Source organism: Polynucleobacter sp. TSB-Sco08W16 (assembly GCF_018687455.1).
Taxonomy (GTDB): Bacteria; Pseudomonadota; Gammaproteobacteria; order Burkholderiales; family Burkholderiaceae; genus Polynucleobacter.
The window spans coordinates 457814-515484 of record NZ_CP061291.1 but is presented as its reverse complement, the minus strand read 5'-3'; the positions used below and the strand labels follow the sequence as shown (position 1 = coordinate 515484).

Annotated in this window: 60 protein-coding genes and 1 tRNA gene (1 of these 61 cut by a window edge); 31 read left to right on the top strand and 30 right to left on the bottom strand. The window is 43.8% G+C overall.

The window, feature by feature from the left end:
* Positions 1-2826 carry the 3' portion of an FAD-binding and (Fe-S)-binding domain-containing protein gene (locus tag FD961_RS02755; protein WP_215394005.1) on the top strand. Its footprint begins 237 nt before the window's first position, so 2826 of the gene's 3063 nt are visible here — the last part of the coding sequence; its start codon lies off the left edge, out of view; the stop codon is at positions 2824-2826.
* Between the two features lie 32 nt (positions 2827-2858).
* On the opposite strand, the gene FD961_RS02750 is transcribed toward FD961_RS02755, so the two are convergent.
* Genes FD961_RS02750 through queG form a run of 3 tightly spaced genes read right to left on the bottom strand, consistent with a single transcriptional unit; the run spans position 2859 to position 5136 of the window.
* Positions 2859-3200, bottom strand: a complete 342-nt coding sequence (locus FD961_RS02750; RefSeq protein ID WP_071464889.1) for an AzlD domain-containing protein — start codon at positions 3198-3200, stop codon at positions 2859-2861.
* A 17-nt stretch (positions 3201-3217) separates the two neighbouring features.
* On the bottom strand, positions 3218-4003 hold the full coding sequence (locus FD961_RS02745) for an AzlC family ABC transporter permease (protein WP_215394004.1): 786 nt from the start codon (positions 4001-4003) through the stop codon (positions 3218-3220).
* Positions 4004-4035: 32 nt separating this feature from the next.
* Positions 4036-5136, bottom strand: coding sequence for a tRNA epoxyqueuosine(34) reductase QueG (queG, locus tag FD961_RS02740; protein ID WP_215394003.1), 1101 nt, complete (start codon positions 5134-5136; stop codon positions 4036-4038).
* 42 nt (positions 5137-5178) lie between these two features.
* On the opposite strand from queG, the gene tsaE reads away from it, so the two are divergent.
* From tsaE to FD961_RS02720, 4 genes are all read left to right on the top strand, one after another.
* Complete coding sequence (gene tsaE, locus FD961_RS02735; protein ID WP_215394002.1) at positions 5179-5694, top strand: tRNA (adenosine(37)-N6)-threonylcarbamoyltransferase complex ATPase subunit type 1 TsaE; 516 nt, start codon at positions 5179-5181, stop codon at positions 5692-5694.
* A complete protein-coding gene (locus FD961_RS02730; RefSeq protein WP_215394001.1) occupies positions 5695-7038 on the top strand; it encodes an N-acetylmuramoyl-L-alanine amidase in 1344 nt (447 codons plus the stop codon). It begins immediately after the preceding gene.
* 86 nt (positions 7039-7124) lie between these two features.
* Positions 7125-7200, top strand: a tRNA-Lys gene (locus tag FD961_RS02725).
* Between the two features lie 127 nt (positions 7201-7327).
* Positions 7328-8662 carry a hypothetical protein gene (locus tag FD961_RS02720; protein ID WP_215394000.1) on the top strand — a complete coding sequence of 445 codons (1335 nt, stop codon included), beginning with the start codon at positions 7328-7330 and terminating at the stop codon, positions 8660-8662.
* A gap of 185 nt (positions 8663-8847) precedes the next feature.
* Here FD961_RS02720 and FD961_RS02715 read toward each other — a convergent pair whose 3' ends face one another.
* The 3 genes from FD961_RS02715 to FD961_RS02705 are packed head-to-tail and all read right to left on the bottom strand — an operon-like array spanning position 8848 to position 9648.
* Complete coding sequence (locus FD961_RS02715) at positions 8848-9030, bottom strand: hypothetical protein (RefSeq protein WP_071466678.1); 183 nt, start codon at positions 9028-9030, stop codon at positions 8848-8850.
* A 25-nt stretch (positions 9031-9055) separates the two neighbouring features.
* The gene (locus FD961_RS02710; protein WP_215393999.1) at positions 9056-9205 is read right to left on the bottom strand and encodes a hypothetical protein; all 150 of its coding nucleotides are present in this window, start codon (positions 9203-9205) and stop codon (positions 9056-9058) included.
* Positions 9202-9648, bottom strand: coding sequence for a DUF6641 family protein (locus FD961_RS02705; protein WP_215393998.1), 447 nt, complete (start codon positions 9646-9648; stop codon positions 9202-9204). The genes FD961_RS02710 and FD961_RS02705 overlap by 4 nt, the downstream gene beginning before the upstream one ends.
* Before the next feature lie 773 nt (positions 9649-10421).
* Here FD961_RS02705 and FD961_RS02700 point away from each other — a divergent pair.
* On the top strand, positions 10422-10733 hold the full coding sequence (locus tag FD961_RS02700; RefSeq protein WP_215393997.1) for a hypothetical protein: 312 nt from the start codon (positions 10422-10424) through the stop codon (positions 10731-10733).
* Between the two features lie 40 nt (positions 10734-10773).
* On the opposite strand, the gene FD961_RS02695 is transcribed toward FD961_RS02700, so the two are convergent.
* On the bottom strand, positions 10774-11298 hold the full coding sequence (locus tag FD961_RS02695) for a hypothetical protein (RefSeq protein WP_215393996.1): 525 nt from the start codon (positions 11296-11298) through the stop codon (positions 10774-10776).
* A gap of 358 nt (positions 11299-11656) precedes the next feature.
* On the opposite strand from FD961_RS02695, the gene FD961_RS02690 reads away from it, so the two are divergent.
* Entirely contained in the window at positions 11657-12232 is a 576-nt protein-coding gene (locus tag FD961_RS02690) for a site-specific integrase (RefSeq protein WP_215393995.1), read from the top strand.
* Between the two features lie 220 nt (positions 12233-12452).
* On the opposite strand, the gene FD961_RS02685 is transcribed toward FD961_RS02690, so the two are convergent.
* Positions 12453-12752, bottom strand: coding sequence for a hypothetical protein (locus tag FD961_RS02685; protein WP_215393994.1), 300 nt, complete (start codon positions 12750-12752; stop codon positions 12453-12455).
* A gap of 158 nt (positions 12753-12910) precedes the next feature.
* Between FD961_RS02685 and FD961_RS02680 the strand changes: the two genes are divergently transcribed.
* From FD961_RS02680 to FD961_RS02665, 4 genes are read left to right on the top strand one after another with little or no spacing between them, the layout of a single operon-like run.
* On the top strand, positions 12911-14365 hold the full coding sequence (locus FD961_RS02680) for an N-6 DNA methylase (RefSeq protein WP_215393993.1): 1455 nt from the start codon (positions 12911-12913) through the stop codon (positions 14363-14365).
* Entirely contained in the window at positions 14362-15558 is a 1197-nt protein-coding gene (locus tag FD961_RS02675; protein ID WP_215393992.1) for a restriction endonuclease subunit S, read from the top strand. Before FD961_RS02680 ends, FD961_RS02675 begins: the two co-directional genes overlap by 4 nt.
* Positions 15559-15560: 2 nt before the next feature.
* Positions 15561-17921 carry an EcoAI/FtnUII family type I restriction enzme subunit R gene (gene hsdR, locus FD961_RS02670; protein ID WP_215393991.1) on the top strand — a complete coding sequence of 787 codons (2361 nt, stop codon included), beginning with the start codon at positions 15561-15563 and terminating at the stop codon, positions 17919-17921.
* A 2-nt stretch (positions 17922-17923) separates the two neighbouring features.
* The gene (locus FD961_RS02665; protein ID WP_215393990.1) at positions 17924-18310 is read left to right on the top strand and encodes a hypothetical protein; all 387 of its coding nucleotides are present in this window, start codon (positions 17924-17926) and stop codon (positions 18308-18310) included.
* Here FD961_RS02665 and FD961_RS02660 read toward each other — a convergent pair.
* Positions 18294-19346 (bottom strand): hypothetical protein, encoded by a 1053-nt coding sequence (locus tag FD961_RS02660; protein ID WP_215393989.1) that lies wholly within the window; start codon positions 19344-19346, stop codon positions 18294-18296. The genes FD961_RS02665 and FD961_RS02660 overlap by 17 nt on opposite strands.
* 790 nt (positions 19347-20136) lie before the next feature.
* On the opposite strand from FD961_RS02660, the gene FD961_RS02655 reads away from it, so the two are divergent.
* The 5 genes from FD961_RS02655 (at position 20137) to FD961_RS02635 (ending at position 25810) form a co-directional block, all read left to right on the top strand.
* Positions 20137-20877 (top strand): S9 family peptidase, encoded by a 741-nt coding sequence (locus tag FD961_RS02655; RefSeq protein ID WP_215393988.1) that lies wholly within the window; start codon positions 20137-20139, stop codon positions 20875-20877.
* Positions 20878-20883: 6 nt separating this feature from the next.
* Positions 20884-22572: a tetratricopeptide repeat protein gene (locus FD961_RS02650; RefSeq protein ID WP_215393987.1), complete on the top strand. Its 1689-nt coding sequence runs from the start codon at positions 20884-20886 to the stop codon at positions 22570-22572.
* A gap of 37 nt (positions 22573-22609) precedes the next feature.
* The gene (locus tag FD961_RS02645; protein WP_215393986.1) at positions 22610-23182 is read left to right on the top strand and encodes a hypothetical protein; all 573 of its coding nucleotides are present in this window, start codon (positions 22610-22612) and stop codon (positions 23180-23182) included.
* A 243-nt stretch (positions 23183-23425) separates the two neighbouring features.
* Positions 23426-24772: a cytochrome ubiquinol oxidase subunit I gene (locus FD961_RS02640; protein WP_215393985.1), complete on the top strand. Its 1347-nt coding sequence runs from the start codon at positions 23426-23428 to the stop codon at positions 24770-24772.
* A gap of 12 nt (positions 24773-24784) precedes the next feature.
* On the top strand, positions 24785-25810 hold the full coding sequence (locus FD961_RS02635) for a cytochrome d ubiquinol oxidase subunit II (protein ID WP_215393984.1): 1026 nt from the start codon (positions 24785-24787) through the stop codon (positions 25808-25810).
* A 142-nt stretch (positions 25811-25952) separates the two neighbouring features.
* On the opposite strand, the gene FD961_RS02630 is transcribed toward FD961_RS02635, so the two are convergent.
* A complete protein-coding gene (locus tag FD961_RS02630) occupies positions 25953-26147 on the bottom strand; it encodes a hypothetical protein (RefSeq protein WP_215393983.1) in 195 nt (64 codons plus the stop codon).
* A 95-nt stretch (positions 26148-26242) separates the two neighbouring features.
* Positions 26243-26794 (bottom strand): peptidase, encoded by a 552-nt coding sequence (locus FD961_RS02625; RefSeq protein WP_215393982.1) that lies wholly within the window; start codon positions 26792-26794, stop codon positions 26243-26245.
* A gap of 232 nt (positions 26795-27026) precedes the next feature.
* On the opposite strand from FD961_RS02625, the gene FD961_RS02620 reads away from it, so the two are divergent.
* From FD961_RS02620 to FD961_RS02605, 4 genes are all read left to right on the top strand, one after another.
* Positions 27027-27728 (top strand): extracellular solute-binding protein, encoded by a 702-nt coding sequence (locus FD961_RS02620; protein WP_215393981.1) that lies wholly within the window; start codon positions 27027-27029, stop codon positions 27726-27728.
* 19 nt (positions 27729-27747) lie between these two features.
* The gene (locus FD961_RS02615) at positions 27748-28842 is read left to right on the top strand and encodes an amidohydrolase family protein (RefSeq protein WP_215393980.1); all 1095 of its coding nucleotides are present in this window, start codon (positions 27748-27750) and stop codon (positions 28840-28842) included.
* A 37-nt stretch (positions 28843-28879) separates the two neighbouring features.
* Positions 28880-29752, top strand: coding sequence for a CoA ester lyase (locus FD961_RS02610; RefSeq protein ID WP_215393979.1), 873 nt, complete (start codon positions 28880-28882; stop codon positions 29750-29752).
* A 61-nt stretch (positions 29753-29813) separates the two neighbouring features.
* A complete protein-coding gene (locus FD961_RS02605) occupies positions 29814-30608 on the top strand; it encodes a DUF4239 domain-containing protein (RefSeq protein WP_215393978.1) in 795 nt (264 codons plus the stop codon).
* A 43-nt stretch (positions 30609-30651) separates the two neighbouring features.
* Here FD961_RS02605 and FD961_RS02600 read toward each other — a convergent pair whose 3' ends face one another.
* Positions 30652-31092, bottom strand: coding sequence for a gamma-glutamylcyclotransferase (locus FD961_RS02600; RefSeq protein ID WP_215393977.1), 441 nt, complete (start codon positions 31090-31092; stop codon positions 30652-30654).
* 5 nt (positions 31093-31097) lie between these two features.
* On the bottom strand, positions 31098-31436 hold the full coding sequence (locus FD961_RS02595; RefSeq protein WP_215393976.1) for a P-II family nitrogen regulator: 339 nt from the start codon (positions 31434-31436) through the stop codon (positions 31098-31100).
* A 256-nt stretch (positions 31437-31692) separates the two neighbouring features.
* On the opposite strand from FD961_RS02595, the gene FD961_RS02590 reads away from it, so the two are divergent.
* The gene (locus tag FD961_RS02590; RefSeq protein ID WP_215393975.1) at positions 31693-31911 is read left to right on the top strand and encodes a hypothetical protein; all 219 of its coding nucleotides are present in this window, start codon (positions 31693-31695) and stop codon (positions 31909-31911) included.
* A gap of 10 nt (positions 31912-31921) precedes the next feature.
* Here FD961_RS02590 and FD961_RS02585 read toward each other — a convergent pair whose 3' ends face one another.
* Both FD961_RS02585 and FD961_RS02580 read right to left on the bottom strand, forming a co-directional pair.
* On the bottom strand, positions 31922-32299 hold the full coding sequence (locus FD961_RS02585) for a hypothetical protein (protein ID WP_215393974.1): 378 nt from the start codon (positions 32297-32299) through the stop codon (positions 31922-31924).
* Positions 32300-32527 (bottom strand): hypothetical protein, encoded by a 228-nt coding sequence (locus FD961_RS02580; protein ID WP_071464826.1) that lies wholly within the window; start codon positions 32525-32527, stop codon positions 32300-32302. It lies immediately after the preceding gene.
* A gap of 100 nt (positions 32528-32627) precedes the next feature.
* On the opposite strand from FD961_RS02580, the gene FD961_RS02575 reads away from it, so the two are divergent.
* Positions 32628-33293 (top strand): alpha/beta hydrolase, encoded by a 666-nt coding sequence (locus FD961_RS02575; protein ID WP_215393973.1) that lies wholly within the window; start codon positions 32628-32630, stop codon positions 33291-33293.
* Here the strand turns inward: FD961_RS02575 and FD961_RS02570 are convergent.
* The 3 genes from FD961_RS02570 to pmbA form a co-directional block, all read right to left on the bottom strand.
* Entirely contained in the window at positions 33290-34573 is a 1284-nt protein-coding gene (locus FD961_RS02570) for an NRAMP family divalent metal transporter (protein ID WP_215393972.1), read from the bottom strand. The genes FD961_RS02575 and FD961_RS02570 overlap by 4 nt on opposite strands.
* A 104-nt stretch (positions 34574-34677) precedes the next feature.
* On the bottom strand, positions 34678-35760 hold the full coding sequence (locus tag FD961_RS02565; RefSeq protein ID WP_071464823.1) for a TRAP transporter substrate-binding protein: 1083 nt from the start codon (positions 35758-35760) through the stop codon (positions 34678-34680).
* Between the two features lie 53 nt (positions 35761-35813).
* Entirely contained in the window at positions 35814-37115 is a 1302-nt protein-coding gene (pmbA, locus tag FD961_RS02560) for a metalloprotease PmbA (RefSeq protein ID WP_369821173.1), read from the bottom strand.
* A gap of 71 nt (positions 37116-37186) precedes the next feature.
* On the opposite strand from pmbA, the gene mog reads away from it, so the two are divergent.
* Positions 37187-37810, top strand: a complete 624-nt coding sequence (gene mog / locus FD961_RS02555; RefSeq protein WP_215393971.1) for a molybdopterin adenylyltransferase — start codon at positions 37187-37189, stop codon at positions 37808-37810.
* A 33-nt stretch (positions 37811-37843) separates the two neighbouring features.
* Here mog and orn read toward each other — a convergent pair whose 3' ends face one another.
* Positions 37844-38431 (bottom strand): oligoribonuclease, encoded by a 588-nt coding sequence (orn, locus tag FD961_RS02550; protein ID WP_215393970.1) that lies wholly within the window; start codon positions 38429-38431, stop codon positions 37844-37846.
* 15 nt (positions 38432-38446) lie between these two features.
* Between orn and FD961_RS02545 the strand changes: the two genes are divergently transcribed.
* Together FD961_RS02545 and rsgA are read left to right on the top strand one after the other, a co-directional pair.
* Positions 38447-39697, top strand: coding sequence for a M48 family metallopeptidase (locus tag FD961_RS02545; RefSeq protein WP_215393969.1), 1251 nt, complete (start codon positions 38447-38449; stop codon positions 39695-39697).
* 14 nt (positions 39698-39711) lie between these two features.
* Positions 39712-40725, top strand: a complete 1014-nt coding sequence (gene rsgA, locus FD961_RS02540; protein WP_215393968.1) for a ribosome small subunit-dependent GTPase A — start codon at positions 39712-39714, stop codon at positions 40723-40725.
* On the opposite strand, the gene FD961_RS02535 is transcribed toward rsgA, so the two are convergent.
* The 6 genes from FD961_RS02535 to rpsP form a co-directional block, all read right to left on the bottom strand.
* Positions 40670-41629 (bottom strand): CobD/CbiB family protein, encoded by a 960-nt coding sequence (locus tag FD961_RS02535; RefSeq protein ID WP_215393967.1) that lies wholly within the window; start codon positions 41627-41629, stop codon positions 40670-40672. The two genes, rsgA and FD961_RS02535, sit on opposite strands and share 56 nt — an antisense overlap.
* Positions 41626-42363 carry a CoA pyrophosphatase gene (locus tag FD961_RS02530; protein ID WP_215393966.1) on the bottom strand — a complete coding sequence of 246 codons (738 nt, stop codon included), beginning with the start codon at positions 42361-42363 and terminating at the stop codon, positions 41626-41628. The genes FD961_RS02535 and FD961_RS02530 overlap by 4 nt, the downstream gene beginning before the upstream one ends.
* A 66-nt stretch (positions 42364-42429) precedes the next feature.
* Positions 42430-42825, bottom strand: coding sequence for a 50S ribosomal protein L19 (gene rplS / locus FD961_RS02525; protein WP_071464816.1), 396 nt, complete (start codon positions 42823-42825; stop codon positions 42430-42432).
* 123 nt (positions 42826-42948) lie between these two features.
* A complete protein-coding gene (trmD, locus tag FD961_RS02520) occupies positions 42949-43695 on the bottom strand; it encodes a tRNA (guanosine(37)-N1)-methyltransferase TrmD (RefSeq protein ID WP_215393965.1) in 747 nt (248 codons plus the stop codon).
* Positions 43696-43699: 4 nt separating this feature from the next.
* Positions 43700-44266 (bottom strand): ribosome maturation factor RimM, encoded by a 567-nt coding sequence (rimM, locus tag FD961_RS02515; RefSeq protein WP_215393964.1) that lies wholly within the window; start codon positions 44264-44266, stop codon positions 43700-43702.
* Between the two features lie 93 nt (positions 44267-44359).
* A complete protein-coding gene (gene rpsP / locus FD961_RS02510) occupies positions 44360-44605 on the bottom strand; it encodes a 30S ribosomal protein S16 (protein WP_071464813.1) in 246 nt (81 codons plus the stop codon).
* A gap of 225 nt (positions 44606-44830) precedes the next feature.
* Between rpsP and FD961_RS02505 the strand changes: the two genes are divergently transcribed.
* Together FD961_RS02505 and FD961_RS02500 are read left to right on the top strand one after the other, a co-directional pair.
* The gene (locus tag FD961_RS02505) at positions 44831-45361 is read left to right on the top strand and encodes an META domain-containing protein (protein WP_215393963.1); all 531 of its coding nucleotides are present in this window, start codon (positions 44831-44833) and stop codon (positions 45359-45361) included.
* 24 nt (positions 45362-45385) lie between these two features.
* Positions 45386-45832 carry a hypothetical protein gene (locus tag FD961_RS02500; protein ID WP_215393962.1) on the top strand — a complete coding sequence of 149 codons (447 nt, stop codon included), beginning with the start codon at positions 45386-45388 and terminating at the stop codon, positions 45830-45832.
* Here FD961_RS02500 and FD961_RS02495 read toward each other — a convergent pair.
* From FD961_RS02495 to FD961_RS02480, 4 genes are read right to left on the bottom strand one after another with little or no spacing between them, the layout of a single operon-like run.
* Complete coding sequence (locus FD961_RS02495; protein WP_251371314.1) at positions 45826-48315, bottom strand: DNA internalization-related competence protein ComEC/Rec2; 2490 nt, start codon at positions 48313-48315, stop codon at positions 45826-45828. The two genes, FD961_RS02500 and FD961_RS02495, sit on opposite strands and share 7 nt — an antisense overlap.
* 4 nt (positions 48316-48319) lie before the next feature.
* Positions 48320-49156, bottom strand: coding sequence for a TatD family hydrolase (locus FD961_RS02490; protein WP_215394328.1), 837 nt, complete (start codon positions 49154-49156; stop codon positions 48320-48322).
* Positions 49157-49167: 11 nt separating this feature from the next.
* Entirely contained in the window at positions 49168-49863 is a 696-nt protein-coding gene (locus FD961_RS02485) for an ABC transporter ATP-binding protein (protein WP_215393961.1), read from the bottom strand.
* On the bottom strand, positions 49856-51115 hold the full coding sequence (locus tag FD961_RS02480) for a lipoprotein-releasing ABC transporter permease subunit (protein ID WP_251371343.1): 1260 nt from the start codon (positions 51113-51115) through the stop codon (positions 49856-49858). Before FD961_RS02480 ends, FD961_RS02485 begins: the two co-directional genes overlap by 8 nt.
* 49 nt (positions 51116-51164) lie before the next feature.
* Between FD961_RS02480 and FD961_RS02475 the strand changes: the two genes are divergently transcribed.
* The 4 genes from FD961_RS02475 to lysS all read left to right on the top strand — a co-directional run bounded on the left by FD961_RS02475 (position 51165) and on the right by lysS (position 56634).
* Entirely contained in the window at positions 51165-52154 is a 990-nt protein-coding gene (locus FD961_RS02475; protein WP_215393959.1) for a hypothetical protein, read from the top strand.
* Positions 52151-53914 (top strand): single-stranded-DNA-specific exonuclease RecJ, encoded by a 1764-nt coding sequence (recJ, locus tag FD961_RS02470; RefSeq protein WP_215393958.1) that lies wholly within the window; start codon positions 52151-52153, stop codon positions 53912-53914. The genes FD961_RS02475 and recJ overlap by 4 nt, the downstream gene beginning before the upstream one ends.
* 46 nt (positions 53915-53960) lie before the next feature.
* Positions 53961-55065, top strand: a protein-coding gene (gene prfB / locus FD961_RS02465; RefSeq protein WP_215393957.1) for a peptide chain release factor 2 whose coding sequence is annotated in 2 segments (ribosomal slippage) — positions 53961-54041 and positions 54043-55065 — 1104 coding nt in all. Because the reading frame shifts where the segments join, the coding sequence is not laid out codon by codon here.
* A 12-nt stretch (positions 55066-55077) separates the two neighbouring features.
* Positions 55078-56634, top strand: coding sequence for a lysine--tRNA ligase (gene lysS / locus FD961_RS02460; protein ID WP_215393956.1), 1557 nt, complete (start codon positions 55078-55080; stop codon positions 56632-56634).
* A gap of 59 nt (positions 56635-56693) precedes the next feature.
* Here the strand turns inward: lysS and cysK are convergent, their stop codons facing one another.
* Positions 56694-57671 carry a cysteine synthase A gene (gene cysK, locus FD961_RS02455; protein WP_071464806.1) on the bottom strand — a complete coding sequence of 326 codons (978 nt, stop codon included), beginning with the start codon at positions 57669-57671 and terminating at the stop codon, positions 56694-56696.

Below are 57671 nucleotides of genomic sequence, written 5' to 3'. Positions count from 1 at the left end.
GGTGGCGGCACAAGTCAGTGTGGCCAAACTACTGGTGCCGCATTGGTGATTGATAACAGCAAATACTTCAGAAATATTCTCGATCTCAATCTAGATAAAGCTTATGTAGAGGTTGAGCCCGGCATGGTGCTCGATCACCTTAATGGCTCCCTCAAACAACATGGCCTTTGGTATCCGGTAGATGTCTCTACTGCTGGTCAGGCAACTATTGGTGGTATGGCAGGCAACAACTCCTGCGGGAGCCGCTCGATTGCTTACGGCAATATGGTGCATAACGTTTTGGGCATTAACGCTTGGCTCGCCAATGGTCAAATTGCTGAGTTTGGCAATTACGCGAACAGCTCTGGTGTTGCTAAGCAGTTGGGTGATTTTGTTAAAGGCCTAGCCACTACTCTACAACCTGAAATCGAAACTCATTTTCCAAAGGTGCTTAGACGAGTAGCGGGCTATAACCTGGACATCTTTCATCCGCAAAGTGAATTACCTTATACCCAAGACGGTAGCGTCAATCTCTCGCACCTCTTGGTGGGTAGCGAAGGTACGTTAGCGTATTTCAAATCCCTCAAACTCAAGTTAGCGCCTTTACCAAAACACAAAGTGCTTGGCATTGTGAACTTTGCCAGTTTTTATAAAGCAATGGATAGTGCACAGCATATCGTCAAGCTGGGACCTACTGCAGTTGAGCTAGTGGATCGCACCATGATTGATCTAGCACGCAGCAACCCTAGCTTTAAAAAGACAATTGAGACCGCGCTCATAGATCACACAGCCCAAACTCCAGAAGCGATTTTGTTAGTGGAGTTTTCTGGTGAGGCACATGCCCCACTATTAGAGAAGCTGAAGGCATTAGAAGAGCTCATGGGTGATTTAGGACTTGCAGGCTCAGTAGTGCCAATGCCGGATGCTAGTCTGCAGAAGAATTTGTGGGAAGTACGCAAAGCAGGCCTCAACATCATGATGAGTCTTAAGGGTGATGGCAAACCCGTCAGCTTTATTGAGGACTGTGCAGTCCCCTTAGAGAGCTTGGCTGATTACACGCAAGCATTAACAGATGTTTTTTCTAAATATGGTTCACGTGGTACTTGGTATGCCCACGCTTCAGTAGGTACATTACACGTACGCCCTATTCTGGATATGCGTAGAGATGGCGCACAGAAAATGCGTGCAGTTGCAGAAGAAGCCTCTGCCTTGGTGCGTAAATATAAAGGTGCTTATAGTGGTGAACATGGCGATGGCCTCTGTCGCGGCGAGTGGATCTCTTGGCAGTTTGGCCCCAAAATCACCGAAGCTCTGGCAGAAATCAAAACCGCTTTTGATCCAAAGGGATTATTTAATCCCGGGAAGATTATTAATCCACCAAAGATGGATGATGCCAGCAACTTTAGATTTCCACCAAGCTACAAAGTGATTCCATTGCAGCCTGCCTTAGATTGGTCTGCCTGGAATGTCCAAAATAATCCTATTACTGAAGAGACAAGTGCACCAGGAACTGGTGGCGACCCTGCTATGGGATTGGCTAAAGCAGTAGAGATGTGCAATAACAATGGCCACTGCCGCAAGTTCGACGCTGAAGTGATGTGCCCCAGCTATCGCGTTACTCGTGATGAAAAACATCTCACACGTGGCAGAGCCAATACTTTACGTCTTGCACTTTCCAATCAACTCGATATGAAAGATGAATCATCCCCACTTGGTAGTGATGCCATCAAAGAGGCGATGGAGTTGTGCGTAAGCTGTAAGGCCTGCCGCCGAGAGTGCCCTACTGGTGTAGACATGGCCAAGATGAAAATTGAGTTCCTATCTGCCTATAAAAAACGGGTTGGTCATTCATTGCGTGATTTAGCGGTTGCCTATTTACCAAAATATGCGGGTACGATTAGTAGCATTCCACTATTGCCAGCGCTACTCAATTTACGTAATCACATTGCACCGATTGCCAAACTACAAGAGTGGATCATGGGCATCTCTGCCCAAAGAAGCTTACCTATTTGGAAGAGCAAAACTTTCTGGAGTAATCCAAAAGCGATTACGCCATATCAATACAGCGCTGATGAGCTATCGAAACAAAAAGGAGTAGTACTGCTAGCAGATACTTTCAACGCCTATTTTGAAGATGAAAATCTGATGGCTGCCATTAAAGTGCTCACGGCAGCAGGCTACCAAATTCATATTCCGCACAAGAGTCAGAGCAAGGCAGCCAATACAGAACAAAATACCTGCTCTAAAGAATTTTGCTGTGGCAGAACCTATCTTGCCGCCGGCATGGTGGATAAAGCCAAAGAAACCTTGGGTGAGCTAGTTAATCACCTGGCACCTTATGCAGATAAAAACATTCCCATCATTGGTCTTGAGCCTTCCTGTCTCTTTACATTAAAAGATGAGGCATTAGTCATGGGCTTTGGCGAACGTGCAGTGACAATATCTCAGCATGCGCAGCTCTTAGAAGAGTATTTAGCGAACGAGGTCAAAGTGGGCAAACTCAATCTAAATCTAAAAGCAGCGAGCAAGCCAATGCTTTTCCATGGTCATTGCCATCAAAAGTCCTTTGCTGCAGTCACACCTGCAATGGAATTACTCAAGCTGATTCCCAATGCAGAGCCTAAGCTCATTGAATCCTCTTGCTGTGGCATGGCGGGCAGTTTTGGTTATGAAGCCGAGCATATTGAAGTTTCTAAGCAGATGGCCGAGGCTAGTTTGCTGCCTAGTATTCGCAAGTCACCCGATAGCTGGGTAGTGGCAGACGGTACGAGCTGTCGTCACCAGATTGCTGATGGCACCCAAAGAGAGGCGGTACATATCGCCAAAATATTGGCAGCACATCTTTAATATTAATTGCTGAATGAAGTGGCTTGGGTGACTTAACGAATCACACCATAACCCACCATGAGCAGGGTTCCAGTCAATAAGGCTGGAACCAATCGCTTAGTAGGTTTGGAGACCATGACGCCAATACTTAGGGCGCAAATCAGAATCCGAATCCATAAAGGTACAGTCGCCATTAATCCTAGGGGCATCACAATCAGGCGAATGGTTAAAGCAGAAACCATGGTGTAAGTCACTGCAGCTAACCAGCGGAAGATTTCACTATCTTGGTTGATACTTTGCGACAGCATTACCCCAATGGCCCTACAGAAGTACGTGCCAAGACAAGCACCTACCAAAGCAATCCATAGACCCCAACCAGAGAGTGCTGAATTCATGGTTTCTATCGCATTGTTCAACCGATTACCCCTGCTTTCTTGCGCAAGAATTTACGATCAATAAAGTAGGCCAAAGTACCACCCACGAGCCCTGCAGTTAATAAGCTGGTATCACGATCGATAGCGAAAAATATCGGCCCAAAGATGCATCCCAAAAAAATGGCAATGCGATTAATCCAAGGCTTTACTTCGGTGAATGTGAGCAAGAAAAATAGGGGGTTAATAAACACTAAACCAAGAGTGACTGCTGGCGGAACCATGCCTGCCAAATAAAAACCCAGAATAGTCCCAGGAATAGAAATCAACCAACAGAGTAAGCCTAGCCCAACAAAATACGCTAAGCGATGCTTGGTCTCAATTGCATGAAACTCGCGCATCGAGATCGCCCATGCAGTCATCGCCAATAAATGCACTGAGGCATACAAACTACGATTGCGATCTTTTTGATGAAACTGCGGAAAGAGTGTCACCGTCATGGTGATAAAACGGGTTGAAGTTAATGTCACCGCTAAAGCAATCGCAATTACCGATGAACCTGTAATCGCCATCTCCAGCAAGACCACCTGCCCCGGTAAGGCGAACATAAAAAATGAAGTAAAGGTGGTGAACCACACATCAAAGCCATTGGTTTTGCCCATCGCCCCAAAACCCACCATGCCGGCAAAGAGCACCATTGCTGGTGCGCCAGCCGCATCGCGCATCCCTTCCCAAAATGCTTCTTTAGGATTTTTGAAGCGTTCGGCCGCTGAGCCCTCAAGCGCGATTTCGCTAGGGTCTATATACGGTTGATCGACTGATGACATAAGATGATTGTAGATCTAGGGCGAATACTTGCCTAGTCAGAGGTATCGAGTGCCCATTGAATATGCTCTGCTACCAAAGGGTCTCCTGATACCAGCCCCTCTGTTAAAGCCTTACGAATATCTTGCTTTGTAGTGAGTGGAACTGACGGACTTGCCAGGGCATTACCCATTGCCACCGCTAAATTACGACGCCATCTGTTGTAGCCAATTCTACGAATGGCACTGCCTTCATGTCTTTGCTCGAATTCTGCTTCCGTCCAGGACCATAAATGGAGAAGACTTGCTTGACCTAGTCCGTGACGTTGTGCAAAGTCGGGCAACTGTGAACGTTTGGCAAATTTATTCCATGGACAAATGAGTTGACAGTCATCGCAGCCATAAACGCGATTACCCATTGCTCTTCGAAACTCCAAAGGTATAGCCGCTGGATTTTCAATTGTTAAATAAGAGATACAACGGCGCGCATCCAATTGATATGGCGCAGTGATTGCATGGGTTGGGCAGACATCAATGCAAGATGTGCAGGTGCCACAACGCTCTTCCTGCGGCTCATCTACTGGTAGCGGCACATCGACCAAGATCTCGCCCAGGAAGAAGGTAGATCCAGACTCGCGATTGAGTAAGAGCGTATGTTTACCACGCCAACCTAAACCTGCTTTGCGCGCTAACTCTACCTCCATCAAAGGTGCAGAGTCAGTAAATACGCGGTATCCAAACGCCCCAATTTTTTCTTCGATGGCTTTAGCAAAATCTTGCAAGCGATTGCGGAGCACTTTGTGATAATCGCGCCCTCTGGCATACATGGAGACCACTGCCTGGCTAGGATCTTCTAATCTTTTCCACTCAGCATCAAAGTTCAGCTCTTCTGGAAGATAGTTCATCGTGACACAAATCACTCGCACGGTACCCGGTACAAGCAACTGAGGATCTGAACGCAGATCAGCATGGCGTTGCATGTATTCCATCTGGCCGTGACGCCCTTCTGCCAGCCATTTCCTTAAGCGCTCACTCGCAAGGCCTAAGTCAGTATCGGTGATGCGCAGGGCATCAAAACCCAACTCCGCAGCCTTCTCCCCAAGCCAAGCACGTAGCTCAGGCTCATTTAAAGCGGCAGAATTGGCAGATAAAGACATATGAATACAGAATGTAGCGTAATAATTGAATAAACTAGAACAATGGCTCAAACACAGGAAACCCTGAAGCAACATTGTAGGCAAGAAGCAGATACTGCTGACCTTGCCAAGCGACTTGCCACCAGCCTTGAGCAATTTATTCAAAGCCATCCAGAATCACATCTCAATATCTCCCTAGAGGGTGACCTTGGAGCCGGTAAAACGACATTTGCTAGGCACCTCATCCAGAGCATGGGTCACACAGGTAAGGTGAAGAGTCCCACTTACACCCTATGTGAGCCCTATCCTCTGAAAACCAACAATATTCTCTTTACCGTTCATCACTTTGACCTTTATCGCATGCGCGATCCCTTGGAGTGGCAAGAAGCGGGCTTTGCTGAGTATTTCGATATTCCCGGCATATGCATCATTGAATGGCCAGAAAAAGCTGAGGGATCTTTACCCGCATTTGATTTACAGGTTGAGTTAACTGCTGGCGCCACTGAGAATGAACGTTTGATCTCAATCAATGCACTATTAAATGATGGTGTCGCCGTCTTAAAGAACATCAAGCAATAGATGAGCAATCCATTTAGCAAGTCAAAAACAGATTTAGCAAGAAGGCGTCATTTGAAGTCTTCAGCAAAATTACTCGGGCTTGTCCTCCTATTAGGTGAAATCGATATTGCCTGGGGCGCCAAGATTTTAGGTGTGCGCGTCTGGCCTTCAGAAGACTACACGCGTATTACCCTGGAGTCTGATACACCCCTGCCGATTACTCAGCAGATTCTGACCAATCCAGATCGCCTAGTAGTCGATGTTCAAGGTTTAGAACTCAATCCCACGCTCAAGGATCTCGTTGCGAAGATCAAACCGAATGATCCCTATGTTTCTCAAGTGCGAGTAGGTCAGTTTCAGCCTGGGGTTGTCCGCCTCGTGTTTGACCTAAAGGAGCCCATCAAGCCGCAGCTCTTTACACTTGATCCCGTAGCTGAATACAACTACCGGATGGTGTTTGACTTATATCCCACTACCCCACCAGACCCTTTAATGGAGTTGGTCAAGAGTAGTGCCAAAAAAGAAAGTGCCCTGACTAAATCCAATGAAGAAGTAGACCTCATTGCGCAATTTGCCACTAAGAAAGATTCCCCCAAGCCGCCAGTTGCTCAGGCTATCCCAGAGGTCAAAGAGGCTCCAGCACAAGCCAAATACAAACGCTTGATCACCATTGCAATCGATCCAGGACATGGTGGTGAAGATCCAGGCGCGATTGGCTCTATGGGCTCTAGAGAAAAGCATGTTGTTCTCTCGATTGCCAAAAGACTCAAAGACAAAATTGAGAATGAAGCCTATATGCGGCCCTACCTCACCCGTGATGGGGATTACTTTGTACCACTCCATGTCAGAGTTCAAAAAGCTAGGCGAGTTGAAGCAGATTTATTTGTATCAATTCATGCGGATGCATTTATTGAATCGCACGCTAAAGGTGCCTCTGTATTTACCCTTTCTCAAATGGGTGCCAGTAGCACGATGGCGCGCTGGATGGCAAATAAAGAGAATGCTTCTGATCTGATTGGCGGCATCAACATCAAGACTCAAGATCGGCAAGTAGCGAACCTACTTCTAGATATGTCCACCACCGCCCAAATTAAAGACTCATTACAAGTAGGCAACTCCATCCTCAAGCAAATCGGTGGATTTGCACCTCTGCATAAAGGAAAGGTGGAGCAAGCCAGCTTTGCCGTTCTGAAAGCCCCAGACATCCCCTCTATCCTTGTAGAAACCGCTTTTATTAGCAACCCCCAAGAAGAGGCCAAATTAAATGATGATGGCTATCAAGACCGGATTGCGGACGCCATTTTGAGAGGAATTAAGGACTATTTTTCCAAAAATCCTCCCGTTGCCCGAAGAGTCAATACGTAAGCTACTTGTAACTACAAGGGCTTACGGGGAGGCAAGCTAGACCCCAGGGTGGACTACAAACTTCTTGCTATAATTTATGGCTTACTGGGTCGGTAGCTCAGTCGGTAGAGCAGCGGACTTTTAATCCGTTGGTCGCGAGTTCGAATCTCGCCCGACCCACCAAGATATAAGGCGAAGCGCACAAAAGTGCGCTTTTTCTTTTGGTACACACCAAATACACACCAATTATTAGTGCTTGTCCTATTCCCAGCAAACGCTTATGCTGTATGGACTTGCTGGTTATTTGGGTATGAGACAGAAAAACGCTACCACTCACATTTTGATAGAACGGGAACTACGCATTTATCAGCGTGAACGTAGTGCTGTATGGCAGGTTGCGTTCAATGTAGATGGGCGCTGGAACCGCGCAAGCACTAATGAACGGGATTTAGCAAAAGCTAAAAAAGCCGCGCATGACATCCTCATTAAAGCAAATGTCAAAAAAGAACTGAATATCTCCCCTGTCACCCGCAAACTCAAGGATGTTGCTAACACCGTTCTTAAGCAACTTGAAGCAGATATTGAGGAAGGAACAGCAAAACCCGTCTACAAAGACTATGTTTCCGTTCTTAAGACTTACGTCATTCCAATACTGGGTAAGTTCAATGTCAACAACATTAAGCGTGAAGCATTGGACGAGTATGAGACTAAGCGCACCAAGAAGATGGGTAAACCAGCTACCTATAGCACTCAGTTAACCCATAACGCTGTACTCAATTTGATATTTGATGAAGCTGTACTTCAGCGTTTTATGACAGAACTGGATCGTCCCAAGCTGATTGCTAAAGGAAAAGTCAGTGAACGTCGTCCCGCATTTGAATTAGAAGAGATCCGTGCGCTAAAGGAACACTTCAATGATTGGATTGAACGTGCTGAAAATACAGTAAGTAAAAACTTAAGAATATTGCTAAGAGAGTATGTATACGTATTACTTGATACCGGTGCGCGTCCTGGTAAGGAATTACTAAACCTGCGTTGGAAACAAGTGCGCTATACACATACGGATGACAGTGGTAGTCACGTTGAAATGAATGTTAGCGGTAAGACTGGTAAACGGAAAATTATTGGTTGGGATGACACCATTGATGTACTAAAAAGATTGCTAAAGGTACAGGGTTTAGGTGGGATAGAGACAGTGACTGAAAGTAACCATAACGGTTACGTATTTAGAATGAAAGATGGGAAAGAACCTCAGTCTTTCCAAAAGCTATTTGAAACATTCTTAAGACAGCACAATCTACTCATCGACCCCAACACAGAACAGAAGCGGGTGTTCTACAGCTTGCGTCATACCTACGCTACCTTTAAGTTAACCTATGACAGAACCCCTGTTTATACGCTTGCTGAACATATGGGTACAAGTGTATCCATGATTGAGAAGCACTACGGACACTTAAAGGTGAAAGAAGCACTACCGCAATTAAAAGGGGAAACAACAAGGGGGTTGCTAAACAAGAAAGCAAAAAGTAACCCCACATACAACCCCAAATCAGATGCGGAAGTAAAAGCGGAACTAAAAGCTAAGCGTAGCTTGGGTGGGAAGAAATCAGGTGAGACACGCAGAAATAAAGCAAAGAGTTTATAAACCATTTGCGCTATACCTCTCATCCCCTCATTCAAAAAAATAAAAATACATATAAAAACCACCAAAAACCCCATGATTCTGCGTCAAATCACACATTTTATTTTTTGAGTATCTGGTGGGAGTGTTAGATTAAAACTGGTAGGGGTTAGGTTCTCCACACCCTTTGAAAATTGCGCGGTAATTTTTTAGTGGTTAGCTTTGAAAATCTGTTGCTGTGCGTTAGCAATCTTTTGTCTATCTTTTTCAGCTTTGTAAGCCTGCTTAGCATTGTCTTTATTGCGCTTAAGACTGTAGAGACGGTACTGCTTAGGGTTCATTGATTTGATGGGTTTGATAGCAGGGGTTGAGTTAAATTCATAGAAGCGCATACAAGTATTTAACCCAACCCTCCTTTTACTCACTTACTTCTGTGTAGTTCAGAACATTACCCACACCGTACTGCGCTTCACCTAACTGTTTAGCTAACAAAGCATTTTCAGCATAGATAAGGGTATTTGCTGTTTGTAAAGCATTTATTCGTACCCATAGTCTATATTGCTTCATCTTCCAAACCCTTCCCTTGTAGCTGTACTTACTTCCTCAATAGCTTCATCAAGCGCACCATCAAGAACATCAGCTTTAAGTGCTTTTAGCGTACTAATCAGTTCATCACCATTAGTAAGTTCAATACAGTTAGCTTTAGTTTTCTTGTTTAGCGTAAGCGTTTTAGCACCGTACTTAATAGCTAAGTTGATTTTTCCGCTATCACTAATCCAAAACCATTCCTTTACACGCTTAACAGCTTCTACAGTCATGCGTTCACCCGTCTGCTTATTTGTATAAGTTTTTAAGTGTTTAGGTGCGTAGGTATTACCAGCTTTCTTAGCTTCACATAGTTCAATCTGTTCATGTAGCTTAGCTACAAGCTTATTGCGTCTGTGTACAACTGGACTTGCTGTTAAATGACGCTTACCTACTACTAGCTTCAAGTTACTTAATATACTCATTTAATACTCCTTTTGTGTTGTATGAGTATTAACTTTAGTTTCATCAAAGCGCGATGGACAACCTGATTTTTCCAGTCTTTTCCCAGAAGAATGTAATAAATCCACAAATATTCAGTCTTTCATTTAGTATTGATAAATAAATATACAAATGAGACATAAAGGTTAGCACGCCGATTGTTATGGTGCCGCGTAATCCGTTCTGATGTGTAACGGTAAGCAAACGAATTACTCATTATTCGCCTCATCACACTACCCAACACCTTATGTTGGATGCTATAAACGCTACGCCCTTGCGTAAGAACGTTTGTGATGTTGTACATGTTGGTAACGCAGTAATGCGTGAATGTAAGCAAATATGAATGTATATGCTGAAAGTGAATGGGAACCGCCACAATCAAACCCATAAACACACCACAAAGCTTCTGATATAGGCTGTGGTTGTGTTGCGTTAGACAAGCACGTCAAAGGTGATAGCAAAACCTACCTTATCTTGTAATACAAGTTGTGTGTATATCAGTTGTTAATCCTCAGTAAAAATGATTAGCTATAGCTACGTCCTATAACAGGGCGTGGCTTGTACTTCCTAGTAAAAGTCAAAAAACAATCAAAATAAAAGAAGAAAGAAATGTGTGAGTGAAAGCGATAGCTTTCATGACACACAAGCAAACGCTAGTTTGCTTCATAAGCTTACTAAAGTATTACTTAAGCAACACTTAAAATGCTGATAGACTTATATAACTAATATAGGTTGATATATTGGAAGGTAAAAAAATATGAAATACCAATTTGTCTTTGTAGCTTTATCAGCTATCTCAATTCAAGCGTTTTCTCAAACTACTTATTACACAAATCCAAACGGAGTACCTATTGGACAAGCACAACAGGTAGGAAATACAACATACTACTCAAACCCAAACGGTGTTCCAACAGGACAAGCACAGCAAATAGGAAATACAACTTACTATTCAAATCCAAGCGGAGTACCTGTAGGACAAGCGCAATCTATGAGTGTTCCAATACAACCTACAGCACCACTTACTCCCAAAGCACCCTTATCCCCACCATCCATGTTTAATCAACAGTAAACATTGAAGGTTATGAAAGTGAATCTAAAACTAAAAAAATTTAGCTTGGAGTCTTAACCTTAAACCACCCAAAGAAAAAAGCCTCTAACATGAAATGAATTAACGATGATGTATCGTATGCTTTATCAATCAAAGTATCATTTTTCTTAATCATCCTATTCAAGTTTTGGGCTTCCAAATACTTAAAAATACTAAAGATTATTGATGTTGAATCTTCTAATGTGCTAATAGCATCATCCCTATCATGTAAGCTTAATAAAGCATCTTCAAAAGCAGGTAAAACAATGTAGTCATCCTCAGTCTCAACCTTTAGATATGGGTAAGAGGTATTACTCAATAAAAAGAGGGTTAAGTGTTTTTCCGTATAACCACTTATTACAGTAGCTTTTTTATAAAAAAGTTCTTCAAAATTTTGGGAAACATTTAAAAGCGAAGTAATTGGGTTATCGTCATCAATAACTAAATTATTAAAGCTGTACAAAGCTACTGAAGCGCCTTTGTACATACTTTTTACACGGGGTATTGCTTCGTTTGTAAAAATTACTAATTTTGGAAAATCATTCATTTAACAAGCGCCCTTTTATTAAGTGACATAAATTTATACACAAAAGCATAGCATTCAAATAAACGCTATACGCACTTAAAACATGAAGCTGGATATCAACGTAGCTGACACACAGCAAAAACAGCGTATACAGCGTTTACGCAAGTCATATAAGACTGTGGCGCTTTGACTACAGATTGCTTAAATAGCTATATGTAAGGAAATATAGAAAAGCTTACATATACGCACTTAGATAGCGTAACCACTTGAAATATGGAAAGAAAAAGCATTACTTAAGTAATACCTAAAAGAGGTAGGAATTTTGAAACTAAGAAAACATACTAATGACATACAAAACACTACATATGAGGTAGAAATTATGTCAAAACAAGCCAAAACTTTAACTACTGATGAGTTGCGTAGAGTTTTAGATTACGTAGCTACACGCAAGCACAGCACACGTAATCGTGCTTTAGTGCTTACATCTGTATATAGTGGTTGTAGGGTTGGTGAACTAAGTAGCTTAACTTATACAGACGTTGTAGATGATGAGGGTAAAGTGCGTGACGAGATAAGACTTAAAGCTGAAAACACTAAAACTAAAGAAGCAAGGGTTGTATTTGTAAACGCTAAGCTGAAAAAAGAACTACAGCAGTACGCAAGCACATATAAACCAGCTAATACAGAGCTTAAGTTCTTTTACAGTCAAAAGCGTGACAGCAACGGATACAACGCTAATACACTCACACAGTTTTTCCACTACTTATATAAACGTGCTGGTGTATTTGGTGCTAGCAGTCACAGTGGACGCAGAACATTTATTACCAACCTAGCAAGCAAAGGGGTTGGGGTGCGTGTACTAATGTCTCTAGCTGGACACAGAAACATTAGTACAACGCAAGCTTACATTGATGTTAATGATGACATGAAGAGAAAAGCTGTTGAGTTAGCTTAGCAATAACCATCTCAGCAGGTGTGCTGTATGAAGGTGAAGTGCTTGAGATAGTTGAAGCATGTGAGGAAGGAATATTAAACTCCTCACACTTTTCAACACTAATTTCTTTTAATTGATTAATAACTCTAAGGGACTCACCGTCAAGATTACATAACGAAGTATTTTCTAAAACTGTCTGCCATCCCCCATCAAAAACTTCTAAGCTAAAGTTTTCTAACGCTTAATCTTGTGTTGCTATCCAAAATGAACGGACGTCATCATCAACCTTATTAGCTACACTTTCCATCCGCATCCAAGCCGCATTATTTGTTAACTTCTTGCGTTCATCACAGTAGAACCATTTTTTAACGCGGACATCAGTGCTATCAAATCCAAATCTATAAAATCTTCCAAACTCAGCACCCAACTTATCTAAGTCAACATAAACCCCCTTATGCTGTAAGTGAACTACTAGAGAAGTTTCAAGATGATTGCTGGGTAAAGGTAAAGCTGTTTTGGGATATGATAACTTCTCAGTCAACCAAACATAGTCAGTTGCGCTATACGTGCTACTTTGACGGTATTAACGAATAGACACTACAAACGTGCGCTGACATTCATTGAATCAGCACCCTCCAAAGCATTCCCCTACAGCGTCCACAAAAAAGCTAAAATTGATAAAAACAGTAAGGAATAACAATGTTTGAAACAACCTTCCGTAATTTAGATGACACGCTACGCAAAGACGCTGGTTGTAGCAGTGAACTTGACTACATTGAACAAACAAGTTGGGTACTGTTCTTAAAGTACTTAGATGACTTTGAAGCTGATAGAGAAGCTATTGCTAAGCTAGATGGAAAAACATATCAACGCATCTTAAAACCTGAATACAGCTGGACTACATGGGCGTGTCCTAAAACAGCAGATGGTAAGTTAGATTACAACAAGGGACTTACTGGTGACGACTTAAAAGAGTTTGTTGATAACAAGTTGTTTCCTTACCTTAAAAAATTCCGTGCTGACGCTGAACACGCTAATACATTGGAATATAAAATTGGTGAGATATTTCACGAACTTAAGAACAAGTTACAAAGCGGATATAGTCTGCGTGAAGTAATCAATAAGGTTGATGAACTACGCTTTAGAAGTAATGAAGAAAAGCATGAAATGTCTAGCTTGTATGAAGACAAAATTAAGAACATGGGTAACGCTGGACGCAACGGTGGAGAGTATTACACCCCTCGTCCACTTATTAAAACAATCATTAAAGTAGTTAATCCCAAGATTGGTGACAAGGTTTATGACGGTGCTGTAGGTAGTGCTGGGTTCTTGTGTGAAGCGTATGAATACATGCGTAACTTAAAGGAACTTACAGCTAAAGAGTATGAACAGCTACAAAAGAAAACTTTCTACGGTAAGGAGAAAAAATCACTTGCTTACATTATTGGAGTGATGAACATGGTGCTACATGGAATTGAAGCACCTAATATCATTCATACCAATACGCTAGGTGAGAACATAGCTGACATACAGGAAAAAGATAGGGTTGATATTGTTTTAGCAAACCCGCCTTTTGGTGGTAGTGAACGCATTGAAGTACAAGAAAACTTCCCAATCCGCACAAGCGAAACAGCATATCTATTTTTACAGCATTTCATCAAAATATTAAAAGTAGGTGGACGCTGTGGAGTTGTAATTAAAAGCACTTTCCTTAGTAATACAGATAACGCAAGCATATCGCTAAGAAAGCAATTACTTGAAGATTGTGATTTACAAGCTGTACTTGAATTACCGGGAGGCGCATTTACTGGGACTGGTGTTAAAACTGTTGTCTTATTTTTTGAAAAAGGTAATGCTACAAAGAAAGTTTGGTATTACCAACTCAAATTACAACGTAATTTAGGTAAAACAAATAGCTTGAACGAACGTGACTTAGAGGAATTTGTCACTCTTTCAAAAACGCAATCTGAAAGTGAGAATTCATGGTGTATTAATGCTAATGAAATCAATAAGACTACTTGGGACTTAACAGCCAATAACCCTAACCGGAAAGACACTACGGATAAACGTTCACCAGAAGAAATATTAGCTGAGATTGAGGAACTTGATTTACAAGCGGCAGAAGCCATTGCGTCAATCAAGGAGTTGCTGTGAGCTGGACTCAATCCACAATTGGTGAAGTGTTATCCGTTATAAGAAATGGGGTAAATTGTGAACAAAGCAAAATTCCAGTCGGTGAAAGAATAACAAGAATAGAAACTATTGCTACACAATCATTTGATTTCAATCGCGTTGGATTTTCTGAATTAACAGAATCGCAAAAAGAAAAAAATAAAATACAAAAGGGAGATATTCTTTTTAGTCATATAAACAGTCCTATTCATGTTGGTAAAACAGCAATTTATGAATCTGACGAAGATTTATATCATGGTATCAATCTCCTTTTGCTAAGGACAAATGATTCTGTTAACCCACATTTTTTTAATTATTTTCTAAATTATCTATTTGTGACTGGATATTGGGAAAATAATTGTAAGAAAGCGGTAAATCAAGCAAGCGTTAATCAGCAAGACATAAACAAAATAAGGTTTTGTTACCCCTCACTGGAAATACAGCAAAAGTTAGTTAACAAATTCAAAGCAATCTTTTCTGACATAGATAAAGCTATTACAGGGGCTAAGGAAAGCATCTTAAATGCTGAATTTCTTTTTCAAATTTACCTAACTGATGTATTTGAACTTGGTGGTGAAGGATGGACTGACACAACTATTGAAGATGTCACCATAAAAACAAAAAACGTAAATCCACTAAAGTCACCAAATTTAGAATTTCAGTATGTGGACGTCTCAAGCGTTTCTAATACTGAATTTTTTATTACAAGCACACAAAAACTTTTAGGAGCAGATGCCCCTAGTAGAGCTAAGAAAAATATTCTTACTAATGACATTATCTTTGCGACTGTTCGTCCAACCCTCAAGAGAATTGCTATTGTTCCAAAAGAGTTAAACAACCAAGTTGCCAGCACTGGTTATGTTGTGCTGAGAGCTAAGGAAAATATCTACTATAAGTATATATTTTTCTTTTTGTTCTCCTATAATTTTATTCAATCAATGGAAAAACTACAAAGAGGGGCAAGCTATCCTGCTGTAACCGATAGTGATGTAAAGTCACAAAGAATAAAAGTTCCAAGCTATAACGAACAAATTAGGATTGCGGAGAAACTTGAATCACTAATGCTTTTAGTTTCAAACTTCAAAAAAACCCATACAGCAAAAATTTCTGAACTTATTAACTTACGTAATTCAATACTTCAACATACTTTTAATAAAGAATTGATAGAGAAATAAAAATGAATGAAGCTGATACACGTGCTGAACTAATCGATCCCCAGTTAAAACTTGCTGGATGGGGTGATGTAGCTGAATCACGTATACAGCGTGAGTACAATATTAATGCTGGTGAAATCCGTGCTGGTGGTATTCGTGCTGGGAAAATGAAAGCTGACTATGTACTCATTTATAAAAATAGAAAGCTTGCTGTAATTGAAGCAAAGAGTGATGAACAGGTTGTAGGTGAAGGCGTAGCACAAGCTAAACAATACGCAAACAAGCTTAATTTGACATATACCTATTCAGCTAACGGTAAAGAGATATATGAAATCTGCTTAGCTAAAGGTAGCGAAAAAGAAAGTTTGGTAAGTCAATTCCCAACACCTGATGAACTTTGGAATAAAGTATTTGGTAACACCAATGAGTGGGAAGCTAAATTTAATGCTGTTCCATTTGAAAATGTCTATAGCGATAGTCAGCAACGCTATTACCAAGAAATTGCTGTTAATAAGGTAATGGATGCTATAGCGCATAACAAGCAACGGATATTGCTTACCTTAGCTACTGGTACTGGTAAGACATATGTAGCATTTCAAATAGCTTGGAAGCTGTATAAGAGTCGTTGGAACGTACAAAAGGATGGGAAACGTACACCACGTATTCTTTTTTTAGCAGATAGAAACATTCTTGCTAATCAAGCTTATCTAGCATTCAGTCCATTTGGAGAGGATGCGTTAGTACGTATCTCTCCCAATCAAATAGCTAAGCGTGGGGAAGTTCCTAAGAATGGAAGCGTGTTCTTCACCATCTTCCAAACCTTTATGAGTGGTGCTGACGGTAAACCCTACTTTGGTGACTATGAACCAGACTTCTTTGACTTTGTCGTCATTGACGAGTGTCATCGCGGAGGTGCTAACGATGAAAGCAACTGGAGAGACATTCTTGATTACTTCAGTTCAGCAGTACAGCTAGGACTTACAGCTACCCCTAAAAAAGAGGAGAACGCTGATACATATAAGTATTTTGGAGAACCAGTCTACAAGTACAGCTTAAAGGAGGGTATTCAAGACGGTTACCTCACCCCCTTTAAAGTTAAACGCATTCAAACAACAATGGATGAATACGTATATACCTCTGACGATGAGATATTAGATGGGGAAGTTGAAGAAGGTTACGTTTATAAGGAAAAAGACTTTAACAATAAGATTGTTATTGAACAGCGTGAACGTAAACGTGTACAAGAGATGTTAGCTAACATCAATCCACAAGAGAAAACACTTGTCTTCTGCGCTAACCAAGCACATGCGGCGATGGTTAGGGACTTAATCAATCAAGAAACTCCTATCAAAAAGACTGACTATTGTGTTCGTGTTACAGCTAATGATGGTGCTATGGGAGACACGTTTCTTAAACAGTTTCAAGATAATGAAAAGACTATTCCAACAATCATCACAACAAGTCAGAAGCTAACTACTGGAGTTGACGCACGTAATGTAAGAAACATTGTTCTTATGCGTCCAGTTAATAGCATGATTGAATTTAAGCAAATCATAGGACGTGGTACACGTCTATATGAAGGTAAGCACTACTTCACTATTGTTGACTTTGTGAATGCGTATCACATGTTTGCTGACGAAGATTGGGATGGTGAAGCAATTTGTGAGAAATGCGGAAGCAATCCCTGTGTCTGTGAAAAAACTAAACGCAAACCTTGTAATGTCTGTCAGCAAACTCCTTGTATATGTGAAAAAGGCGGGGATGATGGAGGCGATGAACCCAAAGACAAGAAACAAAAGCTAAGAATCAAACTGAGTGACGGTAAGGTACGTGAAATACAGAGTATGCGTAGCACTATGTTCTACGTAGATGGAAAACCTATTAGTGCTGAGGAATTTATACAAAGACTCTTCAATACTCTTAAGCTACCTGAAGTCTTTGGTACTGAGGATGCTTTGCGTAAGGAATGGGCTAACCCAGTTACACGTAGTGAATTGCTTAAAAAGCTTGAACGTCATGGATGCGTTAAATCTGACTTGGTAAAGCTACAAGAAATGATTGATGCTGAGAATTGTGACTTATTTGATGTGCTTGAATACATCAGCTACTCACGTAAACCCATTACACGCATAGAACGTGTAACTAACGCTGAGTCCAATATCTATACATTCCTAAATGAGAAGCAAAGAGACTTTATTGGTTTTGTGTTGCGTAACTACGTACAGGATGGAGTGGATGAGTTGGATATGGGTAAGCTAAGCACAATGCTTACATCCAAGTACGGTGGAATCCATGCGGCTCAACAAGCACTAGGTAATGTTGACGATATAAAAAAGGTGTTTGTTGATTTTCAACAATATTTGTACAAAGAAAAAGTTGCTTAAAAATGAGTGTTGAAAATAATCTATTTCAAATGATGGCGAGTGAAATACTTGCTAAATCAACCAGGAAGTCATCTAAAAAATCCTTGGGTTCATTGCTGTATGATGATTTTTGTTCAAACCTGTTTTCTAAAATTAAAACTATTACTCCAGTTCAGAAAAAGTTTGTTATTGGTTTTTATATAGATAAAAAAGACATTTTCAGCCTTGAGATTCTCTCAACAGCAATTAAAATTACTGTTAATAAAAAAATAGGGACACTGAAGGATAGGAGAAATTTATTCCGCGATGTTTCCCAGCTTGGGCACTGGGGTAATGGTGACTACCAAATTAAGCTTGAGAACGGCGAAGATTTTGATTACGTAATAGAAGTAATTACACAGATTTCTTAGTCTTTTTTCTTTTATCTTTTATCTTCTCTTTTACAAACTTATTAAATTCATGCTGTTCCTCATAACGTGCGGCTTGCTGTCTGTTACTCCAGTACTCAGCAGTCTTTTGACTCTCTTCAAACCCCGCACTGACAAGCTGTTCCCATAGCGCATCACTCCATACGCTTTCTTCTAATGTAGCTATTTGTTCTTCATATTTCTCTACTCCATCAACCATCTGTCTTGCTAGTGCGTTAATGATGTAGAACTCTATATCTATGTTTGGAGGAAGAAACATAGCTAGGTTGATGTCTGCGTAAAAGCTTTCCCTATCCATTCTGCGTGTAGCATTCCCAATACCAATCCAAAGTCCGTCACTACTTAGCATCTTCTCAGCTTTGTATGCTGTAGTCTTACCACTAAGCAAGGGTTTAGTTTCTCTTGCTTCTATCAACCTCATTACAACCCGTCTAGCGCGACTCATCCTATCAGCACGTGTTTCAGTTTGATTTTCTATCTCACGTTGGTTTTGTATTACCTTCGTCATTGTTTGCTGTTGTACCCATTCAGCAAACCCATCAGTCTTCACGTTGTTGTACTCAGCACCCATTAACACTCTGCTGTAGTCATGTACGGTTTTAGTTGCTACATCAGCACCACATACAAAACGGATGATTAAAGCCGCATCTGTTGTGTTGCTTTGTATTTTGATATCTTTTGATTTGAGTTCATATCTCAACTCAGCAAAGAAATCATCAGCTAGTTCACTACTTCTAGCTTCCTTATATACAGCGTAGGCTTCCTGTAGCAACTTATAGAGGAACTGACGATATGCTTCATTAAGCTTCTTCATCCCCTTTTGGGTTTTAGCTAATCTCTGTCCCCAGTCTCTTATAGTTTTCTCAACCTCACCCTGTCTTTCATTAAATTCAACTAACTTAGCTTCATAATCCCGTTTGAGAACTATTTGGTTTCTTTTAACTACAGCTATAGCTGTTGATTTGGTAGCTTTCTTGCGTGTTACTTGCTTAGATGTTTTAGCTTTAGCTGTACTCATAATTTTGAATATGACTAGTTTTAAGGGTGTTTGGAAGTATTACTTTTTAGCACTGGAGATTAAGTTCTATTCTGCTTAAAAACACATATAGAATCAAGCTGTGCTGTTGCTTTGTATTGATTGAATTTCTACGCAAAGTCTTACTTAAGTAATACTATGTAAACCAAATAAAAGAAGAACTCAAAAACACATTCTGAAACACACCAATTACAAGTTATTGATTTAAAACATTATTAATTAGAGTTCTGTACTTTTAATCCGTTGGTCGCGAGTTCGAATCTCGCCCGACCCACCAGTAATACAAAAGCCTCTAGAGAAATCTAGGGGCTTTTTCTTTTGGGGCTGGGTGAATGTGTGGAGGCTGATTAGAGCAATGGGTGATCTTGTGGGACCGGAATAGGTCGGGATGGAAGGCGCTGGATCAGACTGGAAGACCGTGAGCGTCTCGCGAAAGATTCAAGTGTCGCGTTTCCCGACACTTATGTGTTTTGTCTGCTTAATCGACAAACCCAGAGATCAAATCCCCCCCCTGGTTATAGATTGGCGATTATTCTCTAGTAAAGCCAGTGGGCATACAACATAAATCACCTTGCAAATTAGAAGTAGTCGAATTAATTAAAAAATGGTCAAATTAAAGTATGCTTAATTTTTAAGCACCACTAAATCTGAATGTTTAAATTACCCCCTTTAGAGATCTACCCATCTGAAATGCTTGAATGACAGAGGCATCAAATACCGCCAAAGCATTTGGCTTAAGATCTGCAATATCAATCTTTTAAAGGCACTAACAATGCGCTTAATCTTAAGTCTAATCATGGCGTTTGTCTTTACAAATGCTCTTGCCTGCAGCGGTGAAGATTGCGCTGGATCTTTGGCTTATCAAGCCTATGGCAACAACCCAAAACCAAAAGCATTGGTGATTTTTTTGCATGGAGCAGTTTCTTCTGGGGGACCTGCTGACTATATGTACAAGTATGCCAAGCAATTATCCGAAAATCATACAGATGTAATTTCTATCGCACTTCTTGCTCCTGGATACTATGATCGTTATGGGAAACAAAGTGATGGCTCAGATTCTGGCAGAAGACTTTCGGATGACACCGATCCGTTGATCGACTCCATAAAAGCTTTGAGCGCAAAGTATGGCACCCGTCAAATCTATGCAATTGGGCACTCAAAAGGCGCGATGAATTTAGCGGGCATCATAGGAAAAGAGCCCGAACTAATTTCTGGCGCCATTCTCGTTGCGGGTATTTATGACTTACAAGCATTATCGACTACAAGGGGCCGCATACAAAGTGGCATTCAAGGAATTGATCTTCTTCCTACCGTTTCTAAAAAAACCAAGATTATCCTTATTCATGGCGATAGCGACTCTACGGTGCCACTCTCTCAATCCCTGATCTACGCTCAAAAGGCGCGAGATTTAGGTTTAAAGCCAGAGCTAATTGTGATTCCCGATGGAGAGCATAACTTCAATAGGCAATTGGCTACACTTGTGATTGACCAGTTAAATCAACTTACCAAATAAGTAAAAATGAAAATCCTGAATAAAGTTAATCTTGTACGAAGTTCATTAAGTGGATTTATCAATTCGGCCGGAAAAAAACTATTGAATTGGATCAAGGATTTAGATGGTGTCGTTGATTTTCTAAAAAATCTTACAGTTATCGCCTTATTCGCACTGATAGTGCCGTTAATTTTTAAAGTATTAACCAAAAATACCATCATGGTGCAGGAAGTTACAGTACCCGCTGAACTAGAAAATCGCGGTCTGTCTGGAAGAGTCTTTTCTCAAAGGGTTATTGACAAAATATTAGAGATAGCAAATTACACTGAGGTCCTCAAAGAGCGAGAAGATATTTATGGTCTGTCAAAGAAAAATCAACGGCCAGATATCGATTTACCAATCAATATCTTTGGAGTTAATTTAGAAACCTTGCTTGGCTTTATCAAGACAGGCATAGGCAAATCAGATGTTCGAATCGTTGGTGAGGTTATTACTGAAATCCCAGCCAAACCAAATTCAGATGAGCTTGCTGGATATAGCGTTCGGTTTCGCGTGGCAAAAGTTGGAACTATATATCAATCTACTTCGCCAATTACAGATATTGACCTTCTTGCAGAAAAAGCTGCAATGGGAGTGATGGAGGAGTACGAGCCAATAACAATGGCCTATTACTATCGCGGAAAACAAAAGTATGAAGACGCCTTTCGAATGACTGAAAAGGCGATTTTAAAAAAGCGTCCAGGCGATATTGTTTGGGCACATTTTGTGCGTGGTTTAATTGAGATGGATCAAGCTCGATGGGCATTGGCTGAGGAGGAATTTCGCTTTGTCTTGGAGCGCAACACTTCTTTCCCCAGGATTCACAACAACCTGAGCATCGTATTGAGACGTCAAGGTAAGTTCGAGGACGCCTTAAAGGAATCAGATAAAGCAATTGAAGCTGAACCCACGCGTGCCCAGAGCTACTTAAACAAAGCTTGGTGCCTTATTGAGATGGGTAAAAACCCAGAGGCGGAGAAGTGGCTCGAAAAAGCAATTGCCACTGAACCAGATAATGAAACTGGCCATCTAAATATGGCAGATTATTACCGCAAAAATCGCCAGCTTGATCTTGCCGTTAAACATTACCGAATGGCGCTGGACATCAAACCCAATTCCCCAAGAATTTATTCCAATCTCGCGGGAACTCTTGGTGATATGGGGCAATGGAAAGACGCTGAACAGGTAACTCAAAAAGCTCTCGCCTTTAATCCGAAAGATGGGATTTCTTTAGGCTACATGGGTTACATATCCCTAGAGCGAAAAGATTATGAAAATGCTCGTAAATTCTACGATGCTGCATTCGCATCCGATCCATCATACTTTAGGTACTATATTGGTCACGCTCGTATTGCCATGCATGAAAAGAAATATGATCAGGCTGAAGAACTGTTAAATGCGGCACAAAAAGCAAACCCTCGATGGTGGGATACATACAAATTTAAGGGAGACCTTGCCTTATTGCGAGGTAACAAAAAGCTAGCCATGGATTTTTATGAGCAATCAACAAAGCTCAACCCTAAGGCCCCTGATGTTTTGGCCCGCATCGCATGGCTTGCTCAAAGCCAAGGAAATAGCGAAATTTCTGAAAAATATTCACAAAAAGCCATGGAAAGCGCGCCTTACTTGTATCCAACAAAAGATGCTGTCTTAAAAATTCAATTTCTTCCAACGTAAAGTCCGATGATTTTGAGTGATGCATAGAAAGTATATTTTGAGAAAAGTAATTTTTATAATGCTTTTGTTGTTGAACCCTTCTATAGGCTTTGGATTTGAGATTTTTGCATTAGGGACTAGCAATACCAACTGTAAAGATGCTGGTCAAGCTTTTACGAATTCGCTAAATGAATTGTTCGCTCAGGACAAAATAAACGGCACAGTTATCAATGCTGGAGTTGATGGTGATCGCCCAGTTTTTATGCTTGACCGCCTTAAGCAAGGATTATTAAAGCACCCGAATATTAAGTTGGTTTTATTTGAGCCTGGGCCTAATGAAAAAAATCCAAGATTTAATTTGGGGCCATCTGAAGAGATTTTAGGCTACCTGCAGGAAAATAAAATACCGACCATTTTTATGTCCAATCGATCGATACAGCCCGAGGATATTGAAGCAAAGCAGTTTTCTGAAAGATATGGCGCCTACTACTATGGGCATTGGGCGCGCAACATACCCGGAGATTCAGAGTATTGGTCAAACAGACATATGACTGCAAAGGCTTGTATCTTGTGGGCAAACAATCTATTTCCATTAATTAAGCAAGTAGTTAAAGAGAGAAATGTTAACTAAACACAATTCCAAGTCTTTCAACCCGTTGGTCGCGAGTTCGAATCTCGCCCGACCCACTAGCAATACAAAAGCCCCAAGAAAATCGAGGGGCTTTTTCTTTGGGTTCACTCAAATTGATTGATCAACACCTTAAACAATATGGGCTCTAAAGGGTTAATCGCTTCATATTTGAGCCCTCAAGCATCAATTGAGTTTTGAGAATAAAGTAATGGATAAATCCAACCATTGCTTAAGAGGCTCACAATGCTTGACCCTATGGTGCTTAGTCGCATTCAGTTTGGCGCAAATATTACCTTCCATATTCTTTTCCCAACTATTTCTATTGCTTTGGGATGGTTTCTTTTCTACTTCAAAGTTCAATTCAATCGAACACATGATTCCAGCTGGAATCAGGCATACCAATTTTGGGTAAAGATTTTTGCATTGACATTCGCTTTGGGGGTAGTCAGCGGTATCACCATGAGTTTTCAGTTTGGTACTAACTGGCCAGGATACATGAAGACCATCGGCAATATTGCAGGCCCCTTACTTGCCTATGAAGTACTGACTGCTTTTTTCTTGGAGGCTACCTTCTTGGGAGTAATGCTGTTTGGTAGCAAAAGAGTCTCTCCACGTGTTCATACCATCGCCACTTTTCTAGTCGCTTTTGGTACTACCTTATCCGCTTTTTGGATCATCGTATTAAATTCTTGGATGCAAACACCGCAAGGTTTTGAAATGATTGATGGCCAAGCACATGCTACTAATTGGTTTGCCATCGTATTTAATCCTTCTATGCCCTATCGCTTAGCGCATATGCTCACTGCAGCCTTTATTACAGTGACATTTTTATTAGCTGGCATCTCAGCATTTAGACAACTCCGAGGCAGTAAGTCTGCCGCCAATAAAGCTGTTCTTAAAATTGCTATCACAACAGCAGCAATTTTGATGCCTATTCAAATCATCCTTGGTGATGCACATGGACTAAATACATTGCAACATCAACCTGCCAAACTCGCTGCAATGGAAGGCATTTGGGAATCTGGCTCTGGTATACCAGCTGTAATCTTTGCCATTCCAGACCAAAAGACGCAGAGTAACCTCTATGAAGTTAGCATTCCTAAGTTAGCCTCCTTTTATCTGACCCATCACTGGGATGGTGAAGTGCAAGGCTTAAAAGATTTCCCCAACAAAATTCCGCCAGTAGCTCCAGTATTTTTTGCCTTTCGTATTATGGTTGGCATGGGTCTACTCATGCTATTGGTTTCATGGATGGCACGCTGGCAAATTTATAAGTCGCAAGATATCAAACCCTGGATGGCCAAAATTTTGGTTGGAATGACTTTTTCTGGTTGGATTGCTGTGGTTGCAGGCTGGTACGTCACTGAAATTGGTCGGCAGCCCTACATCGTTACCGGGGTGCTAACCACCGCCGATGCCGCTACAACAATAGCGGGAGGTATTGTTCTGGGTAGCTTGCTGATGTATCTATTCTTATATATTGCACTCATTATTTCTTACATTGGGGTGGTTTTTTACCTCGCTCGCGAAGGGGATAAAGCCCCAGTAAGCAATACGATTACAAGCTCGTCTAACTCCTATGCCCAATAAGATAAATTCACAATGCCACTAAATATGATTCCCGATCTGAGCCAAGCTTCAGGATGGCTGCCACTATTTTTCTTGGTAGCCATGGGTATTGCCGTGCTCTCCTATGTTGTACTAGATGGCTATGACCTAGGTGTTGGCATTCTTCTGAATAGAGCAACTGATGAAGAAAAGGACATGATGATTTCTTCTATCGGCCCATTTTGGGATGCCAATGAAACTTGGCTGGTTCTAGGTGTTGGACTACTACTAGTTGCATTTCCATTGGCACACGGAATCATTCTGACTGAACTCTATATCCCCGTGGCTATCATGCTGGCTGGTTTAATTTTGAGGGGCGTTTCCTTTGATTTTCGGGTTAAGGTTCAATCCCATCAAAAGCCGCTGTGGAACTTTCTGTTTTACCTAGGTAGCGTCATTGCCTCCATAGCTCAAGGGGTCATGATTGGGCGTCATATCGTGGGCTTTGATTCTGGTTTACTGGGCTGGTTATTTGCTCTCCTAGTGGGTGCCTGCGTTCCTGCTGGATATGCCCTTTTAGGCTCAACCTGGCTGATCATGAAGTCTGAAGGCGCGTTGCAATTAAAGGCTATTCACTGGGCCAAAGTAAGTCTGGGCTTCACAGCGCTTGGAATTGGATTGATATCCATTGCAACACCATTTTTTAGTCCTGCAATTATGACTAAGTGGTTTGCCCTGCCAAATATCATCTACTTAGCGCCGATACCATTAACAACTCTGATCCTTTTTATCATCATTGAGCGAACTCTGAAGACCTTGTCTTCGAATCCACACCAAAAAATGTGGGTTCCTTTTGTTGCAAGCGTGGCAATTTATTGGCTCTCTTTTTTCGGAATTGCCTATAGCCTCTTTCCTTACATCATTGTTGATCAAATGACGATTTGGCAAGCTGCAGCTGCAACCGAATCTCTTTGGTTGATTTTTTGGGGTACTGCAATTGTCTTGCCAGCAATCCTGCTTTACACCTTTTACTCTTATCGAATATTTTGGGGTAAGACTGTCCCAATGAGCTACTACTAAGCATTAGCAGATACGTAAGCAGCATCTTTTAGTCTCTTGGTCGCGAGTTCGAATCTTTCCTGATCTGCCAGAAATATAAAAGCCACCTACAGGTGGCTTTTTCTTTTGTCAGCGTAACCATGAAGCTTATCTTCGCGCAAGCTCACTCTTCCCAGGGAAATCTTTGACGCGACAACTCTTCCATCATTTCCCGCTTGCTGAGCCCAGCCTTCCTTGATCCATTGGCACCGTACTTGGCTCTACGCTCGCTATCAGAAAGATTCTCTGAATGCTCGTCGGCTTCAACATCCCCAGTGGTAGCTGGATCCTCTATCTGCAATTTTGTTTTATCAGTCATAAGATGGCGACGCTCCTCAACGTGAGTTATCTTTCCTCTGCACTTGAAATAGGGCTAAACAGGCTTCATAAGCATTGCGAAGATGAAGGCCCAATTTATGGGGCAACCCATTGCTTCTTGAGCACTCTTCTTACCATGGGGTCAAATGTTGACAGGGGCTCGCTTTTGTAAGTGGGATCAAATGAGATTTCATCATACTTAGCGCAAAACTCTACTGTTTGCTCATATGCTGGATCAGATTTAAATTGATCGCGTGCATTAGGATCTACGCCAATCTTATCCCCATAAAAATAGGTTTGAAATAATCCATGCTGAAGCAGCATCCAATAATTATTTCTAGAGATAAAGGGGTGCAAGATCGATCCAATCACTTCTCCGTGATTAAAAGGCCCTAATGGCTCAGCAATATCATGAAACAGGGTTACAACAATATATTCTTCATCACGGTTATCTCGCAACGCTCTGGTAGCAGCCTGTAAGCAATGTTCTTTTCGGGTGATGTTGTACGCTGTATCTTTAGAAAGATTTTCTAGGAGCGTGTAGAGGAGCTCAGGTAAATTGGCTAGCGTATGCTCATGAACCTTTTTCATTACCTCAAAATCTGCAGTAGTACCCTGGTCCATCCTAGTGAAATGCATTTTTTCCATGAGATACCCTCTACATTAGAATTGATAACCATACTATTAGAGAATATTACAGCCAGTATTTAGTTTTGTTGGCAATCTGAGCAATCCAAAGGGCAACCCTCAAACCCGAGCTGTGATACTTTATATCTATTTACAGTAAAGAGATTCGCTGCAAATACTCTGAAATCTTTTGGTCAAATACATGAAATTCTTCTCAATATGCGCACTCTCTTTCCTTTTAAGCACCCCAGCCATGGCACAACTTGAAGTCATGATCTCAGGTGGCTTTTCTGGCCCCTATAACCAGATGCTCCCCGCCTTTGAGAAGGCAACTGGAATTAAAGTGGTCACAAAATCTGGCGCATCCCAAGGATCTGGACCCAAAACCATCAAAGCACAGCTTGCTGCCGGTACCACTGCAGATGTAGTGATCTTGTCCCGCGAAGGGCTTACTGAGCTTATGGAGAAAAATAAAATTCTTCAGGGCTCTGATGTTGACCTAGCGCAAGCTCCCCTTGGACTTGCTATCCCCGCAGGCAATCCCAAGCCAGATATCTCTACCGTCAGTGCATTTGCTAATGCATTAGTTAAAGCCAAAAAAATTGTGGTTCCAGGCAGTACCAGTGGCATATATCTAACCCAAGAACTATTCCCCAAGCTTGGTGTTAGCAATCAAATCTCGGTTCAAGTAACGGAACGCGGAGCTCAATCAGCGGCGATATTGGCCGCACGCGAAGCAAACATTGCTGTTCAGCCCAGTAGCGAACTCGTGAATATTCCCGGCATTGATTATGTAGGCCCTATCCCCAATAGTATTCAGCTGATTCAAACCTTTGCCGCCGCAATTGTGGTGAACTCCCCCAATCAAGAGTCCGCTAAAAAATTGATTCAATTCTTAAGCTCACCCAATGCAGTTGGCCCCATAAAAAATAGTGGCATGAATGTAGTTCCTTAATCACACTTGAAAGTTAACTATGAATAATCGCCGTTCATTCTTAAAAACCTCTGGCAAAGCACTAGGGGGCTTATTTTTTTGCGGGTGTGGACTAGCTCACGCTGCAGATACTGAGACCAAGAAAAGGGTGACCCCCGTCTTTATTAATGGTAAGCGCATCAAAACGATTGATGTCCATGCTCATTGCATGTTTCAGGATGCGATTGACTTGATGGGCGAAGATGCAGCCTCTGTACCACCACCAACCAAAGGTGTTCCAGAGCACTTCATTAAGATTAATGAACGAATTAAGGCAATGGAAGCCCAAGGTATTGATATGCAGGTGCTAAGTGTCAATCCTTACTGGTATCGCAAAGATAAAGAAACGGCAGCTGAAATTTGCCGCCTCAATAACCTGCATTTAGCAGAGCTCTGTGCACTAAGACCAGAGAAGTTTGCAGCATTTGCCTCATTAACCATGCAATTTCCAGATCTGGCTGTTGAGCAACTGGAATATGCAGTCAAAAAACAAGGTCTTAAAGGCGCTGCAATTGGCGGCAGTGTTTTAGGTCAAGATTTTTCAGACCCAAAATTTCATCCAGTACTAGCCAAGGCGCAAGAGCTGAACGCTACTCTATTCATTCATCCACAAAGCACCCCACAACTAGCCCAACGCTTCAAAGGAAATGGCTGGATGTCTAATGTCATTGGTAATCCGCTTGACACAACCATTTCTTTACAACATCTGATTTACGAAGGCGTACTGGATAAATATCCACAGCTAAAAGTATTAGCAGCACATGGTGGTGGCTTTTTAGGCTCCTATGCTCCCCGCATGGATCATAGTTGCTTTGTATCACCGCAAAACTGTGATCCCAATATTGTTCTCAAGAAAAAACCTTCTGAGTATCTTAAGCAACTGTACTTTGATTCACTGGTCTTCACGCCAGAAGCATTGCAATACTTAGTATCTCAAGTCGGTGCTAGCCAAGTTGTGATTGGTACAGACCACCCTATCCCTTGGGAAGAATTTCCGGTAGAGCACGTGATGGCAACCCCCGGCCTGAGCAATGCTGATCGGATTGCTATTCTGGGTGGCAATGCTGAGCGCCTCCTCAATATCAAGTTGAACTAAGCAAGTCGGCTTGCAAGCTTATCCGCACCCCTAAATTATGATCAACGTCAACAGACCCCGCCGCTCTGTGCTCTATATGCCTGGGGCCAATACAAGAGCTTTAGAGAAGGCCAAAACTTTAGCTGCCGACTCGCTTATTCTTGACTTAGAGGATGCGGTAGCACCAGATGCCAAGGTTGGCGCAAGACAAAATATTCTCACTGCACTGGCAACTGGTTTTGGCCACCGTGAGGCAGTTGTTCGAATCAATGGTCTCAACACACCGTGGGGCTTGGATGACTTAAAAGCATTTGCTAATAGCAAAGCAGATGCCGTCGTACTCCCCAAGGTTGAATCAGCCGCGCAAGTTCAAGAAGTAGCTCAAGCACTTAAAGAGATGAATGCGCGCCCTGACCTCACCATTTGGGCGATGATTGAAACACCAAAGGCTATTTTCAAACTAGAAGAAATTGCCAGCTCACATCCTCTCCTTGAGGCACTTGTTCTTGGTACATCTGATCTTGTAAAAGATTTGCACGCGCGGCACACTCCAAGCAGAGTTGAGACCCAAACTGCACTATCTCTATCTATCCTGGCCGCAAGAGCATATGGTTTGTGTGTATTGGATGGGGTTCATCTCTCTTTGGATGATGCGGCTGGATTGCGACTATCCTGCATTCAAGGCAGAGACATGGGTTTTGATGGCAAGACCCTGATTCATCCAAGTCAAATTGCCGATGCCAATGAGCTATTTGGACCATCCCCACAGGAAGTGGAAGAAGCCCAAGCCAGAATTACTGCTTATGAAGAGGCCATCCAATCTGGCGCCGGAATAGTCGTCCTAAACGGTAAATTGATTGAAGAGCTTCATATTCAGGATGCCAAGCGGATTTTAGCTTTGGATAAGGCTATTCAATCATTTGCAGTATAGGAAATTGGGTACACTTCAGTCAGAACACTCTTACACAATCCTATAGCCAATTATCAACATTATGGATCTGCCCATCCTTCGACATTTACTGATCTCTTATGATATTGGTCTTCGCCTTGAATTGCTGGCAATCGTTTTAGCTATCTGCTTTTTGGTATTTTGCTTGTGCCAAAAATTCTTTCCGAATATGCTCTTTGGAGAAGATTCGGAATTTGCTGGCTATATCTATAACGCGATGGGAGTGGTCTTTAGCTTAGTGTTTGCTTTTGTGACCGTATTAGTTTGGCAAAACTATAACGGCGTAAGTGATGCCGTTGCCAAAGAGGCAAGCACACTAAACAATATGTACCGCGTATTTGCTGCATTTCCACCCGAGGTTGAACGCAATGGAAAAGCAGAGCTGAAGTCTTATGTCACCACCGTCATCAATGAAGAGTGGCCTCTTTTAAGTAATGACCAATTTAGCATCAAGGCTTACAAAGAATTGCTATCTATCGAAGACCTAGTAATCCATCTCAAACCACAAAATGCTGGTGAGACTAATGCGCATCAGCAATTACTTCGCCTGACGCTTGAAGCAACAGAACTTCGAAGAAGTCGAGTCTATAACGCACGTTTTGCCTTATCTCCACCAGCCTGGTTCGGACTTGTAAGTAGTCTCATGATTTTCTTAGTGTTCTCCTGCCTTTTTCAAATGAAGTCCAAGCGCATACACATTGTGCTGATTATCTTTTTGAGCTCAACGGTGGTGGGCATTTTGTACTTCCTAGTTTTATTTATTCACCCATTCCTTGGTCCATTAGCCATTACCCCCGACCCACTAATCAATTTACTTAAGCTATCTTGGGTTTATTAAGAATTGAGGTCTTTTGAGTAAGCGCTTCATGGCGCCGCTTACTTTAAAGTACGCGGCGAATAAGCTTTTGATTGCCATTCACAAAGTTGCCATCATCGATTCTGTTGTAGCGGACAATATCAAGGTTATAGATATAAACCCAAGCTTGGATAATGTGAGTCTCACCCTTTTCCCCAGCAATCAATTGAACTGATTGAAGAGATCTTTTGTATTCATGCGGGACTGGGCTACTCGGCGCACACTCCTCATAGACATCTAATGTAGCAAGCAATTGATCGGGATCGCTTAGCCTCCAAAGCTCTCCATTAACAAATTCATTATTGGATGATGAGGGTACGGCACCGGGGTAGTTACTGATGAGGTATAGCCTACCTGGCCACCTAGCCCTTCCAAGAAGCTGTGCATGTTGATGCAGATACTGAGCATTGGTATTGATTGCTTCCGATTTGAGCGTGCCATATACAAAAAGAAATGGGGATTGCATAAAGGCTAGAGCGCAGGTGGGCCACTCTCTCCAGTGCGAATGCGAACAACATCTTCAATGGTATTGACAAAGATTTTTCCATCGCCAATCTTGCCAGTAAATGCTGACTTTGAAATCACATGCAAAGCCTCTGGCAGCATCTCATCATCAACAGCAACCTCTATTTTTACCTTCAATAGGAAGTCGATCACATATTCAGCCCCACGATAAAGCTCAGTATGACCTTTCTGTCGCCCAAAGCCTCGCACATCATAAGTAGTCATACTATTAATACCAATATGCGACAAAGCCTCGTGCACCTCGTCTAATTTAAAAGGCTTAATGATTGCAGAGATGAGTTTCATATGGAATTAATAAACACAATGATGAGGTGACCATTTACTTGCTTAAGTCATTAAACAACATTGTTTTTTGTGTCATTTCAATGACTTGCACTACTTAAGTGCGAGTTAGGAGTCAATTCCCAGTCTTAATGCAGTCTTGCGTCCTTTTTATTGGGCCTCCAATCCCCCCAATCGGTAAACACCCAATTGGTGCATGCAATTTTCTTTATTGTGCAGATTGGAAATTACTACTAATTTCTAGAACTTAAGATAGGTTATGCGTATCAAAATTACCAAATCTTTAGTCCTTAGCGCCCAAATCCATAACACTGAAAGTGTGCCTGAGGCCCTCTTTCCGGAGGGAGAGTATCTTGCCAATCTGACTCCAGAGGGGAAGATAGAAGTCATCAATACCAAAAAGATTAAAGCACTCTTTTCATTCTCTCAATTTAGAGAAAAAGTCTCCCAAGGAGACTTTGTAGTGGTTGAGGCATAGGCTAGTTCAGCTAGTGATCCAAGTCCAAACTCTGGATTAGGCTGGCTAGTTTAATTACAGATTCAAACGTATTAGAACTACTCGCTTCTACATCCAAATTCTCCCAATTGAATTCCAATGAGAAATGGGCGGATTCAATAATCAACTCATAACTTGAACTAGCTTTGTTTTCTGGGTCTGCCTTCATTTCCTCGGTGACCGGAACCTTCAAGGTTTCAATGGCTTCCAGCAGTATTTGTGATTCTGAATCAGAAAGTTCACGGCTATGCAGGACATCATCAGTTCGCTTAACGGAAATCTTCGATACGCTATCAATGGTAACTTCGTATTGATTCAGACCCAAATCAAACCAGACAGTTAATTCAATTGCAATTGGATAGGTTTTCATTTAATCGACCTCGTCAGCATGGGCTTCATCAAAATGTTTTTGTTGGGGTTTTAGCTTCGCCCCCAATTGAGCCCACTGACTCTGCTGAGTGCGGTAGGTGCAATTGTCAGCATGATTCTCTAATAGGCCAAAAATAATAGTCGTGGGTATCTTGCAATAAGAACATCGATATGCATGCTGATGCTCTTCAATCTTTTCTTGCGGATAGTCTATATAAAACGGCTTCATTGGGCACCTCCGATAGCAATCAGAATTCTTATAAACATACTACACCCCATTAGAATAGACTCATACCGAAAGATAGTCTTTTAAGGAAAGCGAAATCATTATGTTGCCTTGCATCGAATTAGAAACTGCTCCCAATCCTAGTGCTGCTGTTATTTGGCTGCATGGTCTAGGTGCTGATGGCAATGATTTTGTGCCCATTGTTCCTGAGCTACACCTTCAGGGATGCCCGGCTATTCGGTTCATTTTTCCAAGCGCGCCCAGCATGCCAGTGACGGTAAATGGCGGCTATGTGATGCCTGCCTGGTATGACATCATCGGCAGAAATCTGATGGATCAAGAAGATGCTGATGGCATTCATCAATCGGCCGCGTCCGTAACTGAACTTATTGAACGTGAAGCCAGTCGTGGGATTGCTTATAACAAGATTGTTTTGGCAGGATTCTCGCAAGGTTGTGCAATGGCTTTACACACCGGGCTTCGCTTTCCACACAAGCTCGCTGGCATTATGGCTTTATCCGGATACCTACCATTGGCAATGTCACTCCATACGGAAAAACATTCCGCTAACCAAACTACGCCAATCTTTATGGCACATGGCCTGTATGATGAAGTTGTGGTACCTGAACGCGCTGAAGCGTCCTATGCCATGCTAGAAAAAATGGGGTATCAAGTGAGCTGGAATGAATATCCTATGGAGCACTCCGTCAATCATGAAGAGCTTATGGATATCTCCCGCTTCTTGCAGAGTGTTTTGATCAATTCTTAAGCGATAAACATATAGATCGCTGCTATCGCCATAAAGGCGGTTGCTAGCCAGCCAAATATTTTCATACTCCTAGTGGCTACGTGTGGCCCCATGACTGAGGTACTAGAAGAGAGAATCATGATGGCAACCATTAGCGGGACTGCAACTACCCCATTGAGGACTGCACTCCAAAACAGGGCTTTCATAGGGCTGATAGGCGAATACTGAATTGCTAAAGCGCCCAACACACTTAGGGCGATGATTAAATAAAACTTACTAGCTTGCTTTGCAGTATCTTCAAGACTAGATCGCCATCCAAACACTTCTGATAAAGCATAGGCTGCTGATCCAGCTAAGACTGGCACACCCATGAGACCCACACCTAGAATACCCAGCGCAAATAAAAGGAAGGCAAATTCTCCTGCCAGGGGTCTTAATGCTGAAGCAGCTTCAGCAGCTGTATTAATATCCCGAATACCTGCAACATCCAGAGTGACTGCGGTTGCCAAAATGATGCAGTAGGCAGCCACATTGGAATACAACATACCGCTCCAGGTATCCCAAGAAATCCTACGCAGTTCAGAATGAATCTCTAACTTTCCAGGCTCGTCAACGTCCTTGAGCAAGCTTTTCTCATGGCGCATATTCATATCCTCCACCTCTTGCGAAGCCTGCCAAAAGAATAAATAGGGGCTAATTGTTGTACCGAATACACCCACTACTACTGCTGCGGAATCTGCATTCATGGGAAAGCTTGGGAAAAAGGTACTCCAAATGACATCACCCCAAGGAACATGCACTGTAAAGAGAACCGCACCGTAAGCCAATAAGGATAGGGAAAGCCACTTCAAGAAAAATACATAATGTCTATAAGGAATCAAGATTTGCAGCAGTAGCGTGAATAAAACAAACACTCCAGTCATGATGTGCCAATTAACTCCAGTGACCAATTGAGCAACCTCACCCATCGCTGCAATATCAGCAGCAATATTGAGCACATTGGCAATCAAGAGAATACTGACAAGGATGATGAGTACGGCCGGAGGAAATGCCAATTTCATATTAGCTGAGAGCCCTCTTCCTGTGACTCGACCTATACGCGCGCACAGCACTTGAATAGTCGACATCAAGGGATATGCAAAGGGCATGGTCCACAACATATTGAGGCCAAACTGCGCTCCAGCTTGAGAGTAAGTGACGATACCACTCGGATCATCATCAGCAACTCCAGTGACTAAGCCTGGACCTACCCTTGATAAAGGATGCTGCTTAATACGCGTCCAGATAGTGGAGAGATTCACAATGCTGGCAGTTGATTAGCAATCATTGTTCTAGTGTAGTGCGGAATAGCTTAAAAAAGAAAAAGGGCTCAATTGAGCCCTTGGGGTGAAAGCAAAGTAGCCTCTTACAGTTTTTTATTGAAACTGTATTGAGCAAATGCTTGCTCAGCAACTCCAAACCACTGCGCTTCCATATTTCTAAAGACGCGATAATCATCAAAGATCTTTTTAAATTGCGGATTCTTGGCAGACTCTTCAGCATAGGTCTCTTGGCTGGCTTTAAAACATGCATCCATTACAGAAGTATTAAATTTACGCAATACGGCGCCATTTTGCAAAAGACGTTGTAAGGCAGGAGGATTGAGGGCATCGTACTTTGCGCACATATCAGTATGAGCCTCAAAGCAAGCTGCCTCCCATGCTGCTTGATATGAAGGCGGCAATGCATCCCACTGTTTTTTATTCACTAAAAACGATAGTCCTGCAGCGCCCTCCCAAAAGGCCGGATAGTAATAATTTTTGGCTACCTTTGCCAAGCCAAGCTTTTCATCATCGTATGGCCCAACAAACTCAGCAGCATCAATGGTGCCCTTTTCTAGGGCTGAATAAATCTCACCAGCGGGCAGCTGTTGCGGGACAACGCCTAGCTTTGCCAATACTTGACCGGCAAAACCCGCGATCCTGAATTTGAGCCCCTTAAGATCTTCTGGTGATTTAATTTCTTTACGGAACCAACCGCCCATTTGAGTACCAGTCTGACCGCCCAGAAAATTGACAATGTTGTAGCTTGCATAGAGTTCACGCATTAACTTCATGCCATTACCGTGCAGCATCCATGCGGATTGCTGACGGGCAGTCATACCAAATGGGGCTGCAGTATCAAAAATGAAGGCGCTATTTTTACCTAAGTAGTAATAACTAGCTGTGTGACCGCACTCTACGGTGCCATTTTGAACAGCATCTAGCACCTGCAATGCCGGCACAAGCTCACCAGCTGCAAAGACTTTGACATTAAATTTACCGTCCGTCGCCTTACGTAAAGAGTTTGCAAAGACTTCTGGAGTGCCATACAGAGTGTCCAGAGATTTAGGAAAGCTAGATACCAAACGCCAGTTGAGCGTAGGCAAACTTTGTGCAATTGCTGGGGCACCAATCGCTGCAACTCCTGCACCTATCGTTGCCTTCTTTAAAAAAGAGCGTCTTTGCATTCCAATCTCCCTTCAGTATTTTTCAATATTTATTACAGATTCTATTGCTAGGTTTATTTTCCACCAACCGTCATTGATCCAATCAAAATTGAACCCGTCTCCTTAGTGCCTCTGATTAAGGTATCGCTACCAATCAACGCAATATCTAAAAGCATATCGCGCAAGTTACCGGCAATCGTTACTTCTTCCACTGGATACTGAATCTCACCATTCTCAACCCAGTAGCCAAATGCACCGCGAGAGTAATCTCCAGTCACATAATTGACGCCCTGACCCATTAATTCAGTCACAAGCAAACCTGTTCCCATTTCTTTTAAGAGCGCAGGCAATCCCCCTTTCGGCGTCTTCTTGCTTTGCAATGTTAGGTGATGTGAACCACCTGCATTACCAGTGGTCTGCATACCTAGCTTGCGCGCAGAATAGGTAGAGAGAAAATAGCCCTCCAAAATTCCTTTATCGACAACCGTACGAGCAGCAGTTTTCACACCCTCTTCATCAAATGGTGCACTACCTGTCATTGCTTTGAGATGGGGATTCTCAAAAAGACTGACATGTTTAGGTAACACTTGTTTTCCGAGGCTATCGAGCAAAAAACTCGAGCGACGGTATAAAGCTCCGCCAGACACTGCTTGCACCAAACCACCAAGTAAGCCCGCCGCTAAGGGCGCCTCAAAGATCACAGGGCAGCGGCGTGTAGTGAGCGACCGCGCCTTTAAACGTGAGAGTGCTCGCTGAGCCGCATACCTACCAATTGCCGCAGGATCGGCTAACTCCTCGGGAATACGCGAACTGGAATACCAATCGTCCCGTTGCATGTGAGATTTTTTCCCACCTTCGCTTGCAATGGGTGCGCACGAAATATAGTGACGAGAAAATGGATAACCCCCCATAAATCCGTGTGAGGTTCCCATCATGAAATGGGCATGGTGCGCAGAGACTGATGCACCATCACTATTTTGAATTTGCTTACTCACTGCAAATGCAGCGCCTTCTGATATACGCGCAATTTCTACTGCGTGCTTTGCATCAATATCCCATGGGTGGAATAAATCCAGATCCTGTGGATTTTTTTCTAATAATTCTGCTTCGGCTGGACCAGCGCAATTATCTTCAGCGGTATGCTGGGCAATGTGATACGCAGCATCTACGGTAGCCTTTAAAGACTCTTTTGAAAAATCACTCGTGCTGGCATTACCTCGGTGATGACCCAAAAATAAAGTCACCCCCACCTGTTTATCCAGACTTTGCTCAATGGTCTCAACCTCGCCCTTGCGAACGGTTACTGAAAGCCCTTGACCTTCGGAGATCTCCGCGACCGCGTCAGAGGCACCCCTTCTTTTGGCCTCTTTGAGCATGAAATTGATAATTTCTTGAAACTGGCTAGATGAATATGTAAACATGCCCTAATAATAGCTAGAATAGAAACATGAAGCATACCGAAGCCCTGAAACGCAATACGCCTAATGAGGTCAAAATTGGCCTGATTTCGGTTTCTGACCGCGCCAGCAAGGGCGTTTATCGGGATGAAGGCATACCGGCGCTCCAAGCATGGCTCATGAAGGCAATTAGCAATACCTGCACCTTTCATGAGCGTCTCATTGCAGATGAAACAGAAATCATTACGGAATCGATTATTGAGTTGGTAGATGAGTTTGGGTGCGACCTGGTACTGACCACTGGTGGAACTGGCCCATCTCTTAGGGATGTAACTCCTGAAGCCACTATTGAAGCTGGTACACGAGAAATGCCAGGCTTTGGCGAGCAAATGCGTCAGATCAGCCTTAAATTTGTACCCACAGCCATTCTGTCTAGACAAACTGCAGTACTTCGTGAAATCGAAGGCCACGCTGCCCTGATCATTAATTTACCTGGTCAACCTAAGTCAATCGCAGAAACTCTAGAGGGTCTCAAGGATGAGAACGGTAAATCGATTGTGCCCGGCATCTTTGCCGCCGTACCTTACTGTATTGACCTCATTGGCGGACCCTATATTGAGACCAATGAAGAGGTCATCAAAGCCTTCCGACCCAAGAGCGCTCTTAAGAAGTAAGGCCCACAAAGAGGTCCGCAATTGCGGACTTTTTTATTGAGGAAGTGGCACGATAAATTTATCGCGGTAATACTTCAACTCTTCAATCGATTCTTCAATATCAGCCAAAGCAGTATGTGCCTGCTTTTTGGTAAAACCTTTTACCAACTCGGGATGCCAACGCTTGCAGAGTTCTTTTAAAGTGGATACATCCACATTTCGATAATGAAAATAGGCCTCTAACTTAGGCATGTACTTAGCCATAAACCGACGGTCCTGACCAATGGTATTGCCACACATCGGAGCAATACCAGCCTTGATATATTTCTTCAAAAAGGCAAGGCATTCTGCTTCTACCATTGCCTCATCCATGGTGGAGGCTTTGACTTTGTCAATCAAGCCTGAGCGGCCATGGGTACCCTTATTCCAAGCATCCATGGCATCTAATAGAGCATCTTCTTGATGCACTACCCAAACAGGGGCTGTTGCAATGGTATTCAGATGAGCGTCTGTCACAATAATTGCGATTTCGAGAATCCGCTCTGTTTCGGGGTTAAGCCCCGACATCTCCATATCCACCCAAATGAGGTGCTCATTAGCCGGTGCCACCTTGCCTGCTGCTGTATTCGTTTGTTCGCTCATATCTATAATGATCTCATGACCTTCACAATTGTTTTCCTAATCGCCTTTATCGCCAGTTTTGGCCTCCGCCACTGGCTCTCTCAACGGCAAATCCGCTATGTTGCCCGACATCGAGATACCGTACCTGCGGAGTTTGCTGAAAAAGTGACTCTGGCTGAACATCAAAAAGCTGCCGACTACACCATCGCCAAATTACGCCTTAGTATTTTAGAAAATGGTGTGAGCGCCGTTATTTTAATTGCCTTCACTTTATTGGGTGGTCTAGAAATTCTGAATCTCATCCTACTGCAATTCATGGGCGAAGGCATTGGTCAGCAAATTGCTCTACTTGCTTCCATTGCCATCATCTCGGGAATGATTGATCTTCCCTTTTCCTGGTACAAACAATTTCATTTAGAAGAGCGCTTTGGCTTTAACCGCATGGGTAAAAAATTATTCTTTACCGACATGCTTAAAGGGGTCGCACTTGGCGGACTTATTGGCTTGCCATTGCTTTGGGTAATTCTGACTCTCATGCTCAAAGCAGGAGGCCTTTGGTGGCTCTGGGCTTGGGCAGTACTCTCCGTATTTAGCCTCTTAATGCAATGGATCTTCCCAACATTTATTGCACCCCTGTTTAATAAGTTTCAGGCTTTAGAAGATGGTCCACTCAAAACCCAAATCGAAGCCTTGCTTACCCGCTGCGATTTTGCCAGCCAAGGCTTGTTTGTCATGGATGGTAGCAAGCGGAGTGCGCACGGCAATGCATTCTTTGCGGGCATGGGAAAAGCAAAACGGATTGTCTTCTTTGATACGCTGATTGAAAAACTCAATCCTGGCGAAGTAGAGGCGGTTCTTGCACATGAACTAGGCCACTTCAAGTGCAAACATATTCGCAAGCGTCTGATCGTTTCTTTTGCTTTGAGCTTTGCAATGTTTGCATTACTGGGTTGGATCAGTACCCAAGTTTGGTTTTATACCGATCTGGGCGTCATGCCCAATCTCAATGGCTATAACGGTGGCCTAGCTCTCGCCCTGTTTATGTTGGTATCACCAGTATTTAGCTTCTTCCTTACGCCACTAGGAAGCCTTGCTTCACGCAAACACGAATACGAAGCCGATGGCTTTGCTGCAGAAAAATCGTCAGCCAAAGATTTGATTTCTGCTTTAGTGAAGCTATATCAAGATAATGCTTCAACCCTGACGCCTGATCCGATCTATACCGCTTTCTATAGCTCGCATCCTCCTGCCCCATTGCGCATCGCTAACTTGCAGCGTTTTAGCTAGAGCAAACCAATAGCATGGAACAATTTCACGCGCTACTGACCGCTTCTTATGGAAGGCATTATTTAGCGCAGCGTCTAGTTGGGGATGCACTTGGCAATGAATCGCCCAGTGGTCCACTCATTCAGGTGAGCACTCCGGCGAAACAACATATCGGCGCTGTTGGTGATCGCATGCTATTGGAAATGACCTCGGCCGATCAAGCACGCATCATTCAGATTGAGCCTCGCGAGAACATTCTGTATCGTTCAGATGCTTTCAAGAGCAAGATTATTGCCTCTAATGTTGATCAAATTTTAGTGGTGCTAGCAACACAACCTGCTTTCTCGCCCGATCTCTTGGGAAGAGCCGTAGTAGCTGCTGAAGCCAATCAAATTGGTTTACATATTTTGCTCAATAAGTGCGATCTCAAAGATAACTTAGAACATGCTCGCAAAATCATTGCGCCTTATGCCCGCATGGGCTATCCAGTGAACGAAGTATCGGCAAAATTTGATAGCACCTCGATTGAGCTCTTGCGCCCTGTAATCGCAGGCAAAGTATCTGTTTTTGTAGGTCAATCAGGAATGGGTAAATCTAGTCTACTAAATGCCTGGGTTCCCAATGCTGCAGCACTCACTCAGGAATACTCAGTTCGCTTAGACACCGGTAAACATACTACTACTGCTTGTCGCTATTTTGAATTGCCTGAAGCTTGGGGTCGAAGCGAATCTGGAAAACTCGGCGCACTCATTGATTCACCAGGCTTTCAAGAATTTGGTCTGGCTCATATGTCGGTCAGCGAGTTACAACATGCCTTTAGAGAATTTAAAGACTTGTTAGGCAAATGCCGTTTTCATAATTGCACCCATCAGTCCGAACCAGATTGCGCTGTACGTGATGCAGTAGACAGAAATGAAATAGCGCCAGAAAGACTGGCGCTATTTAGGCAACTGCTTTCAGATTCAAAAACAGCGGATACTCAAATTCAGGGAATTAGCCAAGCCAAAGAGCGATGGTCAGCATTAGCAACAAAGCCATCCAAGCGATAACTAAGCGCCACACCAAACCTACCGCAGAACGCATTGTGCGCTCAGTCGGCTCAAGACCGACTTCATAAGCCACCGGCTCTCCAGCCTCAGCCATACGCAAGGCCTCATCACTATCCGGCTCACTCAGAGGCTCACCCAAACGCACGCCTAGTGCCCCACTACCTGCTGCCAAGATCACTGCATTCAATGGGTCAGCCCATTTTTGGGTCAAGTAGCGCCATGCATACACTGCGCCCTCAAAGTTGCCAACAATGGCAAAACCCATCGCAGTGATTCGTGATGGAATCCAATCTAATACATAGAAGAAATGACGCGCAGCTTCGCTCAGGTTGTAATCACCACGCTCAGACCAACGCTGTGCAGCGATGTCAGCCAAGCGATAGAGAACCACACCTGCAGGACCCATTGGCATCATGAACCAGAAGAGCACACCAAAGACATGGCGATGTGAACCAATAATGGCGCGCTCAAGCGCCAATGAAATTACCTCGGCTTCAGAAAGTTCTGAGGTATCCAGTTCTGGGCCATACCATTCAGCAAGGGCTAAGCGTGCTGCAGGCAAATCATGGGCTTCAATTGCTTCATGAACTGCAGTAAAGGAGTGGCTGAACTGACGGAAGCCAAAGAATAAGTAAGCAATTACGATATTCCACAAGAAACCCAGAACCGGATAAGTCACCATACAAGTGACGTACACCATAAATACTAAGAAGGTTGGAAGAATGAATGCAACCATACAAGCCATACGCGCGCCCACTGGGCTTGCACCTGCGTCAGTCTTGCCACCGAATTCAGCAGCAACCCAATCCAACCAACGAGCGCTCATACGCGCAATCCAATGGCTAGAAGTCACTGGGCGATATTGCTCAGCAATGAGGGCGAAGAGGATAGAAAAGAAAGTCATACTTTTAATAAATGATAAAGGTTACGCAACATTCCCGCAGTAGCACCCCAAATAAAGCGGCCCTCATAAGGCATTGAATAAAAACGACGCCCGCCCTGCTCACTTTGCCATAGTCTAACCTGATGGTTGGCAGGATCTAATAAAAAATTCAGTGGCACCTCAAAGATATCGGCCACTTCAAACTCATCTAAGACATATTCTGCCTGAGGCTGGACTAATCCTACTACAGGGGTAACGCTATAACCAGACACCGTCAAATATTGAGGAAGATGTCCGATGATCTCTACCCGCTGAGGATCTAAACCGATCTCTTCTTGACTCTCCCTTAAGGCAGTGTCATTTGGACTCAAGTCCTCGGGGTCCATACGCCCACCTGGAAAACTAATCTGCCCAGCATGATCACGTAAATGATTCGTTCTTTGAGTCAGCAAAACAGAGAGGCCATCTTCTTTCAATAGCAGCGGAATTAATACTGCTGCTCTGGTTACTTTTCCGACCGCCTGACGACGAGCAATAATGTCGGCCGCAATGACGTGACGATTCTCGTCCGTAATTTCGGGTTGCCATTCTGGGGGGGATTGAAGACGCTGCCTCAATCCCTGTGGCGCCAGAAATTCAGGGGCAACCTTTTTATCGCCAGCGCAAACCTCATGAATCGGAATGGCCTCCGCATTAAAGCCTGGGGGCGCAGCTACATTAATTGCGTCTTCTTCGGGCTTTGAGGTTTTGGGCATAGTCATATTCTAAGGCAACAAAAAAGGCGACCTAGGCCGCCTTCTTGGTTTGCTTCAAAGCAGCAATTATTCAGCAGCAACAGCAGCTGTTGGTTTAACACGTGCTTGAAGTTTTTCTTTAATACGTGCTGACTTACCAGAACGATCACGCAAGTAGTACAACTTGGCACGACGTACATCACCGCGACGCTTCACTTCAACGCTAGCGATCAATGGTGAATAAGTTTGGAAAGTACGCTCAACGCCTTCACCAGAAGAAATCTTACGCACGATAAAGCTGGAATTAAGTCCGCGATTACGTTTAGCAATCACAACGCCTTCAAAGGCCTGGGCACGCTTACGTGTACCCTCAACTACGTTTACGCTAACAACTACTGTGTCACCAGGCGCAAAGCTTGGCAAAGTTTTATTAGCACTTAAGCGAGCAATTTCTTCTTGCTCAATTTTTTCAATTAAATTCATTTTGAATCCTTAAACATCGTATTAGCGTTTAATCCCGAGATATAAATCAACGGACCTAATAGAGGATGCAGTTAAAACAATTTCACTAAACCAAAAAACCAAACCTTTAAATCACTACTGAATTCACAGCGAGCGAAGAAATTGTTCATCTTCTCGGGTTAGCAACCCATTGGTTCTGGCCAAATCAATTAAGTCCGGCCTTAACCTCAACGTCAGCTCTAAAGACTTCTGCCGACGCCAATCCGCTATTTTAGCGTGATGTCCGCCTAAAAGCACGTCCGGCACCGATAAATTTTCATAAACCTCTGGCCTGGTGTAGTGCGGATAGTCCAAAAGACCATTCATAAAGCTGTCCTGAGTGGCAGATTGGCCATCTCCAAGAGCCCCAGGAATCAGCCTAATAACCGCATCCATCATGGCCATAGCGGGGATTTCACCCCCAGAAAGGACAAAATCACCTATGGAAAGCTGCAAATCGACGTTCCGCTCAACAAAACGTTGGTCTATTGCCTCATAGCGACCACAAACAAAGGTTAAGTTGCCCATATTCAGGATATCGGACGCCATTTTTTGAGAAAAACGCTCGCCTTGAGGAGCTAAAAGACAAATTGGCCCCGTTTTTACTCCGGCAGCCTGGTGGGAGGCCTTGATACCGGTAACCGCATCTTCGAGGGGCTTGGCCATCATCACCATGCCTGGTCCACCACCATAGGCACGATCATCTACCGTCTTACGAGCATCAGAACAAAAATCTCGCGGGTTCCAAAGATGAATACTCGTTAAAGATTGCTCACATGCGCGACCAGTAATGCCCCACTGCGTGAGTGCAGAAAACATCTCCGGAAATAAGGTGACAACATCAAAGCGCATGTTTTTATTGCCAGTCCAATTGCCAATCGAGCGTGATCGTCTTGTTTGGTAAGTCTACGTTTTGCACCACTTCTTTTACGAAAGGAACTAAGTATTGAATATTTTTGCTACCAGCATCGCCGATAGCGATTACGCCATGCGCGCCATTTTCAGTAACGTCGATAACATTACCTAAGGATTCATTTTGCAAATTGATTGCATGGCAACCAATTAAATCAACCCAGTAATAAGAATCACTCTCTGCTTTTGGAAAGGCATCACGCGCAACCAAAATACGGGCTCCCTTGAGAGCCAAAGCCTGATCACGATCAGTGACGCCCTCTAGCGCAACGACTACATTGCCGCTATGCATCTTGGCGCTCTTAACTTTGTATTGAGTCAATGAAGCTTGCTCTACAGACGCAGAAACGCCAGCATCCCTACGCGGGATTAGTGAAATCCAAACTGTTTTAGAAGAGAGAAGTGCTACAGGGTCTGGAGAGTGAGGTCTAACCTTCACTTGCCCCTGCAAACCTTGCGCCTCAGAAATAGCGCCAAGCTCGATCAAATCATTTAGGGAAGGTGTACTCATTTGCAAGCCACCCTATCCTCCTAAAATGAAACTACCAATCAATTTCGTCACTAAAAGCATCATCCTCAAGATGACGCTTTTAGTAAGCGAATATTAAACAGCAGGATTGTTCTTAATTAAACGAACAACCGTTGGAGAAATTTGCGCTCCAACACCAGTCCAATAGGTCAAACGATCTTGAGCGATGCGCATGGCTTGCTCAGATGCAGCTGCTTGTGGATTGAAGTAACCAATGCGCTCGATAAAGTTCGAGTCACGACGGTTGCGCTTATCAGTAGCAACGATGCTGTAAAAAGGGCGCTTCTTAGAGCCGCCGCGTGCCAGTCGAATGACGACCATACTTATTCCTTAAAATCTAAAAATGAAAACAGGTTGATTACAACCCAATGAAATTTCTACAAAAAACCTTGGGCTCCAGCTCACCAACTAAACGTACGGTAAAGCGGAAAACCTCATATTCTAGACGAAAACCCCTACTTCTTCCACCTATTTAAGCGTCTAAACCAGTAGAATAGTAGCGATAGTAATATAAAAAATACATATAAATCAAATACTTATAACAATATGCCCCTAAAAACACCCCTTTTCACCATCAACAGAGAGAGCTCAAAAAGCCTCCTGGTTGCACTTTCTTGGGTGGGAATAGGCCTTTTAAGTGCTTGTGCGAACGTGATTCCACCCTGCGGCGCCAAAATCAGCCCTCCTAGCAGCGAACTGCGTAATACCAAATGGGAGCTCAATCGCTGGAATCTGGCACCCAATAGCAATGGTGAGGTGCGCGCCAGACCAATCCCTCAGGGCGAGGCCAGCAACCCTATTCAAATTACCTTTGATGCTAAGGGTCAACGCATCAGTGGCTCAACTGGGTGTAATCGCTTTACTGCAGAACTGGATGAAGATGCTCGCGGCTTCAGTCTAAGCAAAATCACCAGCACCAAAATGGCCTGCAGCCCACAGCGTATGGAATTAGAGAATGACTTTCTCTATGAGCTCAATGATTACCGCAGCATCGTTCGTAATGGCGACCAGTTACTCATGATTGGCACTGACCGTGAAGTGCTAAGTTTTGTTCAACGCCCTACTGCCAATAAATAAACTAATTACCTATTCAACAAGACCATGAAAAAATCCAAACTCCTATTTTGCGCACTCGGATTATTTTTTCCTGGTAGCGGTCTCAATTGTTTTTATCTACAGGGAATCAAATCCTTTTGGGCTTGGACGCAATTGCTTGCATTGATAGGTGGCGTTATTGGTTGGGGCCTTCTGAAAGATGCACACTTTCTCTCAGCGCCAGGCTGGGTACTTCTCACTTTTGGGTTTATTGCCTTAGAAGCCAGCTGGCTCACCACTATTACCTTTGGTTTGCGCCCTGATGAAAAATGGGATGCTCAATTTAACCCTGGTATTGCAGAGCAGGATCGTTGTCAATCGGGTTGGCTTGTCATCCTTACTGTAATTTTCTCGCTCGTACTTGGTGCTGGCGTCATGATGACATTTCTTGCAATTGCATTTGAGCAATTTTTCATTTCTCAACTTCAAGAAGCTAGAAAACTTTCTCAGTAATCCTGGGCATCTTTGCGGTGCCATAAGCGATCAAGCTCTTGTCTCCAGAATTTGACGGAGTACTTAGAGCCTGAGCCGAATAACCAGAGTTGCGCTCCCGTTATCGGTGTTTGATAAAACGGTATGCCCATGTTTGCATATCGTGCGGTCACTGTTGGATGTGGGTGACCATAACGATTGCGATAGCCATTCTGCGCAAAAGCAATTTCTGGATTTAACTTCTTAAGTAACTCCAGTGAGGAAGAAGTTTTGCTGCCATGGTGTGGGGCCATAAACACCAACTCGCGACCACCAATTGAATTGAGAGCAGGCCCATCCAAACGATCAATAATGTGAGATTCACCTTGCCTTTCGACATCCCCCGTTAGCCACAAAGAATGATTTTGGTTGCGTACCTCAAGTACGCAACTCATTTCATTGGGCTTCAGGGAGTATTGATCCTGAAAAAGGGTTTCTTCATGTGGATGCCAAATCAAAAAATCGACACCATCCCAATTCCAATGCTGGCCATAGCGACAGGGAAGACTAGGGATTTTTCTAGACTGCAAATTCAATAACAATGCGTTGTTATTGGGCAAAGAACCCATCATCGAACCAAATGAAACTTGTTTTAGTAAAGTAGCTGCCCCTCCAACATGGTCACTATCGCTATGACTAATCACCATACGATCAATGTGCGCAATTCCTCTGCCCCTCAAATAGGGCAGAATCACTCTTTGCCCAGCATCATCTCTTTTTCCCTGAATGGGACCCGTGTCATATAAGAGCGCTTTGCTACGCGTCTCAATCAATACAGCCGTACCCTGCCCAATATCCAACACCGTAGCTCTAAACTCCCCGGGCTTTAGGGAGGCAATTCCTAAAGTACTTAGTGGAGTAAATAAGAATAATGAGGGAAGCAAAGCTAGCGCTCTCAATTGATAATCCTTAAGTAACTCCCCAGGACGAATGGCATAAATAATTCCGGCTCCTGATAAAAGTAAGAGCCACCATTCTGGCTGCCTAGACCAAGCGACCGCCCAACTCCAACCAGCCATCCACTCCAACATGATTCCCAAATATTCCATTGATAGGTGTGCGGGCAATAAGAGCCATCGCCCCATAAAGTCTGGCAATAATGCCCCGGCAATAGCTACAGGAGTCACCACATAACTCACCAAAGGAATCGCAAATGCATTGGCAAACGGTGAGACTACTGAGACTTGATAGAACCAATATAAAGTGAATGGCAATAGCGCAATCGTGACAACTGCTTGAACACGGCATGCCTCACGCAAGGCTTGCAATACACGAGTCGACCAATGTACCTCTGGCTCTTTACCGGTGGGTATGCCAAGCAATCCCGAAGAGTTACCCATCGCAAAGAGAATGGCTGCAACTGCTCCAAATGAAAGCCAAAAGCCGGGGGTGTACGGCGCCATTGGATCAATCACTAAAACAAAAGCCAGTGCCCACCACCAAATATCAAAAGATCGTGGGTTCCTGCCGGTCCAAAGTGCGAAAGCTACAACACCAACCATATACATCGTTCGTTGCGCCGGTATCTGAAATCCAGCCAACCACGCGTAGATAAATGCCGTTACAAATCCAGAAGCTGCGGTAACCTTGCTAATCGGAATGAGAAGAGGCCAAGTGCGGCGTCGCCAGAGCATTGCCGCAAGAGAGGCGCCAATACCGGCCAACATAGTGACATGCAAACCCGATATAGAAATGAGGTGCCCTATGCCCGTTGCATTAAATACTTGCCAATCTTCTTGATCAATCGCATTTTGATCGCCCATCACCAAAGCAATGATCACGCCTGCATAGCGCGCATCTTTAGGTAAAAGCGATTGAATCTTTTGACGCAACTTCCAGCGTGCCAACTCCATTCGTAAGGCAAATTCAGCATAGCCAATCTCTTGAGGTAGCAAAAGCTCACCAGACCTTACTGAGCCACTAGCACCAAAATCTTGATGAAAAGACCAACGCTCAAAGTCAAAGGTGTATGGATTTAATGAACCATAAGGTCTTTTGAGTTTGACTTTCAATTTCCATCGCTGGCCAGGAATGATTTCAGGAATGGTCTGATTACTCCTCCATGCAGGCTGCCAACTTAAATAGATTCGCTTTGGAAATGGTGCAATTTCATCCCTACCAGAAAGAAGATGATCGATTTCAAATGCAAATTTGGCGCCTGTAGAGCTACTCTGTGGCAAGGCAATGACTCTACCTTCTACGCCTAATTCTCTTCCCTCTAACTCAATATCCAGAATGTTTGCTAGACGATTTTCCGCATAGCGCGCATTCCATGCAAAGCCAATACTAAATAGCAAGATGCATATCAAAATCTGCCGACACCATTGAGAGCGAGGCTGTAAATATAAGAAAAATGAACAGGGTGCACTAACCGCAAAACATGTCAGCAGCCAGCCAGATGGAACTTGTGGCAAAAAGAAAAGGAATGATCCCCCGGCAATAAATGCCGTTATCGCTAAGCGCAAGGATTTAAGAGGCTAAGGTTAGATTTGGATTGTTGGCACAGAGCGCCGACCAACGTGGTAATACTTGCATGGCATTGCGCCATACGGCAGATGCAAATTCAACATCGCTAACGCCACGAATACCAGCCAACTGTTTAGCAATGCGAGGTAGGAAAGCAGGCTCATTAAATGCAATACCCTCCCCCCTCAACCAAGCTGGTGGAATATCGGGCGAATCTGTTTCAGTAACAAGGCTATCAAGCGGTAGCTCAGTTAAAAGCCTGCGAATCTGTAGTGCTCGCTCATACGTTGCTGCACCACCAAACCCCAACTTAAAACCCAGTCCAATAAATTGCTCGGCCTGCTGAAAACTTCCATTAAATGCATGTGCTATCCCACCAGGAATTGTTCGATCTCTGAGAGCTTTCAAAATAGCATCCTGAGAGCGACGGACATGCAATATCACGGGTAATTGATACTTCTGAGCCAAATCTAATTGCGCATGAAATAAATATTCTTGCTGATGAGGATCTAAACCTTCGACGAAATAATCTAAACCGATCTCACCAACACCTACAAATCGAGGATCAGATAGTGATTGGACGATTTGTTCTTCCAAAACGGCTAAGTCGTCTTCATGGGCTTGATTGGTATACAAAGGATGAATGCCCAGCGTATAAACCAAACCCGGAATGTCATTGCTATATTGAGAGGCCAGTGCTCTTACATTTTGACAATCAGCGGCTTTAACTGCAGGCAACAAAATAGCCTTTACGCCCTTTTCACTTGCAGCTGAAATGGTCGATGACAAGGAGTTTGAAAACTCTGGTGCATCAAGATGGCAGTGAGTATCGATCCACATGGGATGCTGGGTCATTGCGCGAAAGTCTTTAATACTCCGCGCTCTAAATGCAAAATACGATCACAACGTTTAGCGCGTACTGGATCATGCGTCACGATCACAAAGGCAGTGCCTTGTTCGCGAGCAATATCTAACATCAAATCAAACACACCATCAGCAGTTTCGGTATCTAAGTTTCCAGTAGGCTCATCAGCCAACACACATGTTGGATTGCCAACCAATGCCCTAGCTACCGCAACACGCTGACGCTCGCCACCAGATAGCTCAGCAGGTGTATGTAATTCACGCTTTGCCAAGCCTACGGCTTTGAGCATCTTGCTGGCGCGCTCCATTGACTCCTCGTTACTGAGGCCACGAATGCGCAATAGCAATGCCACATTCTCTACTGCGCTGAACTCATCTAATAAATGATGGAATTGATAAATAAAACCTAAACTCTGATTGCGCAAGCGATCTAACTTGGCAACCGATAGCTGATTGATATTGGCACCATCCAATAAGACCGAGCCAGAACTTGGAGCATCTAAGCCGCCCAATAAATGTAGCAATGTACTCTTGCCAGAACCGGATGAGCCCACAATAGCCACCTTCTCAGAGGCTGCAACATCCAAGTCAACCGATTTAAGGACCTCTACTGCGGTAGGCCCCTGACCGTAAGTCTTGGCGAGGCCTCTGGCTACTAATATTGGTTTTGGCAGATCACTCATAGCGCAGAGCCTCCGCAGGCTGAACCTTAGCAGCACGACGACTAGGGTACAAAGTTGCTAGCACCGATAAGCCAAAGGCCATTAAACCCACCGTGACCACATCACCCAAACGAACATCAGATGGCAACTCGCTAATAAAGTAGACCTCGCGTGGTAAGAAACGCACGCGGAAGATAGCTTCAATCGCAGGAACAATCACATCAATGTTGAGTGCGATGAGCAAACCCAATCCAACGCCTGCTAAAGATCCCAGCAAACCGATTGCCAAACCCTGTACTAAGAAAATGCGTTGAATTAAACCCGGGCTCGCACCCATCGTTCTCAAAATCGCAATATCTGCCTGTTTCTCATTGACCGTCATTACCAAAGTAGAAACTAAGTTAAATGCGGCCACTGCAATAATTAAAGTCAATATGATGAACATCATTTTCTTTTCAGTTTGAACAGCTGCAAACCAGTTGCGATTTGAGCGTGACCAATCTGTAATCCATAAAGCCTGGGGTACTACAGCAGCAAGCTCATTAGCAACTTCTGGTGCACGCTGCATATCATCTACCTTGACACGTAAGCCTGATGGATCATGAAGGCGCAGCAAGGCTGCAGCATCTTTCCAATGCATCACAGCTAAAGAGCTATCGTATTCATAGTGACCACTATCAATAATGCCAACCACTTGGAGAGTGCGCATACGCGGCATAGCACCTGCAGGCGTTAAATCACTTTCAGGAACAATGAGATTAATGCGATCGCCAACATGAGCACCAACCAAAGACGCCAGTTGAGCACCCAAGGCAACGCCAAAGCTTCCAGGCTTGAGATCATCAATGCTACCGGCAATAAATTGTTTAGGTAGATCAGAAACTTTACCCTCCTCGCCCGGAGCAACTCCTCGAATCGCAACGCCACGCATGACATTGTCGCGAGTAAGCAAGCCTTGGGAGCTGACCATTGGAGCAACACCAATGACGTGTGGCTGCGCTGCCACTTTTAGAGCAAGCGGTTCCCAGTCTGCCAAACCATCTGGTGAGGTGATTTCTACATGGGATAGAACGGAGAGCATACGATCCCGTACGTCTTTCTGGAAACCATTCATCACCGATAGGACCACAATGAGCGAGGCAACCCCTAAAGCAATGCCTGCAGTAGAAATTCCGGAAATAAATGAAAGGAAGCCATCGCGCTTGCCAACCGTCTTGCGACGCTTGGAGCGGGTATAGCGCAAGCCAATTTCTAGCTCAATAGGAAGTCTCAACATAGCCACAGTTTAGACAATTGCACGGGCAAACTGATGGAATACGTAAATGCCACCTAAAATCAGGGAAATGACTGCAAACGCTACCTCCCCTCAAAACGCCAAAAGCACTCTAAGGCGCTTTACCCTGATGTTATCGGGGGAAGATGTCTTAGAGGATCAAGACATTGGGGATCAGCCACTAAAAGGGCTGCCCCATGAACGCTTTCTGCTCGGCGATCTAGTGCCAATTGCACCCATTCTGCTGGTGGGACAGTCCGAGCAGGAGGTAAATCCTCATTTAGAGATCGCTTGCTTACAGCCTGTCCATTTACATGCTACACGTGACCATCTCATTTTGATGAACCAGAATCAGGTCGATCTGATAGAAACTGAATCCTCCCAACTTCTTAAGGCAGCACTTCCCTTTATTGAAGAGGATTTTCAAAATTCAGTGCTGTTTCATAACCAGTACTACTGGTTTATTCCAGCAGGTCCTTTTGCAAGCCTAGCAACATACAGCATTGATCAAGCGCATGGTCGCAATATTGATTGGTGGATGCCACGAGACACCCATGAAGAAGGACTAGCAAAACGTTGGCGCAAATTGCAAAATGAAGTGCAGATGCTTTGGCATATCGATCCCACAAATGAAGAGCGTGAGCAACGTGGCCTACCAAGTATTAACTCTTTATGGATTAGTGGCATCGGCAAACTCAATGATGTTCATGCGCCTAAAGCCATCAAACAGTCACAACAGATTTATGGTGAACACCCCATGATGACAGGGCTGGCGAAGTATTTAAGCATCCCATGCAGCCCTACTATCAAAGCCGATACACTGGTCGGAGCGTTTGCATGGCTGCATCAGCCAGAGTCGATATGGCCGCAAGTAAACAAGGCTCTCGCTGATAAACAACTAGATGAATTGCTCATCATTGATTTTCCTAATGGCAAAATACGAGAGCGCATCGTCACTCAAAAAGACCTATTGAAAAAATCTTGGGCATTCTGGAAAAAAGCTGAGCCTCTTACCTGGCATGAAATTATTTCGTCATGAGTCTTTTTTCTCAACGCCCTTTTTCTGAACGCACTGCCACTTGGTTACAGCAAAGCGGTTTACATCCTTTGCTAGCGCGTTTATATGCTGCTCGTGGATTGGAATCTCCCGAAGAGCTCTCGCTGGAATTAAGAAACCTGATCTCTCCAACTGAACTGAAGAGTTGCATCAGCACTGCCAGCTTGCTTGCGGATATTCTGGAGAAAAAAGAAGTAATGCTCATCGTGGCAGACTACGACTGCGACGGCGCTACAGCTTGTGCGGTAGGCCTACGAGGCCTGCGGATGTTGGGTGGGCCAGATACCCCTATTCATTTTCTTGTTCCCAATCGCTTTACGATGGGCTACGGCTTAACGCCTGAAGTCGTTGAGCTCGCAGCACAACAAACACCGAAACCTAAATATCTCATTACAGTAGATAACGGTATTGCCAGTGAAGCTGGTGTAGATCGCGCTCGCGAACTTGGCATGGAGGTCATTGTGACCGACCATCACTTGCCTGGTGATCGATTGCCAAATGCGACTGCGATTGTGAATCCCAATCAACCTGGATGCACGTTTCCTAGCAAAGCTCTCGCTGGTGTCGGTGTCATGTTTTATGTATTAGTAGCACTACGTGCAGAACTACGTAAGCGGGGGAAATTTACTAACGAGACTCAACCTAAAGTGGAGAATCTCTTAGATCTCGTTGCACTAGGTACCGTTGCTGACGTTGCGCAACTTGATCGCAACAATCGCGTCTTGGTTTCCAATGGTTTGAAACGCATTCGGGCTGGCATCTCTCAACCTGGCATTCAAGCGCTATTTCAAGCGGCAACTCGGGATCCCCGCAAGGCCAATACCTTTGACTTAGGATTTGCTATCGGCCCTAGACTCAATGCTGCCGGGCGTTTAGCGGATATGACTTTAGGCATTCGCCTATTACTGACTGACGACGTCGATGAAGCAATGACGCTTGCCCAGGAACTCGATCGTATTAATCGTGAGCGTCGTGTGATTGAAACTGGCATGCAAGAAACTGCGCTTGCTCATCTTTCAGAAGATCAACTTGCGGGAACAATGGCGCAACGCACAAGCATTTGCCTGTGGAATCCTGAGTGGCACCAAGGGGTGGTTGGCATTGTGGCTTCACGCTTAAAAGAACGTTTTAACCGCCCTGCGATTGTATTTGCGCCCGATGGCAACACTGGAGAAGAGTTACGTGGCTCTGGCCGATCGCTGACTGGATTTCATTTAAGGGATGCGCTCGATATTGTTTCAAAACGCGAGCCGGGCTTGATTCTTAAATTTGGTGGTCATGCAATGGCGGCAGGTCTGACAATTCGCAAAAGTGATTTTGAGAAGTTTGATGCTTGCTTTCAGGAAGTAGCAAACAGTCTATTAACGGATGAAATCCTGGAGCGTCGCCATCCACATGATGGCACCCTGCAGCCTTCTGAATTTACCTCTGAGATTGGTGACCTTCTCGCCGAAGAGATCTGGGGTCAAGGCTTTCCGCAGCCCGTCTTCTACGGAGATTTCGAAATCACCCAGCAAAGCCTCATGAAAGAAAAGCATTTGCGCCTGATGTTGCGTCCGCTAGGTTCTGATCCTGCACAAGACAAACAAGCAGCTAAGCCATTAACGGCTGTCTGGTTTAACCATACCCAAACCTTGCCGGCTAAAGCCAAACTTGCTTACCGCCTAGTAACCGATCGTTATCAGGGCCAAGCCCGCGTTCAGCTGATGATTGAGGCGCATGATGAGAGTTCCAGCACCTAGGTCCGCAGCAGAGAGTCGGATGCAATAACCCCCTTATAATTAGGGGATGGAAGCTGAACAACTAAATACTATTTCAAATACCTTGTCCGATCTGCTCACCCGTGAGCAAGCTCTTCGGGGGTATCTTTGACTTCGAAGTAAAGTCACGTCGCCTTACTGAAGTTAACTCGATCCTGGAAGATCCCACAATTTGGGATGATCAAAAGAAAGCCCAAGCGCTCGGCAAAGAAAAAAAATTGCTCGACGGCGTGGTTGCCACCCTTACGGATTTAAATGCCAATATCACTGGCGCCATCGAACTCTTCGACATGGCTAAAGAAGAAAGTGATTTTGAAACAATCGCCGCAATTGAATTAGACGTTGAAGGCTATAGCAAGATTGTTAATGATCTTGAGTTCCGCCGCATGTTCCACAATGAGATGGATTCTTGCAATTGCTTTATTGATATTCAAGCAGGCGCTGGCGGCACTGAGGCTTGCGACTGGGCAAGCATGCTCTATCGTCAATACCTTAAATATTGTGAACGCAAAGGTTACAAAACCGAGATTCTGGAAGAGTCGGATGGTGACGTTGCCGGTATCAAGAGTGCCACCATTAAAGTCGATGGTGAATACGCTTATGGCCACCTTCGCTCTGAGACGGGCGTGCATCGCTTAGTGCGTAAGTCTCCATTTGATTCATCTAATGGACGCCATACTTCATTTGCCTCTATCTACGTCTATCCGGAGATTGATGATTCGATTGAGATTGAAGTCAACCCCGCAGACATTCGTACTGATACCTACCGCGCTTCTGGTGCAGGCGGTCAGCACATTAATAAAACTGACTCTGCGGTGCGTCTAACCCATATTCCAACAGGGATTGTGGTGCAGTGTCAGAACGATCGCAGCCAACACCGTAACCGTGCTGAAGCCATGAGCATGCTCAAGTCACGTCTTTACGAACATGAGATGCAAAAGCGTCGTGCAGAGCAAGATAAGTTGGAGGCTAGCAAAACGGATGTGGGCTGGGGTCATCAGATCCGCTCCTATGTTTTGGATCAAAGCCGCATCAAAGATTTACGCACTAACGTTGAGATCTCCAATACTCAAAAAGTATTGGATGGTGATCTTGATGCCTTCATTGAAGCCAGCCTGAAACAAGGCGTTTAATTACTCACGAATATGAACGATAAAACGAATTCATCTAATACCCAAGCCCCAGCTACTGAAGTAGTTGATGAGAATCACATCATTGCGGAGCGTCGTGAAAAGCTTGCGAAGTTACGTGAAAATGGTGTCGCATTTCCGAATGACTTTGTACCAACCCATTTAGCTGCCGACTTACATACCCACTACGACAGCTTGACCAAAGAAGAGTTGGCTGAGAAGAAGATTCATGTGAAAGTTGCTGGCCGCATGATTCTCAAGCGCGTGATGGGTAAAGCAAGTTTTGCCACCATCCAAGATCGCACAGGCCAAATCCAGTTTTATATTAATGATGAAATTACTGGTGCAGATACCCATGGCGCCTTTAAGCACTGGGATATGGGTGACTTTATTTCTGCTGAAGGCAATCTTTTTAAGACCAATAAAGGCGAGCTCTCGGTTGAAAGTAGCAACTTGCGCTTACTGAGTAAATCCTTGCGTCCTTTGCCAGATAAGTTTCATGGCCTCTCCGATCTTGAGACCAAATATCGTCAACGCTATGTAGACTTGATCGTCAACCCAGAGAGTCGCAACACATTCAAAGCCCGTAGCAATGCCATTGCATCGCTACGTCGCCATATGCTGGATGCCGATTTTATGGAAGTAGAAACTCCCATGCTCCACCCCATTCCAGGCGGTGCAGCTGCCAAACCTTTTATTACGCATCACAATGCTTTAGATATGCAGATGTTCTTGCGTATTGCGCCTGAGCTTTATCTCAAGCGTTTAGTGGTCGGTGGCTTTGAGCGTGTATTTGAAATCAACCGCAACTTCCGCAACGAAGGTGTCAGCCCCCGCCATAACCCAGAATTCACCATGATGGAGTTCTACGCGGCATATACCGACTACCGTTGGTTGATGGATTTCACTGAAGGCCTAATTCGTGCAGCGGCAATGGATGCACAAGGCACAGCAGTATTGACTCATCAAGGTCGTGAATTGGATTTGAGTAAACCATTCCAACGCCTGACCATTAATGAAGCGATCCTCAAGTATTGCAGCCAGTCGGGCAAAAGCTATGAAGCAGCCCAGCTCGAAGATATCGCCTTTATTCGTGCCGAGTTGAAAAAAGGTGGTGAGAATCCCGATTCTCCAACCCTCAAGAATGCTGGCATTGGAGCCCTGCAATTGGCTTTGTTTGAGTTAGTGGCTGAAGAGCACCTCTGGGAGCCAACTTACATTATTGATTACCCAATTGAAGTAAGCCCGCTTGCAAGAGAGTCCGATACTCGACCTGGCATCACCGAACGCTTTGAGTTATTCATTACCGGTCGCGAGATTGCTAACGGCTTCTCTGAGTTGAACGATGCTGAGGATCAAGCCAATCGCTTCCGCAAGCAAGTAGAACAAAAAGAAGCAGGTGATGAAGAAGCAATGTACTTTGACCATGACTTCATCCGCGCCCTCGAATATGGTATGCCCCCAACAGGCGGCTGCGGTATTGGTATCGACCGTTTAGTGATGCTGCTCACAGATGCGCCAAACATCCGTGATGTGATTCTCTTCCCGCACTTACGTCGCGAAGAAGAGTAAAAACAAAAGGCACCCTAGGGTGCCTTTTTTGATGCCAACTCATTGATGAAGAGATCGCCTTAAGCAGGCAAACCTTTTTCATCAAACACACCTTCAAACAAAGCTGAACTCAAGTAACGTTCCGCAGTATCAGGCAACACAACCACGATTGTTTTACCTGCGTACTCAGGCTTCTTAGCCAGACGGACAGCAACTGCAGCAGCTGCACCACAAGAGATACCAACCAAAATACCTTCTTCCTTAGCAATGCGACGGGCAAACTCAATCGCCTCTTCATTGCTTACTTGCTCAACCTTATCAACCACTGATAAATCAAGGTTCTCTGGAACAAATCCAGCGCCAATGCCTTGAATCTTGTGTGGAGCTGGCTTGATTTCTTCACCATTTAGTTTTTGAGTGATGACTGGACTAGTTGTTGGCTCTACTGCAACCACTTCAATATTCTTTTTCTTTGTGTTTTTGATGTAACGTCCAACACCCGAAATTGTGCCGCCCGTTCCAACGCCAGCAACAAAAACATCAATCTTGCCGTCGGTGTCCTCCCAGATTTCTGGGCCGGTAGTTTTTTCATGAATCGCAGGATTAGATGGGTTGCTAAATTGCTGAAGCAATACATACTTAGAGTCAGACTCAGCAATTTCTTTCGCTTTAGCAACTGCACCATTCATGCCTTTAGGACCTTCGGTCAACACAATCTTGGCACCTAAAGCTGTCAGCAATTTACGACGCTCAATACTCATGGTTTCTGGCATCGTCAGCGTGAGTGGAATACCCCGCGCTGCTGCTACGAAGGCCAAAGCAATACCAGTATTGCCAGAAGTTGGTTCGACAAGTTCTTTGCCGGGGCCCAATAGCCCTTTTTCTTCGGCATCGTTAATCATAGCCACGCCAATGCGGCATTTGACTGAGTAGGCTGGATTACGCCCTTCAATCTTGGCAAGCACAGTGGCTTTAGCACCATCAGTAACGCGATTTAGACGCACTAATGGGGTCTTGCCAATTGTTTGTGAGTTATCTGTAAAGTAAGTCATAGTCAT

Coding starts and splice junctions, on each gene's coding strand:
- FD961_RS02715 (WP_071466678.1), bottom strand. CDS start 9,030: ATGCGCTTCTATGAATTTAACTCAACCCCTGCTATCAAACCCATCAAA.
- trmD (WP_215393965.1), bottom strand. CDS start 43,695: ATGCGCTTTGATGTTGTCACCTTATTTCCGGAGATGTTTTCTGCACTC.
- FD961_RS02650 (WP_215393987.1), top strand. CDS start 20,884: ATGAAAATCCTGAATAAAGTTAATCTTGTACGAAGTTCATTAAGTGGA.
- FD961_RS02575 (WP_215393973.1), top strand. CDS start 32,628: ATGTTGCCTTGCATCGAATTAGAAACTGCTCCCAATCCTAGTGCTGCT.
- FD961_RS02500 (WP_215393962.1), top strand. CDS start 45,386: ATGAAAAAATCCAAACTCCTATTTTGCGCACTCGGATTATTTTTTCCT.
- FD961_RS02505 (WP_215393963.1), top strand. CDS start 44,831: ATGCCCCTAAAAACACCCCTTTTCACCATCAACAGAGAGAGCTCAAAA.
- FD961_RS02565 (WP_071464823.1), bottom strand. CDS start 35,760: ATGCAAAGACGCTCTTTTTTAAAGAAGGCAACGATAGGTGCAGGAGTT.
- rpsP (WP_071464813.1), bottom strand. CDS start 44,605: ATGGTCGTCATTCGACTGGCACGCGGCGGCTCTAAGAAGCGCCCTTTT.
- FD961_RS02655 (WP_215393988.1), top strand. CDS start 20,137: ATGCGCTTAATCTTAAGTCTAATCATGGCGTTTGTCTTTACAAATGCT.
- FD961_RS02680 (WP_215393993.1), top strand. CDS start 12,911: ATGTTTGAAACAACCTTCCGTAATTTAGATGACACGCTACGCAAAGAC.
- FD961_RS02720 (WP_215394000.1), top strand. CDS start 7,328: ATGAGACAGAAAAACGCTACCACTCACATTTTGATAGAACGGGAACTA.
- FD961_RS02535 (WP_215393967.1), bottom strand. CDS start 41,629: ATGACTTTCTTTTCTATCCTCTTCGCCCTCATTGCTGAGCAATATCGC.
- mog (WP_215393971.1), top strand. CDS start 37,187: ATGAAGCATACCGAAGCCCTGAAACGCAATACGCCTAATGAGGTCAAA.
- FD961_RS02630 (WP_215393983.1), bottom strand. CDS start 26,147: ATGACTGATAAAACAAAATTGCAGATAGAGGATCCAGCTACCACTGGG.
- recJ (WP_215393958.1), top strand. CDS start 52,151: ATGAGTCTTTTTTCTCAACGCCCTTTTTCTGAACGCACTGCCACTTGG.
- FD961_RS02695 (WP_215393996.1), bottom strand. CDS start 11,298: ATGAATGATTTTCCAAAATTAGTAATTTTTACAAACGAAGCAATACCC.
- FD961_RS02615 (WP_215393980.1), top strand. CDS start 27,748: ATGAATAATCGCCGTTCATTCTTAAAAACCTCTGGCAAAGCACTAGGG.
- FD961_RS02605 (WP_215393978.1), top strand. CDS start 29,814: ATGGATCTGCCCATCCTTCGACATTTACTGATCTCTTATGATATTGGT.
- FD961_RS02620 (WP_215393981.1), top strand. CDS start 27,027: ATGGCACAACTTGAAGTCATGATCTCAGGTGGCTTTTCTGGCCCCTAT.
- FD961_RS02750 (WP_071464889.1), bottom strand. CDS start 3,200: ATGAATTCAGCACTCTCTGGTTGGGGTCTATGGATTGCTTTGGTAGGT.
- FD961_RS02730 (WP_215394001.1), top strand. CDS start 5,695: ATGAGCAATCCATTTAGCAAGTCAAAAACAGATTTAGCAAGAAGGCGT.
- orn (WP_215393970.1), bottom strand. CDS start 38,431: ATGAGCGAACAAACGAATACAGCAGCAGGCAAGGTGGCACCGGCTAAT.
- FD961_RS02595 (WP_215393976.1), bottom strand. CDS start 31,436: ATGAAACTCATCTCTGCAATCATTAAGCCTTTTAAATTAGACGAGGTG.
- hsdR (WP_215393991.1), top strand. CDS start 15,561: ATGAATGAAGCTGATACACGTGCTGAACTAATCGATCCCCAGTTAAAA.
- FD961_RS02690 (WP_215393995.1), top strand. CDS start 11,657: ATGTCAAAACAAGCCAAAACTTTAACTACTGATGAGTTGCGTAGAGTT.
- lysS (WP_215393956.1), top strand. CDS start 55,078: ATGAACGATAAAACGAATTCATCTAATACCCAAGCCCCAGCTACTGAA.
- pmbA (WP_369821173.1), bottom strand. CDS start 37,115: ATGCTCAAAGAGGCCAAAAGAAGGGGTGCCTCTGACGCGGTCGCGGAG.
- FD961_RS02635 (WP_215393984.1), top strand. CDS start 24,785: ATGCCACTAAATATGATTCCCGATCTGAGCCAAGCTTCAGGATGGCTG.
- FD961_RS02580 (WP_071464826.1), bottom strand. CDS start 32,527: ATGAAGCCGTTTTATATAGACTATCCGCAAGAAAAGATTGAAGAGCAT.
- rsgA (WP_215393968.1), top strand. CDS start 39,712: ATGGAACAATTTCACGCGCTACTGACCGCTTCTTATGGAAGGCATTAT.
- FD961_RS02700 (WP_215393997.1), top strand. CDS start 10,422: ATGAAATACCAATTTGTCTTTGTAGCTTTATCAGCTATCTCAATTCAA.
- cysK (WP_071464806.1), bottom strand. CDS start 57,671: ATGACTATGACTTACTTTACAGATAACTCACAAACAATTGGCAAGACC.
- FD961_RS02475 (WP_215393959.1), top strand. CDS start 51,165: ATGCCACCTAAAATCAGGGAAATGACTGCAAACGCTACCTCCCCTCAA.
- FD961_RS02660 (WP_215393989.1), bottom strand. CDS start 19,346: ATGAGTACAGCTAAAGCTAAAACATCTAAGCAAGTAACACGCAAGAAA.
- FD961_RS02665 (WP_215393990.1), top strand. CDS start 17,924: ATGAGTGTTGAAAATAATCTATTTCAAATGATGGCGAGTGAAATACTT.
- FD961_RS02590 (WP_215393975.1), top strand. CDS start 31,693: ATGCGTATCAAAATTACCAAATCTTTAGTCCTTAGCGCCCAAATCCAT.
- rimM (WP_215393964.1), bottom strand. CDS start 44,266: ATGAGTACACCTTCCCTAAATGATTTGATCGAGCTTGGCGCTATTTCT.
- queG (WP_215394003.1), bottom strand. CDS start 5,136: ATGTCTTTATCTGCCAATTCTGCCGCTTTAAATGAGCCTGAGCTACGT.
- FD961_RS02490 (WP_215394328.1), bottom strand. CDS start 49,156: ATGTGGATCGATACTCACTGCCATCTTGATGCACCAGAGTTTTCAAAC.
- FD961_RS02600 (WP_215393977.1), bottom strand. CDS start 31,092: ATGCAATCCCCATTTCTTTTTGTATATGGCACGCTCAAATCGGAAGCA.
- FD961_RS02585 (WP_215393974.1), bottom strand. CDS start 32,299: ATGAAAACCTATCCAATTGCAATTGAATTAACTGTCTGGTTTGATTTG.
- FD961_RS02485 (WP_215393961.1), bottom strand. CDS start 49,863: ATGAGTGATCTGCCAAAACCAATATTAGTAGCCAGAGGCCTCGCCAAG.
- FD961_RS02705 (WP_215393998.1), bottom strand. CDS start 9,648: ATGAGTATATTAAGTAACTTGAAGCTAGTAGTAGGTAAGCGTCATTTA.
- FD961_RS02610 (WP_215393979.1), top strand. CDS start 28,880: ATGATCAACGTCAACAGACCCCGCCGCTCTGTGCTCTATATGCCTGGG.
- FD961_RS02530 (WP_215393966.1), bottom strand. CDS start 42,363: ATGCCCAAAACCTCAAAGCCCGAAGAAGACGCAATTAATGTAGCTGCG.
- FD961_RS02640 (WP_215393985.1), top strand. CDS start 23,426: ATGCTTGACCCTATGGTGCTTAGTCGCATTCAGTTTGGCGCAAATATT.
- tsaE (WP_215394002.1), top strand. CDS start 5,179: ATGGCTCAAACACAGGAAACCCTGAAGCAACATTGTAGGCAAGAAGCA.
- rplS (WP_071464816.1), bottom strand. CDS start 42,825: ATGAATTTAATTGAAAAAATTGAGCAAGAAGAAATTGCTCGCTTAAGT.
- FD961_RS02745 (WP_215394004.1), bottom strand. CDS start 4,003: ATGTCATCAGTCGATCAACCGTATATAGACCCTAGCGAAATCGCGCTT.
- FD961_RS02545 (WP_215393969.1), top strand. CDS start 38,447: ATGACCTTCACAATTGTTTTCCTAATCGCCTTTATCGCCAGTTTTGGC.
- FD961_RS02710 (WP_215393999.1), bottom strand. CDS start 9,205: ATGAAGCAATATAGACTATGGGTACGAATAAATGCTTTACAAACAGCA.
- FD961_RS02625 (WP_215393982.1), bottom strand. CDS start 26,794: ATGGAAAAAATGCATTTCACTAGGATGGACCAGGGTACTACTGCAGAT.